56 protein-coding genes and 3 pseudogenes (2 of these 59 only partly in view) are annotated in these 57,671 nt (G+C 43.0%); 30 read left to right on the top strand and 29 right to left on the bottom strand.

The annotated features are described in order from the left end of the window. From MKX41_RS24255 to MKX41_RS32350, 4 genes and pseudogenes are all read right to left on the bottom strand, one after another. Nucleotides 1–1,105: the 5' portion of a HAMP domain-containing sensor histidine kinase gene (locus tag MKX41_RS24255; RefSeq protein ID WP_340973513.1), read on the bottom strand. It extends 320 nt beyond the left edge of the window; only the first 1,105 of its 1,425 coding nucleotides appear in the window; the start codon lies at nt 1,103–1,105; its stop codon lies off the left edge, out of view. Further along, nucleotides 1,102–1,404: a winged helix-turn-helix domain-containing protein gene (locus MKX41_RS32360; protein ID WP_410477466.1), complete on the bottom strand. Its 303-nt coding sequence runs from the start codon at nt 1,402–1,404 to the stop codon at nt 1,102–1,104. The genes MKX41_RS24255 and MKX41_RS32360 overlap by 4 nt, the downstream gene beginning before the upstream one ends. Nucleotides 1,405–1,433: 29 nt before the next feature. Beyond that, a pseudogene (locus MKX41_RS32355) lies at nt 1,434–1,533 on the bottom strand (DNA-binding response regulator); the annotation flags it as partial. Next, a pseudogene (locus MKX41_RS32350) lies at nt 1,510–1,791 on the bottom strand (response regulator); the annotation flags it as partial. The pseudogenes MKX41_RS32355 and MKX41_RS32350, both read right to left, overlap by 24 nt. A 200-nt stretch (nt 1,792–1,991) precedes the next feature. Here MKX41_RS32350 and MKX41_RS24245 point away from each other — a divergent pair. Then, entirely contained in the window at nt 1,992–3,194 is a 1,203-nt protein-coding gene (locus MKX41_RS24245; RefSeq protein ID WP_340973512.1) for a macrolide family glycosyltransferase, read from the top strand. A gap of 55 nt (nt 3,195–3,249) precedes the next feature. On the opposite strand, the gene MKX41_RS24240 is transcribed toward MKX41_RS24245, so the two are convergent. After that, the gene (locus tag MKX41_RS24240) at nt 3,250–4,008 is read right to left on the bottom strand and encodes an SDR family NAD(P)-dependent oxidoreductase (protein WP_076298076.1); all 759 of its coding nucleotides are present in this window, start codon (nt 4,006–4,008) and stop codon (nt 3,250–3,252) included. Between the two features lie 138 nt (nt 4,009–4,146). Here MKX41_RS24240 and MKX41_RS24235 point away from each other — a divergent pair, with 138 nt between their 5' ends. Continuing rightward, nucleotides 4,147–4,533 (top strand): MerR family transcriptional regulator, encoded by a 387-nt coding sequence (locus tag MKX41_RS24235; RefSeq protein ID WP_076285022.1) that lies wholly within the window; start codon nt 4,147–4,149, stop codon nt 4,531–4,533. Between the two features lie 103 nt (nt 4,534–4,636). Here the strand turns inward: MKX41_RS24235 and MKX41_RS24230 are convergent, their stop codons facing one another. The 3 genes from MKX41_RS24230 to MKX41_RS24220 are packed head-to-tail and all read right to left on the bottom strand — an operon-like array spanning nt 4,637 to nt 7,255. Next, nucleotides 4,637–5,542, bottom strand: coding sequence for a DUF5643 domain-containing protein (locus tag MKX41_RS24230; protein ID WP_076285021.1), 906 nt, complete (start codon nt 5,540–5,542; stop codon nt 4,637–4,639). A 20-nt stretch (nt 5,543–5,562) separates the two neighbouring features. Then, nucleotides 5,563–6,720 (bottom strand): DUF4179 domain-containing protein, encoded by a 1,158-nt coding sequence (locus MKX41_RS24225; RefSeq protein WP_076285020.1) that lies wholly within the window; start codon nt 6,718–6,720, stop codon nt 5,563–5,565. Further along, on the bottom strand, nt 6,713–7,255 hold the full coding sequence (locus MKX41_RS24220) for a sigma-70 family RNA polymerase sigma factor (RefSeq protein WP_231573368.1): 543 nt from the start codon (nt 7,253–7,255) through the stop codon (nt 6,713–6,715). Before MKX41_RS24220 ends, MKX41_RS24225 begins: the two co-directional genes overlap by 8 nt. A 352-nt stretch (nt 7,256–7,607) precedes the next feature. Here MKX41_RS24220 and MKX41_RS24215 point away from each other — a divergent pair, with 352 nt between their 5' ends. Beyond that, nucleotides 7,608–11,666, top strand: coding sequence for a glycosyl hydrolase 53 family protein (locus tag MKX41_RS24215; RefSeq protein WP_340975058.1), 4,059 nt, complete (start codon nt 7,608–7,610; stop codon nt 11,664–11,666). Between the two features lie 308 nt (nt 11,667–11,974). Next, a complete protein-coding gene (helD, locus tag MKX41_RS24210; protein WP_340975056.1) occupies nt 11,975–14,398 on the top strand; it encodes an RNA polymerase recycling motor HelD in 2,424 nt (807 codons plus the stop codon). Here helD and MKX41_RS24205 read toward each other — a convergent pair. Further along, on the bottom strand, nt 14,362–14,844 hold the full coding sequence (locus tag MKX41_RS24205) for a VOC family protein (protein ID WP_076298072.1): 483 nt from the start codon (nt 14,842–14,844) through the stop codon (nt 14,362–14,364). The two genes, helD and MKX41_RS24205, sit on opposite strands and share 37 nt — an antisense overlap. A gap of 158 nt (nt 14,845–15,002) precedes the next feature. Here MKX41_RS24205 and MKX41_RS24200 point away from each other — a divergent pair, with 158 nt between their 5' ends. The 7 genes from MKX41_RS24200 to MKX41_RS24170 all read left to right on the top strand — a co-directional run bounded on the left by MKX41_RS24200 (nt 15,003) and on the right by MKX41_RS24170 (nt 23,347). Further along, on the top strand, nt 15,003–15,437 hold the full coding sequence (locus MKX41_RS24200; RefSeq protein ID WP_076285015.1) for an Lrp/AsnC family transcriptional regulator: 435 nt from the start codon (nt 15,003–15,005) through the stop codon (nt 15,435–15,437). Nucleotides 15,438–15,537: 100 nt separating this feature from the next. Continuing rightward, nucleotides 15,538–17,274, top strand: coding sequence for a sensor histidine kinase (locus MKX41_RS24195; RefSeq protein WP_076285014.1), 1,737 nt, complete (start codon nt 15,538–15,540; stop codon nt 17,272–17,274). A 5-nt stretch (nt 17,275–17,279) separates the two neighbouring features. Continuing rightward, nucleotides 17,280–18,860: a response regulator gene (locus MKX41_RS24190; protein WP_305953466.1), complete on the top strand. Its 1,581-nt coding sequence runs from the start codon at nt 17,280–17,282 to the stop codon at nt 18,858–18,860. A 168-nt stretch (nt 18,861–19,028) separates the two neighbouring features. Next, nucleotides 19,029–19,949 (top strand): ABC transporter permease, encoded by a 921-nt coding sequence (locus MKX41_RS24185; RefSeq protein WP_042192982.1) that lies wholly within the window; start codon nt 19,029–19,031, stop codon nt 19,947–19,949. Nucleotides 19,950–19,988: 39 nt separating this feature from the next. Beyond that, entirely contained in the window at nt 19,989–20,870 is an 882-nt protein-coding gene (locus MKX41_RS24180; RefSeq protein WP_076285013.1) for a carbohydrate ABC transporter permease, read from the top strand. 53 nt (nt 20,871–20,923) lie between these two features. Further along, nucleotides 20,924–22,519 carry an ABC transporter substrate-binding protein gene (locus MKX41_RS24175; RefSeq protein ID WP_340973509.1) on the top strand — a complete coding sequence of 532 codons (1,596 nt, stop codon included), beginning with the start codon at nt 20,924–20,926 and terminating at the stop codon, nt 22,517–22,519. Nucleotides 22,520–22,762: 243 nt separating this feature from the next. Then, nucleotides 22,763–23,347: a Crp/Fnr family transcriptional regulator gene (locus MKX41_RS24170; protein WP_076285011.1), complete on the top strand. Its 585-nt coding sequence runs from the start codon at nt 22,763–22,765 to the stop codon at nt 23,345–23,347. Between the two features lie 8 nt (nt 23,348–23,355). On the opposite strand, the gene MKX41_RS24165 is transcribed toward MKX41_RS24170, so the two are convergent. The 4 genes from MKX41_RS24165 to MKX41_RS24150 all read right to left on the bottom strand — a co-directional run bounded on the left by MKX41_RS24165 (nt 23,356) and on the right by MKX41_RS24150 (nt 26,293). Next, a complete protein-coding gene (locus MKX41_RS24165; protein ID WP_340973507.1) occupies nt 23,356–24,075 on the bottom strand; it encodes a DUF4386 domain-containing protein in 720 nt (239 codons plus the stop codon). Nucleotides 24,076–24,181: 106 nt separating this feature from the next. Further along, nucleotides 24,182–24,457 carry a hypothetical protein gene (locus MKX41_RS24160; protein ID WP_340973506.1) on the bottom strand — a complete coding sequence of 92 codons (276 nt, stop codon included), beginning with the start codon at nt 24,455–24,457 and terminating at the stop codon, nt 24,182–24,184. Nucleotides 24,458–24,477: 20 nt separating this feature from the next. Continuing rightward, the gene (gene nudK / locus MKX41_RS24155; protein WP_340973505.1) at nt 24,478–25,107 is read right to left on the bottom strand and encodes a GDP-mannose pyrophosphatase NudK; all 630 of its coding nucleotides are present in this window, start codon (nt 25,105–25,107) and stop codon (nt 24,478–24,480) included. A gap of 1 nt (nt 25,108) precedes the next feature. After that, nucleotides 25,109–26,293, bottom strand: coding sequence for a MerR family transcriptional regulator (locus MKX41_RS24150; RefSeq protein ID WP_340975053.1), 1,185 nt, complete (start codon nt 26,291–26,293; stop codon nt 25,109–25,111). A 227-nt stretch (nt 26,294–26,520) separates the two neighbouring features. Between MKX41_RS24150 and MKX41_RS24145 the strand changes: the two genes are divergently transcribed. The 4 genes and pseudogenes from MKX41_RS24145 to MKX41_RS24130 all read left to right on the top strand — a co-directional run bounded on the left by MKX41_RS24145 (nt 26,521) and on the right by MKX41_RS24130 (nt 28,088). Continuing rightward, nucleotides 26,521–26,805, top strand: coding sequence for an alpha/beta-type small acid-soluble spore protein (locus tag MKX41_RS24145; protein WP_339267953.1), 285 nt, complete (start codon nt 26,521–26,523; stop codon nt 26,803–26,805). A gap of 191 nt (nt 26,806–26,996) precedes the next feature. Beyond that, a pseudogene (locus MKX41_RS24140) lies at nt 26,997–27,179 on the top strand (YiaA/YiaB family inner membrane protein); the annotation flags it as partial. Between the two features lie 57 nt (nt 27,180–27,236). Continuing rightward, entirely contained in the window at nt 27,237–27,473 is a 237-nt protein-coding gene (locus MKX41_RS24135; RefSeq protein WP_306035596.1) for a YiaA/YiaB family inner membrane protein, read from the top strand. 27 nt (nt 27,474–27,500) lie between these two features. Further along, nucleotides 27,501–28,088 (top strand): DUF1349 domain-containing protein, encoded by a 588-nt coding sequence (locus tag MKX41_RS24130; RefSeq protein WP_340973503.1) that lies wholly within the window; start codon nt 27,501–27,503, stop codon nt 28,086–28,088. A gap of 98 nt (nt 28,089–28,186) precedes the next feature. Here the strand turns inward: MKX41_RS24130 and MKX41_RS24125 are convergent, their stop codons facing one another. Further along, complete coding sequence (locus tag MKX41_RS24125) at nt 28,187–28,789, bottom strand: TetR/AcrR family transcriptional regulator (RefSeq protein WP_340973501.1); 603 nt, start codon at nt 28,787–28,789, stop codon at nt 28,187–28,189. Between the two features lie 136 nt (nt 28,790–28,925). Between MKX41_RS24125 and MKX41_RS24120 the strand changes: the two genes are divergently transcribed. The 3 genes from MKX41_RS24120 (at nt 28,926) to MKX41_RS24110 (ending at nt 32,359) form a co-directional block, all read left to right on the top strand. Next, on the top strand, nt 28,926–30,188 hold the full coding sequence (locus MKX41_RS24120) for an MFS transporter (protein ID WP_339244079.1): 1,263 nt from the start codon (nt 28,926–28,928) through the stop codon (nt 30,186–30,188). A 133-nt stretch (nt 30,189–30,321) separates the two neighbouring features. After that, on the top strand, nt 30,322–30,906 hold the full coding sequence (locus MKX41_RS24115) for a spore coat protein (RefSeq protein ID WP_042194715.1): 585 nt from the start codon (nt 30,322–30,324) through the stop codon (nt 30,904–30,906). 142 nt (nt 30,907–31,048) lie between these two features. Next, nucleotides 31,049–32,359, top strand: a complete 1,311-nt coding sequence (locus tag MKX41_RS24110; protein WP_340973499.1) for an amino acid permease — start codon at nt 31,049–31,051, stop codon at nt 32,357–32,359. Between the two features lie 4 nt (nt 32,360–32,363). On the opposite strand, the gene MKX41_RS24105 is transcribed toward MKX41_RS24110, so the two are convergent. The 5 genes from MKX41_RS24105 to MKX41_RS24085 form a co-directional block, all read right to left on the bottom strand. Further along, a complete protein-coding gene (locus MKX41_RS24105) occupies nt 32,364–33,137 on the bottom strand; it encodes a YqcI/YcgG family protein (protein ID WP_042192956.1) in 774 nt (257 codons plus the stop codon). Nucleotides 33,138–33,229: 92 nt separating this feature from the next. After that, nucleotides 33,230–33,856 (bottom strand): LysE family transporter, encoded by a 627-nt coding sequence (locus tag MKX41_RS24100; protein ID WP_340973498.1) that lies wholly within the window; start codon nt 33,854–33,856, stop codon nt 33,230–33,232. A 106-nt stretch (nt 33,857–33,962) separates the two neighbouring features. Continuing rightward, nucleotides 33,963–34,553, bottom strand: a complete 591-nt coding sequence (locus MKX41_RS24095; RefSeq protein ID WP_340973497.1) for an urea carboxylase-associated family protein — start codon at nt 34,551–34,553, stop codon at nt 33,963–33,965. A 148-nt stretch (nt 34,554–34,701) separates the two neighbouring features. Beyond that, a complete protein-coding gene (locus MKX41_RS24090) occupies nt 34,702–36,090 on the bottom strand; it encodes a sensor histidine kinase (RefSeq protein ID WP_340973496.1) in 1,389 nt (462 codons plus the stop codon). A 1-nt stretch (nt 36,091) separates the two neighbouring features. Continuing rightward, the gene (locus tag MKX41_RS24085) at nt 36,092–36,802 is read right to left on the bottom strand and encodes a response regulator transcription factor (protein ID WP_076284998.1); all 711 of its coding nucleotides are present in this window, start codon (nt 36,800–36,802) and stop codon (nt 36,092–36,094) included. Between the two features lie 146 nt (nt 36,803–36,948). Between MKX41_RS24085 and MKX41_RS24080 the strand changes: the two genes are divergently transcribed. From MKX41_RS24080 to MKX41_RS24055, 6 genes are all read left to right on the top strand, one after another. Then, entirely contained in the window at nt 36,949–37,845 is an 897-nt protein-coding gene (locus tag MKX41_RS24080; protein ID WP_076284997.1) for a carbohydrate ABC transporter permease, read from the top strand. A 14-nt stretch (nt 37,846–37,859) separates the two neighbouring features. Further along, nucleotides 37,860–38,717 (top strand): carbohydrate ABC transporter permease, encoded by an 858-nt coding sequence (locus MKX41_RS24075; RefSeq protein WP_042192943.1) that lies wholly within the window; start codon nt 37,860–37,862, stop codon nt 38,715–38,717. Nucleotides 38,718–38,727: 10 nt separating this feature from the next. Beyond that, a complete protein-coding gene (locus tag MKX41_RS24070; RefSeq protein ID WP_340973493.1) occupies nt 38,728–39,837 on the top strand; it encodes an efflux RND transporter periplasmic adaptor subunit in 1,110 nt (369 codons plus the stop codon). A 15-nt stretch (nt 39,838–39,852) separates the two neighbouring features. Beyond that, nucleotides 39,853–41,211 carry an ABC transporter substrate-binding protein gene (locus MKX41_RS24065; protein ID WP_340973491.1) on the top strand — a complete coding sequence of 453 codons (1,359 nt, stop codon included), beginning with the start codon at nt 39,853–39,855 and terminating at the stop codon, nt 41,209–41,211. Between the two features lie 149 nt (nt 41,212–41,360). Further along, on the top strand, nt 41,361–42,272 hold the full coding sequence (gene hprK / locus MKX41_RS24060; RefSeq protein ID WP_042192937.1) for an HPr(Ser) kinase/phosphatase: 912 nt from the start codon (nt 41,361–41,363) through the stop codon (nt 42,270–42,272). A gap of 164 nt (nt 42,273–42,436) precedes the next feature. Beyond that, nucleotides 42,437–43,318: an SMI1/KNR4 family protein gene (locus MKX41_RS24055; protein WP_340975048.1), complete on the top strand. Its 882-nt coding sequence runs from the start codon at nt 42,437–42,439 to the stop codon at nt 43,316–43,318. A gap of 115 nt (nt 43,319–43,433) precedes the next feature. Here the strand turns inward: MKX41_RS24055 and MKX41_RS24050 are convergent, their stop codons facing one another. Next, nucleotides 43,434–43,871 (bottom strand): MarR family winged helix-turn-helix transcriptional regulator, encoded by a 438-nt coding sequence (locus tag MKX41_RS24050; RefSeq protein ID WP_076284992.1) that lies wholly within the window; start codon nt 43,869–43,871, stop codon nt 43,434–43,436. 121 nt (nt 43,872–43,992) lie between these two features. Here MKX41_RS24050 and MKX41_RS24045 point away from each other — a divergent pair, with 121 nt between their 5' ends. Next, complete coding sequence (locus tag MKX41_RS24045; protein WP_149645498.1) at nt 43,993–44,580, top strand: NAD(P)H-dependent oxidoreductase; 588 nt, start codon at nt 43,993–43,995, stop codon at nt 44,578–44,580. 25 nt (nt 44,581–44,605) lie between these two features. Here MKX41_RS24045 and MKX41_RS24040 read toward each other — a convergent pair whose 3' ends face one another. The 4 genes from MKX41_RS24040 to MKX41_RS24025 form a co-directional block, all read right to left on the bottom strand. After that, nucleotides 44,606–45,118, bottom strand: a complete 513-nt coding sequence (locus MKX41_RS24040) for a DinB family protein (RefSeq protein WP_340973487.1) — start codon at nt 45,116–45,118, stop codon at nt 44,606–44,608. Between the two features lie 164 nt (nt 45,119–45,282). Then, nucleotides 45,283–46,389 carry an undecaprenyldiphospho-muramoylpentapeptide beta-N-acetylglucosaminyltransferase gene (locus MKX41_RS24035; protein WP_340973485.1) on the bottom strand — a complete coding sequence of 369 codons (1,107 nt, stop codon included), beginning with the start codon at nt 46,387–46,389 and terminating at the stop codon, nt 45,283–45,285. Next, nucleotides 46,386–47,372 carry an SDR family NAD(P)-dependent oxidoreductase gene (locus tag MKX41_RS24030; RefSeq protein WP_042192925.1) on the bottom strand — a complete coding sequence of 329 codons (987 nt, stop codon included), beginning with the start codon at nt 47,370–47,372 and terminating at the stop codon, nt 46,386–46,388. Before MKX41_RS24030 ends, MKX41_RS24035 begins: the two co-directional genes overlap by 4 nt. 141 nt (nt 47,373–47,513) lie before the next feature. Then, a complete protein-coding gene (locus tag MKX41_RS24025) occupies nt 47,514–49,079 on the bottom strand; it encodes a catalase (RefSeq protein WP_340973482.1) in 1,566 nt (521 codons plus the stop codon). A 199-nt stretch (nt 49,080–49,278) separates the two neighbouring features. On the opposite strand from MKX41_RS24025, the gene MKX41_RS24020 reads away from it, so the two are divergent. Then, entirely contained in the window at nt 49,279–50,691 is a 1,413-nt protein-coding gene (locus tag MKX41_RS24020) for an alanine/glycine:cation symporter family protein (protein WP_076284987.1), read from the top strand. A gap of 126 nt (nt 50,692–50,817) precedes the next feature. Here MKX41_RS24020 and MKX41_RS24015 read toward each other — a convergent pair whose 3' ends face one another. Continuing rightward, complete coding sequence (locus tag MKX41_RS24015) at nt 50,818–51,219, bottom strand: RidA family protein (RefSeq protein WP_076298049.1); 402 nt, start codon at nt 51,217–51,219, stop codon at nt 50,818–50,820. Nucleotides 51,220–51,632: 413 nt separating this feature from the next. On the opposite strand from MKX41_RS24015, the gene MKX41_RS24010 reads away from it, so the two are divergent. The 3 genes from MKX41_RS24010 (at nt 51,633) to MKX41_RS24000 (ending at nt 54,153) form a co-directional block, all read left to right on the top strand. Then, nucleotides 51,633–52,199, top strand: a complete 567-nt coding sequence (locus MKX41_RS24010; protein ID WP_042192916.1) for a TetR/AcrR family transcriptional regulator — start codon at nt 51,633–51,635, stop codon at nt 52,197–52,199. Next, nucleotides 52,196–52,732 carry a DUF2798 domain-containing protein gene (locus MKX41_RS24005; protein WP_042192914.1) on the top strand — a complete coding sequence of 179 codons (537 nt, stop codon included), beginning with the start codon at nt 52,196–52,198 and terminating at the stop codon, nt 52,730–52,732. Before MKX41_RS24010 ends, MKX41_RS24005 begins: the two co-directional genes overlap by 4 nt. Nucleotides 52,733–52,971: 239 nt before the next feature. Beyond that, entirely contained in the window at nt 52,972–54,153 is a 1,182-nt protein-coding gene (locus MKX41_RS24000) for a multidrug effflux MFS transporter (RefSeq protein ID WP_340973479.1), read from the top strand. 102 nt (nt 54,154–54,255) lie between these two features. Here the strand turns inward: MKX41_RS24000 and MKX41_RS23995 are convergent, their stop codons facing one another. The 4 genes from MKX41_RS23995 to MKX41_RS23980 form a co-directional block, all read right to left on the bottom strand. Continuing rightward, nucleotides 54,256–55,146, bottom strand: coding sequence for a diacylglycerol/lipid kinase family protein (locus MKX41_RS23995; RefSeq protein ID WP_339267916.1), 891 nt, complete (start codon nt 55,144–55,146; stop codon nt 54,256–54,258). Nucleotides 55,147–55,281: 135 nt separating this feature from the next. Continuing rightward, a complete protein-coding gene (guaC, locus tag MKX41_RS23990) occupies nt 55,282–56,265 on the bottom strand; it encodes a GMP reductase (RefSeq protein ID WP_042192907.1) in 984 nt (327 codons plus the stop codon). Between the two features lie 242 nt (nt 56,266–56,507). Beyond that, a complete protein-coding gene (locus MKX41_RS23985) occupies nt 56,508–57,122 on the bottom strand; it encodes a LysE/ArgO family amino acid transporter (protein WP_340973476.1) in 615 nt (204 codons plus the stop codon). 82 nt (nt 57,123–57,204) lie between these two features. After that, nucleotides 57,205–57,435, bottom strand: a complete 231-nt coding sequence (locus MKX41_RS23980) for a hypothetical protein (RefSeq protein ID WP_340973474.1) — start codon at nt 57,433–57,435, stop codon at nt 57,205–57,207. Between the two features lie 164 nt (nt 57,436–57,599). On the opposite strand from MKX41_RS23980, the gene MKX41_RS23975 reads away from it, so the two are divergent. Next, nucleotides 57,600–57,671: the 5' portion of a hypothetical protein gene (locus tag MKX41_RS23975; protein ID WP_340973472.1), read on the top strand. The gene runs 1,107 nt beyond the window's last position; 72 of the gene's 1,179 nt are visible here — the first part of the coding sequence; it begins with the start codon at nt 57,600–57,602; its stop codon lies off the right edge, out of view.

Raw genomic sequence — 57,671 nt, 5'->3', positions numbered from 1 at the left:
TGCGCAAAGCACGTTCGATCAGCGGTGCGTCGATCATAACCTCGATATCCGTATCTTGGATGTCTGCCTCCAACACGATGTTCTTATCGTCCAGGAATAAGAGGTAATCGGCTGCGATCTTTCGCATTAATTCCGACAGGTTATGCGGAGCAAGCTGAAGCCGAAGTAAATGCTCTTCTTGACGGGTAATGTCGAGTAACTGATCAAGCAGCTTATCCATGTAGCGAGAACGCTGCAGGATGATTTTGGCCCCGGACTGAAGCTCGTTCTCATTCTTGTACGCACCGGTACGGATCATCTCGGCATAACCCAAAATCATAGTTAACGGCGTTCGCAAATCGTGGGACAGGTCCGATAAGAGCAGTCTTCGCCGATGTTCTAACTGTTCAATTTGGGCAGACTGGCTCTGGATACGCATTGCCATTGAATTGTAGTGTTGGGTCAGCTGAGCGATCTCGTCCCTCGACGTATCTTCCAGCACGATGACATCGCTTCGGATTCCGACTTGGTTCAGCGCGTTGTTCAGTTTTGTAATGCGACGATCGGTGGAAGAGAAGAACCATAAGGAAAGGAGATAGGGAAGCAACAACGCCAGTAACAGAGGTAAAATAAATGTTAGTAAAGCTTTATACGTTCGGAGAAAAAAATATATTTGTCCAGATGTCATGTCTTCGCTGGATAAACTCAATAACATGTAATAGGATCGATGATCATGGGCAACGGAATAAGTAAGAGTGATCGGAGTATTTTCACCCCAAAGATTATTTGGCATATGGTCAACACGGTCGGCTAATTTGCGGAAGTCGTAGGAATTATTCTCGCCGGCGGAATCATACAGCGTCGAACCGTCCTCAGCCAGCCACTCTAGGCGGATCTTGGAATGCGGGAGTAGTACTTCTTCCAGAATGGGTTGAACCTCTGGTCCCGAGTAGGCGTCTTGCCGTTCTATAGCCGTAAGTGCTTCTTGTGCGATGGCGTTTAACGTCTTCAGATCATATCCCGGGGTCCAAGTCTTCCCGGTCATTAGGGTAATCGTAATAAACAAGACAATGCTTCCTGCGGCACTGGATAGCATCATCAGCCATAGCTTAGTTCGTCTCTTCATCGTCCGTCACCTGAGAGGCGGTAGCCGATGCCGCGAATGGTATGAAGATTAGATTGGGACCCGGGTGCGCTTTCAAGTATTTTTCGGATGCGGCTGATGAAGACGCTGAGGTTGTTGGCGTCATAGTTTTCATGCTGCCAGACTTGTTTGTAGATTTCTCCTTTTGTTAGTACGCGATCAGGATTGAGCATGAACACTTGCAGTAGATGGCATTCGACTGGAGTCAGTCCATGTTGTTGCCCATCATTATGTAGTACATAATTGTCGATATCCAGAATAAGTTTATTCAATTGAATCACATGGGGCCGGTTGGAGGTCTCAGGATGGTGCCTGCGGAAATGGGCCTGTATCCGCGCCAGCAGCTCCATTGGACTGAAAGGCTTGGTCATGTAATCGTCGGCTCCCAGTCCAAGTGCGTCGATTCTGTCTTCCACTTCTCTTCTCGCACTAAGCGCAATGACCAGCGTTTCCGGACGATGTTCCCGCAAGTAGCGTAGAACTTCGAAACCGTTACCGTCGTCCATCATGATGTCCAGAACGATCAGTGAGAAAGGCTGCGCTTGTAGCTGTAAGATCGCCTGCCGCCCAGACCCCGCTTCGGCGATGTCCCATCCGGCGCGTTCCAGATGTAAGCGAATAAGCTCGCGAATGTCGGGTTCATCATCGACGATCAGAATCCGGTCCATGTTTTCATCACTCTCCATTTTTTGCTAACTATGATTTCATTATTATAGCAAAATTAGGTAAAATTAGGATCGGAATATCGGATGGGGATTTTGATAAGTAGAAGTCGGTTCTTAGATAAACGTATAATGGGTACATTGAAAAGGACAAAAGAGGGAGCTACATACATCGTAACTTAGGTCATAACTGAGGAGTGGTAGGCATGGCACGTGTCTTATTTATTAATGCTGGATCAGAGGGACATATCAATCCAACGATTGGCGTTGTACAGGAGCTTATTTCTCGTGGAGAGGAGGTAGTGTACTTCACTATAGAAGCTTTTCGGGAGCGTATGGAGGAGACAGGTGCTATAGTACGGACATTGGACGCTCAACAATTTATAAAAGCCTTTATTTCAGGTGGGAGAGATTATCTGCTTGAAAGAGTCAATGGGCTTTTACTTACGGCGGATATCGTTATACCAAGCGTTCTTGAACAGATTAAGGGGGAGCATTTCGATTACATCATCCATGATTCGATGTTTGGTTGTGGACGTTTACTGGCTCAAATTCTTAATCTTCCTGCAATCAACTCTTGTACTTCTTTTGCACAGACAAAGGAATCATTTGATCAAGTCATGGAACGATTCTACACAGAAGCCCCTGCAGAAATAGTAAAAGCTGTAGACGATAGATTTCAAAGTCTGACCATAAAAATAAAGGAACAATATGGTGTGCAGATTCACTCTCCTTACGAAGTGTTCTGTAATCCTGCACCACTTACAATCGTGTATACGACAAGGGAGTTTCAACCTTATGGAGAAGCCTTCGACCCATCGTATAAATTCGTTGGTCCTTCCATCTCTTCACGATTAACGCCAGATCATTTTGATTTTTCTGCAATTAAGGGAAAGGACCTAATTTACATTTCAATGGGTACGGTCTTCAACCAAGCAAGTGATTTCTATAAGCTTTGTTTTGAGGCATTCGGGAATACGGATTATACGATTGTTATGTCCATTGGGAACAAAGTGCAAATCTATGATTTGGGAGAAATTCCTCCCAACTTCATAGTTAAAAACTATGTTCCACAGACGGATATATTACAGTACACAAAAATATTCATTACACATGGTGGAATGAATAGTGCGCATGAGGGTCTCTACTATGGGGTTCCGCTAATTGTAATCCCACTAAGTGCGGATCAGCCGATCATTGCGGAGCAAGTCGTCAATATTGGAGCGGGCATTAAATTACAAATGCAAGGATTAACTGCAACTGAACTGCGTGAAGCTGTAGAGCGTGTGCTCACCCTTCCGTCATTCCAAAAAGCTGTTGCAACGACTAAAGATTCCTTTCGAACATCCGGTGGATCTCATCAAGCTGTTGATGAGATTTTCAAATGGAAGTGTCAATATCTTGGTTAGTGTGCATGGCCATCCGTTGAAGGATGGCCATATTTGTTTAACTTTCGAGACAAGCCTATCGCGTACTCTCCACATAATTAAAAATAGCATCTCTCAACTCAAACTCGTACGTCAAACCATTCACAAGTCCCACCACATGATTGCTGTCATACAGATCAAGCATGAATCCAGCCATTTCCTTCGCGGTATGGAATTTCCGCACAGCGCCGTGATATTCGAAATTCGTGATATCGAAAGCACGTTTCGCGAATTCTGTTTCTGTTGCGGCAGGTGCCAACACTTTAACCTGCATAGGTGCACCTTGACTCTTCAACTCATGAGATAGTCCTTCAGTAAATGCACTTACATAAAACTTGCTCGCACAGTACGTTATAGCATTGCCCACAATCGTATAACCGCCACCAGATGAAACGTTAATTAATTGCGTGCCTTCAATAGTGGAGTAGTCTCGAACGAATAAAGAGGAGAGTATAGTCAACGCTTCTATGTTCAGATGTAGCATTGTAGTTATTTTATTTAAATCTTGCTCGGCCACTGAAGCAAAGTTCCCAAATCCGGCATTGTTGATCCAGGTTTCGATGGAATATCCTTGCAGGCTTTCATACAATGTATAAGCATTCTCGATAACGGATAAGTCAATCGTTTGAATGACAACCTCTACATTAGGATGAATACCAGCGATTTTAGACTGTAATTCCTCTAGCTGTTCCTTTCTGCGGGCCACAAGGATTAAGTTTTTTCCACGAGAAGCAAAAGCTAGGGCAGTTTCATAACCTATCCCTGAACTAGCGCCGGTAATTACAGTGTACTTCATGTGAGTTCCTCCTATTTTTTCTACGAGAATGTAATTCGATCTTACAGCGATTTGATTATATAGGTTAGAGTTTACTCTAAGGCAAATGTTTTTTATAATCAGGGTGACTTTCAAAATAAAATAGATTAGAGGATTTGCATGTACACGATTAGCGAGGTATCCAAGTTATTGGAGATAACCACATATACACTGAGATATTATGAAAAAGAAGGGATCGTTGCTCCGTTACGCAATGCCAATGGAGAAAGGGTATATGATGATACTCATCTTGCTTGGCTGCGATTTGTACTGAGGTTGAAACAAACCCAAATGCCCATCTCACAAATCCGGCAATATGCCCAGTTATATTTAGAAGGAGAACATACAAGCCAAGCCCGCTTGAATCTTCTGGAAGATCATAGAAGCTCAGTTCAAGATCAAATCAGACATTTAACAGAGACAGAGAAGATGCTGAACGACAAAATTGCTAATTACAAGGTCTTCATTAGTAAAGGGAATACACTGGATTTGTCTATGGATGATTAGTTGTAAAATTACGCTTCATCCATGAAAAAGGGGATTACCTCAGGCCTCACGGCCAACAGGTAATCCCCTTTTCCTCATACATATGGATCTGTTGCAGCGTTTATTATTTCAGAGGAATTTTGATCTCTAGTTGCTTGTTGTAATTTTTAACTACATTACCTTTGGCATCTACTTTATAAGCCCCTGCAGTGCCTTTTTCAAACACCGCTTGATAAGGTCTGATAATGAGATATTCTGCGGCCGGGCGAAGCGCCTCGAACAATAAATCTTCAGAAACAGTATTATGGGTTGTTGCAACAGATTCCCGTGCAATATATTCTAATTCGTTTCCCAGATTATCATAAATATCATATCCTAAAGCCTGTGCTTGGGTAGCAACCCCTTTAACTGCTAAAGCAATGCGCACAGAAGTCTCTCCCACAGCAACACGATTAGTTTTGATTTCAAATTGGTTGTCTTTCTTTAAAGCTGGTAGCTGAATGTTACGCGCTACTCCTGCTTGCTTAAGAGAAAACTTTAGTACATACGGATCTTCAATTCCGTTAAGCTTCACATGGATGCTCAATTCAGAGGAAGCCAGGCTTGCCTTTTGCTGCTCAGTTAGCCATCCGGTCTGCAATACAACAACCGCCTTGTTGGCGTCACCATCACTGATCCAGCGTGGTGATTTAAAATCAATTCCACCTGAATTAGTGAGCTTGGCGTCTACTGCCATAATGGTTCCTTCTGCAAGGTAAGGCTCACCTTTATCGTTCAAGGTTACACCTGCGAGCATTCCTGAGAACAGGGATCCCTCACGGCTCAGATCGATCTTAATATAATTACCGTCAAACTGTGCACTGCCCTTTAAAGTAAGCTGATCGTGTGAATCGGCGACTTTTGTTGTATTCAGGGAAGCTTCAGCGGCGGTTTGAACACTGGCTGCTTGGGTTAAAGCCGGCATTCCCAACGCTCCAAGGCATACAGCAGCACTTAAAATTACAGACAATTTCGTTGTCATTTTCTTCATGATATCATTCTCCTTAGTGTTTATTTAACTAGCACGTTTATTTCCAGACCATCGATATAATGCTTCACAGGATTTCCGGAGCTGTCTGTTTTGAATGCGCCACTCTTACTTTTTGGATCCTCGAACTCATAAAGATAGCCACGGATTGTGAGCATATTGGGATGTTTCTCGAACGGCTCTACAAGCAGATTCAGATCCTGTGATCTATTGGATGAAAGGAGTGCTTTTTGCGATATATTTTCCAATACCAGTCCCTGTTCATCCGTCACTTCAAAGCCCAATGTATTAAAATCTGCGTAATCCCCGTCAGTCTCTTGTTCAATGTTGAGTAACAGGCGCGTGGTTAATGGGCTATATTCCAGCTTTTGCAGCGTCAGACTCCATCCCTCTGCTTGTGCGCGCATATCAGGTACGACAATACTATTTTCTGTAACCTTACGTGCAGGAATCTCCAGAATGTATGGTGTATCTATACCGTTTAAAAGAAGGGTTACAGTCAGTTCAAATTGATCAGGGAAAGGCTTGGTGATCCCCAAATTCGAAGAATCCACCAGTTGAAAAATAGCTGTACTCTGCTCCTTGCCTTCCATCCAGGTTAGAAAAGGAACAGCTTCCCAATGACCATCTGAGAATTCCTCCATTGAAACCCCATCGATCAAAACTTCTGCGGACATTATTGAACCTTTGCCTAGAAAAGGCTTCCCATCCGCTCCAATCGTCACGCCGGTGAGCTTCCCGTCCAGCCCTTCTCCCTCGCGCTTCACTGAGAATGCCAATCGGTTGCCATCAAATACAGCCTCTTCGGCAGACAAGGTGATTCCATCATGCGTATCACTACTATTCGGTCGGGTAATCAGACCCAGACGCTGAGCAGCTTGCAATCCTATATCATCTGCCCGTTCAAAAATTCCGCCTATCCATGGAAGCTGCTTGAGTGCATTGGCCAACGTTGGCGGATAGACGGCCGTTAGCATAACACTTAGCACTATCGCTGCAGATACAGCAGCTGCGATTTTTGGATATATCCGTTTTTTCTTTTCCTTTTCCACAGGATCCTGGACAATTGTGGCGAGTGATGCATAAATCGAATCCTGCCGCGACCGCAGTAAAGGTGGAAGCTCCTGTATATTAGCCTTTCCTAGCTCCCTGATCTGCTTTTCTAAATTGTTATTATTCATTAGCAAGACCCTCCTCCCGCACAGGATGTATCTGTTTGGACAACAATCTCCGTGCGCGATGAAGTCGTGCCCTGACCGCTCCTTCGGAGATGTCGAGCACATCTGCAATCTGCTTAATGGATAAATCGTCATAATAAAAAAGCACGATAGCAAGCCGCAGGGATTCGTCCAACTGATTAATGAAGCTTTGCAGGTCTACGTTGCCTGAATCTTCAAAATGCACATAGGAATCGACCGGTTCTTCGGGAATTTCCGCCACAGCTATAGTTCGCTCTCGCATACGAAGTAACTGATTGCATTCATTAATCAGGATGCGTATAACCCAGGTTTTAAAAAACTTAGGCTGCTTAAGGTTGGCCAACCCTTTATACACCTTCAGTGTCGTCTCCTGAAGAGCATCCGCGCAATCTTCATCTTTTAGCAGAATGGTTTTGGCTAATCTGTACAACTGGGATTCCAGTTGCCTAAAAAGACGGGTAAACGCCTCGTGGTCGCCTTTCTGCGCTTTTTTGATATCCAGTTCGTTTTCCAGCAAATGATTTTTCCTCCTTGAGGGCCCTCTGTATGATTAGATGGAGAAGGCATACAAAAAGTTATATTTGGATAAAAAAATCTGAAATCTATTTAATATCATCTATTCCAGAATAATGGAAAACGAAGATTAAAGCCTATAAAGCTTGCTTAAGCATACAAAATGTTATCTTTTCATCCGTTACTAAATATTTTAACTATTGGTATATTGATTTGTAAGTGCTTACATAGCTTAGGACGCACACATATGCATCTGAAAATTTAGAATGGAAGGTGATCAGAACGTGAGAGTTAATCAAAAGGGTATCTCTGCATTTTTAGCAGTGTTATTGCTGCTAAGTTCATTCTCATTCAACATGAGGAGTGCTTTGGCTGCAGATTCGAACAGTTCTTTAATAGTAAATGGCGGTTTCGAGGACAATTTCTGGGAAGATGGATCATGGAGTGTCGATACGTCAGATTGGAATCAAGTAGAAATTAAGCATTTTGCATATGCCGATGATACTTGGCTAAATCCAGATGAAGGAGCTCATGCTTTCAAATATTGGATTAACAAAGTCGCTACTGGAAACCAGACCATCTCGCTTAAGCAGACTATAACGAACCTCCCTGCGGGAAGTTATGAGCTCTCAGTCAAGTCGATGGGCGGTACTGACAAAGAAACGGGGAATGTTGAATTGTTTGCGGGTGACGAGACGGCATCCGCTGTTGCTACCACTGGCTATAATGCTTGGGGAACGCTCAGCCTGAAATTTATCTTGAAGCAGGATACCCCGAGTCTTGAGGTTGGTGCGAACATAAGCGGCGCTCCAAGCGCATATGGATTTTTGGACAGCTTTGAGTTGAAACAGTTGAGTACGGATACGACCCAGCCGGTGGCTGCGGATATTTTTGTGAAGAAGGTGGAAGGACTCCAGCCTGATTTTATTAAGGGCGTGGACATCTCCAGTATTATTTCTTTAGAGAATAGCGGAGTCGAGTTTTACAATGAAAACGGAGAAGCGCAGGATATTTTTACAACCGTACATGAAGCCGGGGTCAATTACGTTCGGGTACGGATATGGAATGATCCTTTTGATACAGCTGGAAAAGGTTATGGTGGTGGCAATAATGATCTGGCCACCGCGATTGAAATTGGGAAAAGAGCGACCGCAAACGGCATGAAGCTGCTGGTGGACTTCCATTATTCCGACTTTTGGGCCGATCCGGCCAAGCAGCATACGCCTAAGGCATGGGCCAATCTGAGTTTCGAAGATAAGAAGACTGCACTTTACGAATATACCAAAGTAAGCCTGCAAGCCCTGCTTGATGCAGGTATTGATATTGGTATGGTTCAGGTAGGCAATGAAACGAATGGACAATTCGTTGGTGAATCTAATTGGACGAAGATGAGCCAATTGTTCAATGAGGGAAGCAAAGCCATTCGGGAGATCGATCCTAATATTCTGGTTGCTCTGCATTTTACAAATCCGGAGTCGGCAGGCAGATATGCCACTATAGCGAAGAATTTGCAAGATAACAATGTAGACTATGATGTGTTTGCAAGTTCTTATTATCCATTCTGGCACGGTACATTAAGCAATTTGACATCCGTGTTGAAGCAAGTAGCTGATACTTATGGTAAAAAAGTAATGGTAGCCGAAACCTCTTACGCGTATACCGCAGAAGACGGGGATGGACACGGAAATACAGCGCCGCAAAGCTCAGGGCAAACTTTAAACTACCCTATCAGCGTTCAAGGTCAGGCTAACTCGGTTAGAGACGTGATCGAAGCGGTTGCGAATGTGGGTAAAGCGGGAATTGGCGTGTTTTATTGGGAGCCTGCTTGGCTTCCGGTAGGTCCGAAAGACAATCTGGAGCAGAATAAGTTGATATGGGAACAGTACGGTTCCGGTTGGGCATCCAGCTATGCGAAGGAATATGACCCTGATGATGCAGGGGAATGGTATGGCGGAAGTGCCGTTGATAACCAGGCTTTGTTTGATTTTAACGGACATCCGCTTGCCTCGCTGAATGTGTTCAAATATGTGAATACAGGCGCAGTGGCCCCTATTGCTGTAGATGAAATTAAGGATGTTTCGATAACGGCGATTGCTGGGGAGCCAATCCATCTGCCAACAGACGTAAGTGTTACTTACAATGATGGAAGCTCCGGCAAGATGTCAGTGGTTTGGGATCTAGTTGCGCTTGAGCAAGCCATTAGCAAGGGCGCGGGCAGCTATGTGATCGGTGGAACGGTGGAAGGCGGTCAGGTGGTAAAGGCTCTTCTAGTTATTAAAAAAGAGAACTTTATCGTCAACGCAGGCTTTGAAAATAGCGATAGAAGCATGTGGAAAATCACCTATGCTGACGTTAATGCTCCACATACAGACTACCAAAATAAAGTTACAGATGCCAAAACAGGCAACTATTCACTACATTTCTACTCTGCGAAAGCAGTGGATTTTAGAGTAGAGCAGACTATTTCTGGTCTGAAGCCGGGATATTATAATCTTTCGATGTTTATTCAAGGGGGAGATGCTGCCAACCCCAATATGAATCTGTTTGCTGTAACGGATGGTAAGGAAGTAAAAGTAAACACCGGTGTGAAAGGATGGGCACAGTGGAATAATCCTGAGATCCAGGATATTCTCGTTACCGATGGATCCCTTACAATCGGAGCTAATATCAAAGCAGACGGCGGCGCATGGGGATCGATTGATGATTTCTATTTAAGCTTTGTCAAAGGTATTGAGGAACCTGCTATTGTTGATACGGATGCAGAAGTACAAAATATCACTTCTATGACAGCTACGGTTGGAGGAAATATCACTTCGGACGGTGGCGCTAAGGTTACAGAGCGAGGAATCGTATATTCTACTAGTGCCAATCCGACAATTGAGGATGGTAAAGTTATAGCTGAATCAGGTGGAACAGGAGCCTTTTCAGTAAGTCTTGCAGGACTTCAATCTGGAGCTACCTATCATGTACGTGCCTACGCAGTGAATGCAACCGGAGTAAGCTATGGACAAGAGATTACGTTTACAACATTAAGTTCTAGTGCAAGCTTGAATAGCTTGTATTTGAGCGGGATAACATTGGATCAAACAGTGAGCGGTAGTGTATACGACTATACAGCGGGTGTACCGTATTCTTTATCTAACTTCACAGTGACGGCAACGGCCAGCGATGCTGTTTATGGTACCTTGACAGTGAATATGTACAATAGTGCCAATACACTTGTGGCTGGTCCGATAAGTTTGGCAAGTGGGGCAACAAGCATAGAGCTTCCCCTTGAAGTAGGTAGTAACCGATTGGAGTTATTCGTAATTGCCCAAGATGGCACAGGTACGAGATACACAGCAACAATAACGAGAGCTGCCCAAGATAACGGTTCTGATGACAATGGAAACGGTGGTAATGATGGTGGTAGTACCTCTAATGTTGTACTTCCGGTTATCTCCTCCAATGGGAAACTGACGCTTCCTGCTGGTCAAGCGGGTGAAGTCAGATTGGATAATGGGCTTGTGATTTCTATTCCAGCTAATGCTTCAGGCAAGCAATTAACATTAACGATTGAGAAAGTGTTCGATTCGCAGAGTCTTCTCAGCAATCATGAGATTCTCGTAAGCCCGATCTATGAAGTTCTAAAAAACTTCGCGGAGAACTTTAATAAACCAGTCACGCTAACCTTTGTGTTCGATTCAGGACAAGTGAAGAGCGGCCAAACTGTAGCGATCTTTTATTATGATGAAGTGAAGAAGAGCTGGGTGAAAGTTAATGGCGGCAAAATAGATGGAAATCGCATTGCTGCAGATGTGGATCACTTTACGAAGTTTGCTGTACTCGTAGTGGATCAAGCGACTGGATCACCGGTAACCAATGCATCTACTGAACCGACAACAGAGGCCCAATTTAGCGATATCTCGGGACATTGGGCACAGGCTAATATTAAGAAAGCGGTGAGCGAAGGGATCGTCAAGGGTTATACCGACGGAACGTTCAAACCGAATGGTGCGGTGACACGCGCTGAATTTGCGGTGATGCTGATGAATGCGCTGAAGCCAACAGGAAACGGTGTGGAATTGGGCTTCACAGATACAATCCCTGCTTGGGCTGAGAAGTCCATTGCACAAGCTTTAGAGGCGAAGATTATACGCGGCTATGAGGATGTTACATTCCGTCCGGCAGCGAGCATAACACGTTCGGAGCTAGCAGTTATGATCTCTAGAGCAGCAGGGGGAGATTTAACAACGGCGGCATCAACAGGCTTTGCTGATGATAGCCAAATTCCTGCATGGGCAAAGGATGCGGTTGCAGCCGTGAAGAAATCAGGCATTGTGAGCGGGCGTAACGGCAATGTATTTGCACCAAATGAGACCGCAACAAGAGCAGAGGCAGTAACCATCATTATGAATCTGCTGCAAACTAAATAGTAAACCTACTGTAGTAAGAAAAAAGACCGTCCTTAGGACGGTCTTTTTGTCTATTCTCTATGTGCGCCCAAGCTTGGCATTCAAAAAAAGAAGAACCAGCAGAGTCTGCTGGTTCTTCTTACTTATATAAATAATTTGCATGCAAAGAAAGATCGTGATATTATAAAATAATCACTGTTGATTTCACTAATTTACACATAAGTGTAACATCTTATCTACACTATTATAATACCATGTGGATTAACAGTTTGTCAAATTTTAATTTTTGCTTCTTTATAACAAGAATGAAAAGGAGCGTGTTCGTGAAGATGGTAAACGTAATGGATTGGCAGCAAGAACAAGATCGGCTTGATTTGGTTACGGAAAAGCTGCAATCAAGAATCGCAGAACTAGAACCAGAAGTGACTGGGCTACGTGATCAAGTGGTGGACATTCGCAAGCGGTTTTGGGAAGAAGTCACGGTCAATACGAGCACAGACGAAGATTTCGAAGAGACCTTCTACAGTATAAAGCAGCAAGAAGCATTGTTGTCCGAGCGAGAGCGCAGCCACCGGCAGCGGGTGCAGCGTTTTAAGAATATGAAACGGCTACTGCCGTCTCCCTATTTTGGGCGAATGGATTTTCAAGAAGATGGTTTGGGCTTGAGTGAGAAAATTTATATCGGAGTGGCTTCTTTCGTTGATGCAGACGGTGTGGACTTTCTGGTGTATGACTGGCGAACGCCTATTGCAAGCATGTATTATGATCATTCCCCAGGGCCATCTACTTACGAAACGCCGGGAGGACAGATTACAGGTGAGATGATGCTGAAGCGGCAATATCAGATCCGTTACGGTCAGCTCCAGAACGTGTTCGATACGAGCTTAACGATCGGGGACGAATTGCTTCAGCAGGTGCTTGGCAAAGGCGCAGATTCACAAATGAAGAGCATTGTGGCGACCATCCAGAAGGAACAGAACGCCATCATCCGCAATGACAAAAGCCGTATGCTTATTGTGCAAGGAGCGGCTGGCAGCGGAAAAACGTCCGCAGCGCTGCAACGGGTAGCGTATTTATTATACAAACACCGCGATAGGCTCAAGGCAGATCAGATCGTTCTTTTTTCGCCAAATCCGATGTTTAACAGTTATGTATCGACGGTGCTCCCTGAGCTCGGGGAAGAGAATATGCAGCAAACGACCTTTCAGGAGTACCTTGCCTATTGGCTCGGATCCACGATGAATTTGGAGGACCCCTTCGAGCAGATTGAATATGTACTGACGTCACAATCCTCGCAGGGGTATGAAGCACGGTTAACGGGGATGCAATATAAGGCTTCTGAGGCTTTCCTGCATGCTCTTCAAAGCTACGCGTTATGGTTAGGCAAAGAAGGTATGCTGTTCCACAGTATCCGTTTCCGGGACCGCGAGTTGATTACTGCGGAGCAAATGAAGTCGCAATTTTACAGCTACGACAGCTCTATACGATTGGCTAATCGCGTTGCTTTACTACGTGAATGGCTGCTGCGTGAGCTGAATAAGCTAGAGCGTCAGGAAATGGAAGCGCCCTGGGTTCAAGATGAAGTCGATTACCTCGACAACGATCAATATGCCGAAGCTTACAGTGAGGTGCTTAAGAAGTACCGGCGAGAGGAAGCTGTCTTCGATTTTACAGAGCAGTATCTTGAAATCTATGGCGATTTTCGTACTCAGAAGGACGGGGAAGAGAATGTCTTTGACTTTAGCTCGCAGGAAGATGAGTTGCTGCGTCGTATGATCGTGAAGGAGCACTTCAAACCGCTAAGACGGGATGCCAAACGGTTGAAATTCATAGATACGATTGGATTATACGAGCAGTTATTTAGGGATGAAGCCACTTATCAGAAAATGACGGGTGAGACCGAAGTACCTGATCAATGGCCAGAAATCTGTATGCAAACGAAGGAAAAGTTGAGCCTTATCGAACTGTTTTATGAAGATGAGACCCCATTCTTGTATTTAAAAGAGCTTATCGAGGGTTCTCGTACGAATACAATGGTGCGGCATTTATTTATTGATGAAGGACAGGATTATTCGCCGTTCCAATTCGCGTTCCTCAAGCAATTGTTTCCCCGCGCCAGCATGACAGTACTCGGCGATTTCAGTCAAGCGATTTTCCCGCAAGCGACGAATCTGCAAGAGGTGGATTCTCCTTTGATCCGGCTTTATGGTGAAGAGGAAACGAACCTATTTCGTTTAATCCGAAGCTATCGTTCGACTCGCGAGATTGTGGAGTTTACGAAGGCGCTGCTAACTAATGAAGAGATCGTGCCTTTTGATAGGGGCGGCAAGAAGCCGCACCTATTGAAGGCTAGCAATGAGGTGGAGCGGGCGGTGCGGATAAAAGAGGATCTTGCGGCGCTTATGGCCGAAGGTCTCGACTCCATCGCCGTTATTACTAAGACTGCTGCGGATAGCCGCGAAGCCTATGAAGCACTGCTTGCACAGGGGGGCGAGAATCTAAGGCTTATTACGAAGGAGACGCTCACCTTTGAGAAGGGAACGCTAATTATTCCTGCGTATCTTGCTAAGGGCGTAGAATTCGACGCCGTGCTAATTTACGATGCTTCTACGCAGACTTATCATCGGGAGAGCGAACGTAAACTCTTTTATACAGCTTGTACGCGCGCGATGCATCGACTTCTGCTGTACACGACAGGCGATTGGTCGGGCTTTATTCAAGCCTTGGATGCATCTTTATATGAAGTAGTGTAATTAGACATATCAAAATCAACCTCTTCAAGAAATTCGATAACTTCCCCATTGGGGCTGTGAACGATCGCGTTCTTGATCAGAAGAGGCGGTTCACCAAGAGAAATAGAATCTGGTGCTATAAAAGCCTTTGCTCCATGAGCAAGGGCTTTTTGGTACATTTCATCGACATTATCGACGTAGAAGGCGAAATGTAAGAGTGCTCCGTGAGCTATATCCTCTTCAGACAAGGCTTTTTTCCCTTGGGCGGCAATGACTGCATCGTTATCAAAAATCTCTATGCAAGTTCTTTGATCAGGTGAAATAAGCATCGAAGCTTCTTTGATTTGAAAGGAGGGCAGACTCCAATGATGACCTAACTTAAATCCTAAGACGTCAATGTAAAATGAAATTGTTGCTTTATAATCTTTGGCTTGAATCGCTATATGTGCAAGACCTTTTACGCTCATTATTAATCACTCCTATATCTAATGTACTATTTATTATAGTTGGATTAAAATAGGAGATACATATATAAGATAAGTGTTTTATCCTGACATGGTTATTGAATATAAGGTATTTTAGTTGAATGGGTTTATTTATTAAAAAGAGCTAGGAGGCGCTTGATATGGAACATCTTATGGATGATATTGATAAAAAGATTATGCAATTATTGCAGTACAATGCTCGAATGCCCATTTCACAAATCAGCAAAGAGGTTTCGATGTCACAACCATCCGTTAAAGAAAGAATCATTAAGTTGGAGGAAAGGAACATCATATCGGGGTATCATACAGCTTTTAATTTGCGGGATCTGAACCGGGGTACGACTACTTTTATTCTAATCAAAACAGAACATTGCCAAGAGCTCACCGATTTTTGCAACGATGCTATGGAAGTTACCGATTTGTTCCGCATTAGTGGAGAATATAATTATCTCATTAAGGTACAGACCTCAACGATTGAGGCGCTTGCTGAATTTCAAGATCACCTTATAAAGTTCGGACCTTCCAAATCGCATATCAGCTTGAAAAATATTTTGGAGAACAGAGTGCTACTCTAAAGCGAAGTTTTCAAATACAAGATATAGTAACCGCTTTCTTTTCGTTGTAAAATGGGTCAAAATAGCAGTCGTATGGATACGTATATAAGGGAGCATGCGCATGGAGAGGAAACTGTCTAGTAAAAAGTATATTCCATTCACATACAAGATGATGATTCCGTATCTCATTCTTGTATTGCTGACAGATGTGCTGGTTGGCTATATAGCCTACACAATGCTCGTAGAGTCCAGGACTGAAATGGCGGAAACGAATGTCCGGACCGCATTAAAGCAGACGAGGAACAACATCGAATACCAGACAGATGAAATCAAACGTATGACCAACTCGCTGTTTCTAAATACGAATTTTCAGAATGCCCTTCAGTTCAGGGGAGATCCTTTGGAAAATATGCTCAAAATGAGAGATGATATCGTTCCTTATATGAAGGCCCCTCTGCAACTGTATGGGAACAAGCTGAGACTTGCGCTTTTTACGGTCAATGAGACGATGCTTGAAATTACCGGTGATGATATGTCGACACCTATCGGTCGAAGTGATTATTATGTTCTTTCTGATCAGGTGATCGTGAATACGGAGTGGTTTAAGTCGATTGTTGCGAATAATCAAGACAGTTTGTGGCTTCAAGCGGATACCGACCGTGAGCTAGGTAATATTTCATATTTCCGTAAGCTTGTTTCTTCCAAGGCAGCACCTGCGATTATCGGATATATTCGCGTTACGGCGAGGATTGATGAGCTATTTGGTAATTTTGATACTTTTCCGATTGAACAGGGGATTGAACTTCGTCTGTTGGATAGGGCTACAGGAATGACTTTGTATGAACAAGGTGTTGCTGCTGAAGATACGAAACAAGATGCTTATTTAATTATTAGTGAAGATATTCCGGTATCAAGCTATGTCATTGAGGCGCGCGTACCTCACTCTTATTTGAACAAAGATGCTAGTAGAATGCGGAAGGTGATTAGTACCGTTTGTTCCATCAGTTTTTTGGTGATGGCTATTATCGGTTTTCTAGTTGCACGTATATCTGGCAAGAAAATCAAGCGGATTGTGTATTTGGTTCGATCGTTTCAGGAGGGGAATTTTTATAAAAGAATCGGATTTCCAGGGAACGATGAATTTGTCTATATCGCTAATAGCTTCAACCAAATGGCGACCAGCATTCAGGAACTCATCCGGAACGTCTATGTGCAGGGCATTCAGAAAAAGCAAGCGGAGCTGGATGTGCTTCAAGCCCAGATCAGTCCGCATTTCTTGTACAATACGCTGTCGACCATCGGCAGTCTGGCCAATTTGGGGGAAGTGGAGAAGGTTACGCAGATGGTACAAGGCCTCTCCAAATTTTATCGACTCACATTAAACGATGGGCATGTATATATCTCCCTTGAAAATGAGCTGGAGCAGGTGAGGATGTATCTGGAAATTCAGAGAGTGAAGTATGCGGACGCCTTTGAGGTTTATTATGATGTCGATCCGGAAATTTTACAGGTGCCTATTATTAAGCTGATTTTACAGCCGTTTGTGGAGAATATATTCAAGCACGCCTGGTTCGGGGAGACTATTGCGATTCGTATTACTGGAAAGCGGCTGGGTGACCGCATCGAACTCAAGGTCATTGATAACGGGATCGGCATGCGGCCGGAGACACTTCAAAACATGCGATCAAGCGCATATCAACCAGGCAGCTACGGTCTGAGAAACGTGGAAGAACGAATTAAACTGCGATACGGTAGCGATTTCGGCATTCAAATCGGTAGCTATTTTGGAGCGGGAACGACAGTTCAAATTATTTTACCGGTGGAAAATGCAGAGATCAGGGAAGTGATGGGGGAGTGAGAAGTATGGCGATGGAGATCAATGTTCTGTTGGTGGATGATGAAGTAATCGATTTGGAATGGCTTAGACGGCGTGTAGCCGGCAGTGATCATTTGCCTTTACATAGCGTGAGAACGGCAACAAGCGGGTTTGCCGCTCTGAAAATGATGGAGCAGCACCCTGTTGATATCATTCTCTCTGATATCGGTATGCCGATTATGTCAGGCGTGGAATTTGCACGGAAAGCGAAGGAGATTAACCCAGAGGTCCATATTCTATTTATTAGCGGACACCAGGATTTCAATTATGCCAAGGAAGCGATTCAATTGAACGCATACAGTTATTTGCTTAAGCCTGTGGATGATGACGAGCTGAACGAGACGCTGACCGAACTCTGCACAAAGATTGAGAAAGAGAGGACGCAGCGTACTTCCTTGTCGGAAACGCTGACGCTTGTTAATCAGGAGCTACTGCTGCGTTGGTTTAATGAGGCTGCACCGGGACAGGTTGAAACGCACATTCATAACGTTCTCACGCCATACTTACAAGGTGCATCAGCGGTTGCCATCATTGAGATCGACGACATGGCGCGAAAAATCCAAACCTGGACGGAAGAAGAGCGGAGTTTATGGAGCAGCACTGCCAATCAGTTTATCCGAAAGTTTGCTCAGGATCAAAATTTGGGCATGGTGATTACGACTTATGACTATCACTTTGTGATCCTTGCTGCGGTTCAGGAACAATATTTTACAGCTTTGCTGGAAGAGTTGATTCGGGCGTTCTATCAGGAGTTCTCCTGTTCGATTACGATCGGAAGAGGAATGTACACAACCGACCCGGTCAAGCTACATGATTCCTATCGGCAGGCGCAGGCCGCGCTAAGCATTAAATGGATCGTAGGGAAGAATAGGTTGATCCAAGATGCCTCGGAATGGTCTCCAAAGGAAAAGATGGCTTCGGACTTAGAGGTTATTGTGGATCGTATGCTTAAAGCTATGCTCGACTACGACCTTACCACTATTGATGATTGCTTGCTTCAGCTATTTGCCGGAGACAGCCCGATCTCCCAGAAAAACGACATCTACGATATCATTATCCGGATTACCTCTAAGCTTCATGCTGATCTGCAGCAAATGAATGAGCATTTGTACGAGATTTTGAATTGGGATTCTCATCATCCTTTTGTGCTGTTTCAGTTTGAAACGGTGCATGATATCCTTTCGTGGCTGAGAAGAAGATTCTTTGAACTGTCGGAGCTGCTTTATTTGAAACGCCAAAGGCAAAAGCGCAAGTTAATTGATGAAATTACGGAGTATGTGAAAGAAAGATTAGATCAAAAAATAACGCTAAACGAGGTCGCCGCACATTTCGACTTTACCCCTAACTATCTGGGGCATCTGTTCAAAGTCGAAACCAATAGTCTCTTCAGCGATTTTCTAAGTGAATTGCGTATGAAGCGGGTATGCGAGCTGCTCGAGGATCCTACGAAGAAAGTATACGAGATTGCGGAACAAGCCGGATATAAAAATATTATTTATTTCAATAGGCAGTTCAAGCAATATATGGGCATGTCGCCCGGCGAGTACCGGAAGAAAAATAAAATCTGAATCGATTACTTATTGAGGAGGCCCATGTTCTATATGGAACAGGGCTTCTTTTTTATCGAAATTGTTTATGAATCGTTGAATTAGTATTATGTTTAGTTGTTTCGCTGAATTATCTCACCGCCGCCGTCCTTTTATAATGAGAGATATAGAGAAGAAAGGGGTGCAAAGATGAAAGGGCATACATTTTGGAGCGATTTAAAAAACTATAGGGTTCTGTTGCTGATGCTGGCTCCGGCGGTTGCTTTTTTTCTTTTGTTTGCCTATGTCCCAATGGCGGGCATTATTATTGCCTTCAAGCATTATGATTACGCGGGCGGTATTTTTGGAAGTGCCTGGAACGGGCTCGATAACTTCCGCTTTTTCTTTGAATCAGGAGATGCCTGGCGGGTAACACGGAATACAGCATTGTACAATATTGCATTCATCGTTGTAAATAACTCTTTGCAAATTTTTGCAGCCATTATGTTGTTTGAGGTCGGTGGCAAATGGTTCCGCAAAATTACGCAATCGGCGTTGTTTCTTCCCTACTTTATTTCATGGGTAGTTGTCGGCGCGATTGCCTATAACCTGCTCAATTATGATATTGGTACTGTGAACGCACTCCTTAGAGGGCTCGGGCTAGAACCTATTGATATTTACAATACGCCTGCCTACTGGCCGTATATCCTAGTTCTCGTTTCCGCCTGGAAAGGCCTTGGATACGGAACAGTAATGTACTTGGCCGCGATTACGGGCATAGATACTGAACAGTATGAGGCAGCTGAAATCGATGGCGCCAATATTTTTCAGCGGATCCGGAAAGTGACGATTCCAAATCTTTACCCGACGATTATTATTTTGGTGCTGCTGGCGGTCGGGAATATTTTCCGCGGTGATTTCGGGATGTTTTATAACATGATCGGCAATAACGGTTTGTTGTTCTCTTCGACGGACGTTATCGATACTTTCGTGTTCAGATCGCTGATTACTTCGAATGATATCGGCATGTCGGCTGCGGCTGGCGTTTTCCAGTCCGTTCTTGGCTTCGCAACGATCATGACTGTGAACTATGCTGTTCGCAAATACGATAAAGACCGCGCCTTATTCTAACCGCATCAGAGGTACAGTTTTCATAATGGAGGTAACGATATGAAGCAGCTCGATCGTAAAATATTCTCGGGTATTGGTTATGTATCCCTAATCTTTCTCGCAATTTTATGTATATTCCCGTTTATACTTGTCGTATCTTCATCGCTGACGGAAGAGTCAAAAATATTAACAGATGGCTATCAATTTATACCTACGGCCTTCTCAACAGAAGCCTACAGCATTTTGTTTAAGTATCCCGACCAGATGATTCAAGCCTATATGGTGACCATAGGCGTTACTATAATAGGCACACTGTTTGGTTTGTTTCTGACTTCGATGACGGCTTATGCGCTATCCAGAAAAGATTTTAAATGGCGTAATAAATTTTCGTTCTTCTTTTTCTTTACAACTTTATTTAACGGGGGTCTGGTTCCTTGGTATCTGCTTATGGTCAATTATCTCCATATCAAAGATACATTGCTGGCTTTAGTGATTCCGATGATGCTCAACGTCTTCTACATCATTGTTATGAAGTCGTTTATGGGCAGCATTCCGGAAGCAATCGTAGAATCGGCTAAAATTGACGGTGCAGGCGATTTTAAGATCTACGCTCGTCTAATCCTGCCTCTCTCCAAGCCGGCGCTAGCGACTATTGGTTTGTTTCTGGCTCTTGCCTATTGGAACGACTGGTACAATGCCCTTCTATTTATTTCCGATGAGAAGCTGATGCCGCTTCAATATTATTTGTACAAAATGCTTGGCAATATGGATGGCATGCGAAAAGCCATGATGGGTGCAGGAGCAGTCGTAACCACATCGATCCCAAGCGAGAGCTTGAAGATGGCAATGACGGTTGTAGCTACAGGTCCGATTCTGCTCGCTTATCCATTCGTTCAGAGATATTTCGTTCAAGGCTTGACGATTGGCGCTGTAAAAGGATGAACCCGGGGAAATCCGGTTTATCAATATAATTAATACAAGGGGGAAGGCTTGAAATGCTGAGAAAAAATAGATTCATTATGCTCGCACTCGTTTTAACCTTCGTAATGATTTTGAGCGCATGTGGTGGTGGCAACAACAACGCCAATACACCCGCTAAGGCTACCAATAATGCCGCTGAGGTAACAAGTGAGCCCACAGAAACAGCGAGTGCAACGAATGCAGCCGAAACTTCAGATACCATAGACACCTCTAAAGAAGTAAAGTTGAAAATGATCTTCGTTGGGCCTAAACCGATAGACTATGATAGTGTTTTTGCTGAAATTAACAAGAAACTGAAAGAAAAAATTAATGCGACCCTTGAGGGGGAGTTCTTGGACTGGTCTGACTGGGCTCAAAAATATCCACTGAAGCTGGCAGCTAATGAAGATTTTGACCTCATCTATTCGGCAAACTGGGCTGGTTATAATGACCAGGCACTGAAAGGCGGATTTCTAGAATTAACCGATGAGCTAATTACCAAATATATGCCAAAAACTAAGGAAGCTATGTCAGATGTGAGCTGGGATCAGGCAAAAGTAAACGGCAAACTGTACATGGTTCCACAAAACAGAGGGGAATCTGTTGAAAAGCTGATTCTCTATCGTGAAGATTTGCGTAAGAAATACAATCTTCCCGAAATCAACAGCCCGGAAGCATATGCTACTTATTTGAAGACGATAGCAGAAAAGGAAAAAGGAATTACACCGTTCACTCCTGAAACGGGAGACTGGAAGTATCATAACTTGGACCGTGTATTATTGAAGCAGCAAAACGAATGGAATATGTTTGATCTAGATCTTCCATTTGCCTTCAAATTGACCGATGAAACAGGTAAAGTCTTTAACGTCTATGAAACGCAAGAGTTCAAAGATCTACTCGTGTATTACAAAGATCTCGCTGATAACAATGCTTGGTCAAAAAACGTTCTGAACAGTAAAAATGATCATCAGGCGGATTTTAAAGCAGGTAAAACCGCCTCGATTACGCATAATAACGGAACACTTGGAGCACTCATGGCTTTAATGCGCCAAGAAAATTCTCCTTATGAAGTAGCGTTGGCTGATATTAACCAAGGGAAGAAAAAATCAGTGGCGATTTCTACACAAAACGGTACGTCGATTCATGCGACTTCCAAAAATGTAGAACGTTCCTTGATGCTGATCGATCTGATGCAAAACGATAAAGAACTGCACGACCTGATGATGTACGGAATTAGTGGTGTGCACTATGAACCGGTTGGCGACACCAAATATAAAGCACTCGACAAAAATCCGAACTTTACCGGCTTCTCTAATTGGAACTTCAACTCGCCACTCAACCTTGACAATGAAGCATTCCCTCAAGAAGCTAACGATCTGGCTAAGGGCTGGGAAACTAACGTCTACCACTATGCCCTTGAAACCTTTGTATTCGACAATAGCAAAGTGAAGACGGAAATTGCCAATGTGGGCAACGTAATGCTCCGCTATGCCATTCCGCTTGAGTACGGCGTAATTAAAGATATCGACAAAGGCCTTGCAGATTTGAACAAACAGCTGAAATCAGCTGGCATTGATAAAATCCAAGCTGAGCTGCAAGCGCAAATCGATGCTTTCTTAGCAAACAAGTAATATACAGTACAGGATAAGGGAGGCCCAACAGTCATGAAATGGCTGTTGGGCCTCCCTGTTTTTTGAGATCGATTGTATATGAAGGCGCTATCGGACGCAGCCGAGCGGCGTATGAAGAGTTCTGAGGTTGCATTTGTTTTAGTATGAGCTAGTATAATAAGGCAAGAAGCTCCCTCTCGGGAGCCTAAATAGCTTCAAGGGCATCATAAGCGGGCCATTAGCTTCGGAAGATTGGAGAGAGATATGAAAAATATATTGTATAAGTATATGAGTAAATTTACATCTCTTAACGAAGAGGATCAGCAGGATATTGTTGAGGGTATCCTTATAGAGGAATTTAAAAAGGGGACAGTGCTCCTTAGACAAGGAGATGTTCCCACAAAATGTTTTTTCGTGCTAAAAGGTTGTGTTAGGCAGTACTCGATAGATGAATCGGGAAAAGAAGTCACATCTAATTTCTACACAGAAGAGCAAGCGGCTTCGATTTTTAATCGGCATCAAGAAAGTAAGCCCTCTGCGTACACCTTAACCTGTCTAGAAGATAGCACATTGGTGGTTGGTGAACTTTATGCGGAACAAGACATGCTTCACAAACACTCGCAATTGGAAACGATGATCCGCAAAATGGTAGAGGAGAACTTAGGTGAGGTACAGGACGAATTAACTTCATTTATCGCTTCCAATCCTGAAGAACGTTACAAAGCTTTGTTGCGAAAAAGACCTCACTTACTCACTCGCGTACCTCAGCATCAATTGGCCAGCTATCTGGGGATGACACCAGAGTCATTAAGTAGAATTAAGAAGCGGGTTCATTCCAGTGATAACTAAAAAGAAAGTCATACAGTTTTGTGGAGTTTTCCTCCTCTAAGCAGCAGCCATATCCCAAAGCCTAGTTCTCCTACAATCATAGGAATAGTGAAAACGTAATTTAATATTGTAATGACCCCTTCGTATTGTGGAAGAAATATTTTGCTTAGATGAATGATCATATAACCTATTGAAGCAAGCAGCAATAAGATGCCGATTACTTTAGGGATGATGTCAGACTTTAAAGCCACATAGCCCACAATTAACAGATGCCCGCCAAAAACGACTAACCCCATAGACCAAAGCCATTGAAATGCTTCCAGAAATAACATCATAAATGCTTGAGTCTGTTGAATTTTTAATGAGGAAAAGTCGATTGTATTTCCCGTGAGCAGCAGCACAACTATCAGGTTTAGTATAGCGATTGCCAATATAGCGGAATAGGTTAGACGGAGCCATGCGCCGAGTAAGGAGAGCTTTTGGTTAATCGGTTCTAGAAACACATAAAACGCCCAGGCGACCAGGATGTCAGTAATCATAATGATGATCCAACCCAAAATTTCACCTTTGAAAAGGTTAGTGGATGACACGAGGTTATTGAATGTGACGCTGGCATCGCCCTGAACAACAAGATTCCCATGGACAAAGCCATACGAAAAAAATGAGGCAAGGGTCATGATAATAAGTGAGATTCCAGCAGTTAAAGCGGACTTTCGCTGATTCGATAGATCTTTTTCTGAGATAGCCATAGATAGCCTCCTAAAGGACTTTTTATTTTCATTGTAATTAGGAGTAGTATGGCGGGCATTGACTTAAATCAAGAGTGCATCATCAGACAGAAAAAAATGCTTATTATCACAATAACGGAAGTTCATCCAGCCGTTCGTAAATCAACAATCCTTTCTCTTGCGCAACCTGTACCATTTCATCGGCACCCTGAGATGATCCTCCAACTCGAAGCACGGCATCACAGTAATTAAGCAGGCGAATGGAAGACGGATGGAAAATCCGGTTGAAAACGTCGTCTCCTAGATTAGTGGAACCGGCTGTAGCAATAAGAGGCAAAGCATACCACTCCCCCAGCACTGGCATATGCCCAGCCTCGTAAACTTGAAGAGCAATTTTATTCATGTATTTGACATTTTCCTCTATTAATCGATAAGGATATGCAGCGGTTTTGATTTTACCTTCAAGAGACCTTGGATCTGAGCGTATTGGAGCAGCATTACCGTCTTAGCATCACGAATCTCGCCGCTTTGGACCATGTCAAGCGCTTGAGCAAACGGAAGTTCCACTACTTCAATATTTTCCTGTTCCGCCTCAAGTCCCCCACCAGGACCAGTTGTCATGACGTCACTATACTCAGCTACAAAGAAGTGAAGGGTTTCGGTAACGGATCCTGGTGACATATAGACCTCGCCAACTTTCTGCACTCGGTCGATATGGTATCCCGTCTCTTCCTCCGTTTCCCTCAGAATACTTTCTTCTGGTGTTTCTTTATCGAGTAGCCCCGCGCAGGTTTCGATAAGCATTCCAGTCACATTGCCGTTTAGATAAGTAGGCATTCGGAATTGTCTCGTAAGTACGATGGTTTGTTTGTGTCGATTATAGAGTAGAATGGTCGCTCCGTTGCCTCGGTCATACACTTCACGGGATTGTGTCTCCCATTGTCCATTTTCTTTTTCATACTTGAATGTGATCTTCTTTAAGATGTACCAGTTATCCGATAGAAGTTCCTCTTTTATGATCCGTACTCTTGGGTTGTAATACTGTGCCTTCATCTCATTTCCTCCCTAGAAAAATCCCATTTTCTTTAGTCATTTCGAGGGCTCCATTCTCCTGTAGAAGCCGATTGACGTGGCTTCGAAATTTGTCTATAGCCGCACCGACAAGCCGCTCCTTTGCGTTCATCGGGGTCGATATCATATATTCAATCAGGGGTTCGGCTTCGTCGACTAACAGACGGTCGTTGTAACGTAGTAACCGAAGATCGGAGAAGCAAGAAGACAGCAGGTCTCCTCCGTTACCCAGATTAAATCGTTTAATAGCTTGATCCAATACATGAAGGTCGGGGTCGAACGAGACCGCCAATTGTTCAATCTCTTGTAGGTGTTGAGTGCTCATTGTAGAGGTGCATATTATACCCCCTCGCTTTAGTACGCGGTGTATCTCGTGGATCGCTTTAGGGATGTTTGGCACGTGATACAGCATGTTGTTAGCGATAACCACATCGAAATGCTCATCGTGGAAGGGGATTTGTTGCGCGTCAACAGATAAGAGCTTAAACTGTGAACTTTTACTTCCTAAGCGGCAACGTGCTTCTTCTACCATCCCGCTCGAAATATCAGTAAGTGTGATGCGCCAGCTGCTTGGAATTCGTTCGGCGTTTCTTATCCAAAAGGTCCCATCGCCGCCACCTAACTCTAGAATGTGGGCTCCAGGGTGCACCTCCAGTTGTTCAAAGACCCAATTATGCCAGCCTTGCGGATTTGTACTGAACTTGTCATAAAGATGTATCCGCGTTTGCAAGCGGCTCGCCGTCCGATACTGTTCCCCCCAATCTTGCTTACTCTGCAAGGTTTGAATAACATTTGCTAAGTGGTTCCAATCAGACCGATTGACCGACATTTGCATAGCATCTCGTATTGCATGAACTACATGCTCCGTATGAGTGATTTTTCTCTGTAGAACATCGAGCTGTGCTTGTAACGAATGTCTGATCTCCCCTATGGATAGCGACTCTGCATCTAAGATGTCTTTTATTTCTTGAAGTGATAGCCCTAAGTATTTCAACGTTTGAATCTGCTGCAATTTTTCTAGGTCTTTCATGTTATAAGATCTTATCGATCCCGCGTGATGATTTTCTGGAATTAGAAGCCCAATCTGATCGTAATATCGCAATGTCCTGACCGTTATTCCTGTACGCTTTGCAAGCTGCCCTGTCGTTAAATAGTTCTCTTTGTACATCCTTTCCTCACATCCAATCGATTGCTCCAGCGTGTTGTTCTCAGTTAGTATAGCAGGTGACGTAACGTCACCTTCAAGCAAAATTTATGTATAAGAAACAGAGGGCAAGCACCCTGACAGCAGATGGCCTTTCAGAGCCCTCTTGGAAATAATCGGAGCAAATCAACAAGGGTGGAGATTTCGTTTTCCGGGCATGTTACTTAAAACATGTTAGGAGGGGATAAGGGATGTCCAGAAGAAACAGGAAATATGTAGTGCCGGGAGTCAATCGCGGGATGCAAACGTTTAAGGCCGAGGTGATGCGTCGCGAGGGTTATGATGTAGATCCGGAGCGGCCTGATGATGTGAAATATGAAGTCGCAAAAGAACTTGGTATCCCATTGGAACACGGTGAGAATGGACATTTGAGCACAGAATCAGTGGGTCAGATTGGTGGAAAAATTGGTGGATCGATGGTCCGCGAGATGGTTCGTCTCGCACAGCAGCAATTGGTGGATCAGGAAAGGGAGTAGCATTTTTTCTAAATCATAAAGTTGCAGAAAATATAGGAGGCGGCTTTAGTCCTGAATTGCCTGGGACTGAGACCGTTTTCTTTGTGTTTCCCAAAACAACCTAATTAATGGTAGAATTTTACCGATGTTCCACGGTATAGTGAAGAAGGCTATAACACCATTCAATTCTGTATTGGGAGAGGAATCGTCTGATGAATCAGAGGTATCGTAAACGCAACACAGCTGCTTTCACAGGGGTATCGTATTTTGCATTGGCTGCAGGTCTTTTTCTATTCTGTTTGGGGGTGTACAACGACGATTGGGAATTGAACGTGAAAGGGTATTATTTGCTTTGCATGGTGTTAATTACGATTAGCTGTATCGTTGTGCAAAAGGTCGTTAGAGACAATTCAGAGGATAAAGAAATTAAGCTAGAAAATCCGAAACACAGGATGAGAAATACAGGGGCTTTCACAATTATGGCTTTTGCAGGCTTGGTTATTGGGTATGTAATGTTCTTTATTGGTCTGTACAATGCTCCATTTCAATTGAATGTAAAGGGGTATTATATAGCTGTTATTCTGTTGATTTCATATAGCGCCGTTGGCGTTCAGAAAGTGACGAGAGATAACGCGGAGGACAAAGAGATTCTCGCCGAGCAAGATGCCAGAAGGGACATTCAAGGGTAAAGAGGGACCTAGATAAGGAGCAGTGAGATGAACTTTTTAAAAGAAAATCTTTTTTGGCAGTATCCAGTAAACACTTTTTCTATTACAGATGAGAAGATTGAAATTATAACTGAGCCTAATACGGATTTTTGGCAACGCACCTATTATGGGTTCAGGAACGATAATGCACCTGCGTTGCTAATGAAGACGGATGAGAAATACTTTTCTTTTATAGTGAAAACTGATTTTGACAGCGCTCATAGATTTGACCAGTGTGGAGTAATTGTCTATCAGGACAGTGACAATTGGTTCAAGGCATCGATTGAATATGAGAATGAAGAATATCAAAGATTGGGTAGTGTGGTTACGAATCATGGATATTCAGACTGGGCAACAACAGATCTCGACGCAACAATAAAAACAATGTATTACAGATTAAGTCGACGTGGGAGTGACTTCTGCGTTGAAAACTCTTTAGATGGGAATACCTTTAAGCAGATGCGTATTTTTCATTTGTTTGAAGGGAGTGAGCATATCAACTTTGGTTTATATGCTTGTAGCCCAGAGGATTCGTCATTTAAAGCAACATTTACAGAAATAGAAATCACAGAATGTCAGTGGTTGGAACATAAATAAAGTTAAGGAACTAAGATTAAGCTAAAGGAGCCTCGTGAGTAGTGACGAAGCTCCTTTTTATTTTAAAATCTTTGTATGTTAAAAAAGTTTTGAGTGAACTAACTAGGTTCGCGTAGACACTCTTTTTTTAAATAAGCAGCAAAGCTCTTGATATTCATCCGTATATGCCGATTATTTCCCTCGAGCTTACTCATCATGATGCCGCCCTCCATGATGGAAAGGGAGAAGGTAGCTAGTGCCTCAATGTCGAGATCTGCTTTGAATTCACCACTTTGTACACCTTCAGAAATGATTTTCATTTTGGATTCCAGTGTGCCTATTAGGGCTTGCTGGGCTTTTTCACGCAAGCCTGGATGACTGTCGTCGCTTTCAATAGCCGTGTTGAGGAGCGGACACCCTCCAATAAAGGGTGGCGCTTCAACTACTTTCTCATACACATGTAAATAAGCTAATAGCTTGCCAGAGGCCGTTTCTTGCTGACTAATGGCATGAGCTAGTTGGGCCCCCACAATACTACCCGCATAGCTAAAGGCTTCATATGCAATCTCATTCTTACTGGAAAAATGACGATAAATGCCACCTTTCTTAATGCCTGTCAATTCTGTTATATCAGATAAGGATGAGCCCGAATATCCTTTCTGGTTAAACAGTTCAGCGGCTTTAGCTATGATGTAATTGCGAGTCTTCTCACCCTTTTCCATTGTCATCCTCCGCCCTTAATTGTATATGTACACGTAGTATATCAAATGAAATTATTCTGTTGCAAAGAAAAGCAGCTATGCTATTATAAAAGATACCAATCGGTATCTTTTATAATAGACAGGGGTGGAAACCATAATGGAAACGACATGGTTTAAGGAATCCAGGTATGCATGGATTGGATTAGGATCTCTCTGGGTTATTGGATTTATTGGTGCATTGACTCGCTTCAGCTTGTCTTTTTTTCAGGTGCAAATATCGACGGATTTACAGATTAGCAGAGGATTCATCTCAATGGCATGGTCCACCAATTTATTCATCGTAGCCGTATGCGCGCCTTTGGGGGGCTGGCTCGTGGATCGTTATGGCACAAAGAAGATACTAATGTTAAGTGCAATCATGAGTACTTTGGGTACTGGTATTGTCGTGTTAGGCCACCATCCTATTGTCTTTTTTATTGGATACGGTGTTATCTCTGGTTTGGCAGGTATTGGGGCGACGACAAATTATATATTGATGTTTGAATGGTTTCGGCATCATCGGGCTAAGGCAATGGCCTTGCTGGCGAGTGCATCTTCTGTAGGATTAGCGATTATTACACCCATTTTCGTATCCATGGACTGGCTGACTTGGAAAAACGCCTTTATGGCTTCTTTTATCCTAGGTGTTTGTGTAACACTTCCCGTAATTTGGTTAGGAATTAAGAGTTCACAACAGAAAAATACGGAGAGAGCTCCTTCGGATCGTTCAATAGAAGTCGAAGGTCAAGATACATCACCTAGAGTAACTCCACCGTCGAAGAAATTTATTTCTCTTCCTATCTTTGTCGTAGTCGCGATTGCGCTGTTCACCTGCGGTATCAATATGGGATCCGTCGAGATGAATTTGGTAGCCATACATCAGTTGGCAGATGTATCACCAAGCATGATCGCCTTATCTATGAGCATCCTTGGTATTATGGAAATCACGGGGGCACTCATTTGCGGCTATTTTCTGGACCGATACAATAAATTAATGATGATGTCTCTATTGTATGGCATTCGCATTATAGGTTTTGCTTTCCTCTTTATGCACTTGGGAAGTTCACCTATTCTTTTTGCTATAGCGTTCGGAATTACCTACTTAAGTGCATTACCAGGTGGAATGCTTGTCATTAATGAGTTTGCAAAGGGTAAAGGAAAACATACCGGTGTTCTACTTCTCATGCACCAGGGCGGCGGTATAGTAGGTGTATTAATCGGAGGCCTATCCTTCGATTATTTTGGGAATTATCAGAACTTAATTGTAGTTGATGTTATAATCTGTATCCTCGTAACGCTAGGGTACTTCGGATTATTCACGACACATAGAAGGAATCTTCGGATTCAAAATAAGAAGGTTGCAGTAAGTGAGGCACTTTGACTTAGATATGGAGGGATGTAAATATAACTGCGTGCATAATTGGCTATCTTGTCCTTCATATTATAGAGGGTACTCATCTAAGAACAAAGGAGAATATAATTTGCAGCAGCAACCACAGTTAGGAAGTATAACGATGGGCGGACAGCAGCTAGGTCATGGCGCTCACGAAATGTTCGATGTGCACGAGGTATTGTCCTGCCAGATCAATTTACTGGACCAGTTCATGATGTTCAGAACCTTTGTACAGGATCAAGAGCTATTGTCTATCTTGGATCGGCAGTACAATTTCATGCTGGATCAGTACAACTTGACCTGCCAATGCTTTAAGACAGGGCAAAAGCCAAGCCAGGAAACGGCTACCTATCTTATCCCGAATATGACACAGCCGGTTTACGGCCTCCAACCGGCCCCGCCCAAGAAGCCTAACTCGTCACTGGCGGATGTGAAAGATGCGGGCGTCAGCGGGTATATGCTGGGTCTAATCAAATCCCATGCCTCACTGCTGGCCATGTCTTCACCGGAAGTGACGAACCCAGCGTTGCGTCGGGTGCTGGCTTCACAGGTGCAGCATTTTATTGAAATGGGATATGAGTTGTTCCTTTATCAGAACAAACATGCCTATTATCAGGTTCCGCAGCTTCAGGTTTCAGTAATACAGCAGATGCTGGATGCCTATGTTCCCGCTGCCGGATCTCCTCAGATGCCCGTAAATAACTAGGGCGCTGACCATTCTAACTGTAGAAGACCCGACTCGCTTGTTGTTGAACAGGAAGTCGGGTCTTCTTTTGCCTGCCTAAGCCTATATCAGAATAAAATAACACCCGATAACGCATAGTAACACCAGACGGAGGGATATACATATGGGTACTCCAACTGGCAAGCTACCTTGGTGGCAGCTTACTTTATTTGGTGTAGGCTGCACGATTGGCACGGGATTCTTTCTTGGTTCCAGCATCGCTATCCGTAAGAGCGGATTATTGGTGTTGGTTATTTTTGTGTTGGCGGCTGTGGCAACTCTGTTCGTCTATGAGGCGCTGGCCCAAATGACTATACAAAATCCTCAAAAGGGCTCTTTTCGTAGTTATGCCAAAGAGGCTTTTGGCCGCTGGGCCGGGTTTGGCATGGGCTGGATCTATTGGTGCTCAGAAATTCTAATACTCGGCAGCACCTTGACTGCTTTGGGCCTGTTTTCGCGGGTCTGGTTTCCGAGTTGGCCGCTTTGGGTTTTTACCGCAATTTATGCTGTACTGGGTCTGCTGGTCATTATTCTAGGTAGCCAGGGGATTAACAAAGCGGAAAATCTATTCGCCATGATCAAAATCGCCGCGGTACTGATGTTCATCGTGGTCGTCGTGGTTGCCCTTTTGAGGGGAAGGGGGAATTGGGATACGGTTCACAGTTCGGCAGCATGGCTGAATAAAGGATGGATGGGTGCTTGGAAAGGGTTACTTTATGCGTTCTATGCTTTTGGGGGTATTGAGGTAATGGGCTTTATGGCGATGGACCTACGCGACTCAAAAGAAGCTCCGAAAGCAGGCAGGTTTATGCTGCTGGGCGTGACCCTGCTCTATGTACTGTCGATAGGACTTGCATTATTATTCGTGAGCCCTGAGAAAGTGAGACCTGATCAAAGCTCAATTATTGCTGCACTTGAAGCGATGGGACTACCTATTCTTGTATATGTACTGAACGGGGTAATGATCGTGGCCGGGTTCTCTATTTTAGTGGCTTCATTGTATGCGGTCTCGACTATGCTGGTAACCTTGGCCGAGGATAAAGATGCTCCTTCTTGGCTGGCGGTGACCAAAGGAAAAAGAAAGATGCCGCTCTACGCGCTTGGTATCAATATGCTGGGCCTGTGCGTGACAATTGTGCTGAGCTTGTTTCTGCCAAAGCAAATTTTTGAGCATATCACCACGGCGGCCGGTCTAGTTATTTTGTACACATGGCTATTTATCCTTGCCTCTTTCCTTAAGTTATTGAGACCAAAGATGGGCGGTTGGATTAGATCCATGGTCGCTATGGCGCTGATCATTACTGCCGTGGCAGGTACACTTTTTGAAAAAGGGGGCCGTCCCGGCTTCTGGTCCAGCCTTCTGATCATCTGTGTCATTGCGTTGATTACCTGGTTTAGGGAGCACCTCTTGAAAAAACGCGGACAAACCTCATAAGCGCTTAAGAGTGAAATTTAATTCCTATTGCTTTGAACTTGTTCTTCATATAAGTATATGGACATTTAGACGGCGCACTTTCGTCATCTCGCAGAAAATATTGCTTCCATTCCAGACTATCCTCCTGCCCATACCATTGAAGGGAAGGATGTGCGGGAACACTATCGTAGTCAGCAAGCTTCTTACGGATCTGCTTCTTCATATTGCGCCCAAATGCGGTAGAATCGTTAATATTCTCAAATACCCAACGCGGCTGAAAGGCAATGACAAAATAAGGGGTATGGCGGCTTCTCCGCAGCTCATGTGCCGGGGTTGCGCAGAACGCGAAATACGGGTGCCCATCAAAGCAGAACTCCCACGAAGGATGGGAGGGATCTGTAGAAATTTCATCCGGCCAGGGCACCGTGTCCACCGCACTGACGCGGCCCAGAATGGACCAGAACAAATTCTCATATTCCTCAATGGAGAAACCTTCCGCCAAATCTTCCGGAGTTTCAAAAAATAGAACAAGGGAAGCATATTTTCCGGTATCCCGCGAGCATTCCCCATATTGACGAAGTAATTGAGCGACCTCTATTGCAGACTCTTCACTTCGTGGATCAGCTACGAAGCCAAAACGCAAATGATTGGACAGAAACCCCTGACGTCCCGGAATACAGGGATATTTGCCTTCGGGATCTGCAATCATAGATGTAAATTGACGAAAAGCATCCTGCTGCCAGTACGTCAGCTCAGCTAGATGCTCATCGAGCCAGACCTTTGTGTTCAAATGGGCCATCCAAAAACACCCTCCTCGTTAGGTTCAAAACATCCTATGCGAAGGGAGGGAGATGGGTGAAGGCCTAGAAAAGCTCTTGCTTGTTAAACATATTAGCCAAACAACTGTATAAATGCCTGAGAACCGAAGTAGATGCCAAAACCAAGAAGGCAAATCCCCGCGGCAAGGGAAATGAACCGGAGCATAGAAGGGCCGGTGAACCGATGAAAGAAGCTAGACAGCATCGCCATCACCACATCCCAGAGTAGGATGCCGACAAAAATACCCATGCTGTTCCACAGCACCTGATCGAAATGTTGATTTTCTATGCTTTTGGCCAGAATGGAGCCGTAGATGCCTAACCAGAAGAGAATGCTGAGTGGGTTCATCAGTGCCATCAAAAAGCCAGTACGGAAGGCGCTAGTACTGGTCTGTGCACCACGCGAGGCGGATCCAGGCACGGCATTGATATTTTTCAAAGTGTCAATTCCGGTATAAAGGAGAACAAAGCTGCCGAATGTCCACAGGAAGGTTTTCATAAACGGGGTATTCAGAAAGTGGGCTAGTCCAAAGTAAATGAGTAGCATATACACTAAATCCGCACACATGGCTCCCAGTCCAATCATCCAGGATTGGAAAAATCCCATCCGTGCTCCCCGGTCGAGCTGGGCTGCATTGATGGGACCAATAGGTGCAGATAATGAAATGCCGAGTACTATATAGGTGAAAAAGCTATTCATGGTCATCGCTCCTTGAATGAGATGTTAACTTGTACAAGTCATTCTATTCAAGAAGTTGGTAAGTTAGAAGACGAGCCTTTTGGCACGAACCTCTTTGCGACATACCCTAAAGGATCTCCACGGCAATCGGTGTACATTTATACCCGTTGCAGACACTTTCGGAGCAGGGACAAGCCGATATGGCAATGATCAGATCCATCTCAGCCCGCAACTCAATATAATCCCCGGCTTTAGAAAGCGGTCGCTCCACGCTGACTTTTCCAGAAGGATCAATGACAGTATTCATAAAAAGATTAAACGGATAATGCTGATCGGGAGCGGGCAGGCCAAACTGCTCCAGCGCCTCATTCAGGTTATTGTAGCAGCTGGCGTGATTCTTTTTGTTATACAGCACCTCATACATCTCGGGACGGCAGGCAGAGTTAATGAAATCATGGCGGCCCACAGTATCCTGAATAATCGTAAGCAGTGGTCTGTATTGGTTGGAATAGAGGATGTCCCCCGGAAGAACATTCATCTTGCCTAGAGCATCTATCGTCACACCGGGATCAATCCGCTCATTAGGGCGAACGGCGTTATAAGCAGCGAAATCTGCTACCTGCTCTCCTTCTACATCGGTTACCCGGACGATCTGCCCTTTGTCCAACTTGAAGCCCAATCCCTTGGTTGCTGGAATCAGCCATTGTTGTTCGCTCATCAGTACTCTCCTTCGGGATAGTCATAGTCTGTGAGGGTTAGTATGGCTCTTTGCCAAAAAAGTCATACAAAGTATAGAGCTGTCTGGCGGCATCATAGAAAGAGTTCGTATTCGATTCGATGACAGTCTTTGAGGATCAGAATGACATTTATTTTGAAGGAAAACTCATTCGAAAGATAGCTCCACCATGCTCTCCGTTATGAGCGGATATAGTACCGTCGCACCGTTCAACAATTGCACGTGAAATGGCGAGTCCAAGTCCCGTTTCTCCATTCTTACCTTTAATAAAACGCTGAAATAGCTGAGGCAGTAATTGATCAGGAATACCTTGACCATCATCTATGACATCGATCTGCACTTGTCCATCCTGCTCCGAAATTTCTATATCCACGGCTTGTGATGCATGCCTGATCGCATTGCTCATAATATTTAGTACTGCTTGTAATAGTTTTTCCGAATCTCCATGAATATGAAGTTTTCTCGGGTTATCCACTTCGTACTTTACTTTGATGTCAACTCTCTCATTTATAGCTAATGGACGTATTCGATCGGCGGTTTTATCGATTAATTGTTCTACTGACACTTCTTCTTGATCAAAAATACCATCTTCACTTTCAAGCTTGGCTAACAAGATCATCTCTGTAACAATTCCCTTAAGTCGTTCACATTCACTTGAGATGACATCAAGACCATTGTTAGCACGATCCCCGGTGAAAATACCATCTCGTATTCCCTCTGCATAACCTTGAATCGTCATTAGTGGGGTCTTAAGTTCATGAGAAGCATTCTGGAAAAATTGTCTTTGAGCATGATGGTATTGTTTAAGTTCTCCTGCGAGATGATGGACACTTTGGGCTACCTCACCAATTTCCCCGCCAGTTTGAATGAGCTGCACCTCATCGAATTGGCGTTTTTCAACTTTTTTGAGCTCAAGCTTTAATTTCTCAAGAGGAGTAACGAGACGTTTGGTAATAAATAAACTTAGGCCAAAGGCAATAGTGCCCCCAATCACCATAATGAACATCATTCTTGTAAAAAGCTCTGATTGATATGATTTTACTTTGCTTAGCGGTGTAGACAAGACAAGGGTGGCTGCGGTTACAGCACTAGTTGGATCAAGATTCTGTGGATTAGAAGTTAAGGTCTCAACAATATATTTCTCCTGTCCATTTTCCCATAAATCCTGCTGATTGTGACTTGAGTGCTGTTCAATGAGCGGTAGCCATGTCTGTGTCTGCGCTTCAGTCATTGTACTAAATAATATATTACGATTCGGCTCTATGAGTAACGCATCGACGGATCTATTAATTTCTTGAGCCGGCTGTACGATAGCTGCTGCTGACTGAGAAGGTGTTAGGTCTTGAACAGGTAACGAATTGACCAACTCCATCATTGCACTGCCTTGTGATCTTAGCTCTTCTCTTTGATTATTGATTAGTGTGTCCATTAGTAGAGGATAAACGAATGTAGCTGTAAGCACGAGTACGCATACCAGTAATATTCCAAATGATAAATGAAGCTTATAGATTAGTTTCATGTTATGTCTTCACTCCATCCACGCGCATTCGATAACCATAGCCCCAAACGGTTTCAAGAGGCAGGTCTTCCATTTTACGACGAAGTCTTTTGACTAAATCGTCAATTGCCCGATCGCTACCGAAATAGTCATCCCCCCACACTAATGTTAACAACTCATTGCGAGAAAAAGCTCGATTCGGTTGCGCTGCTAAGGTATGAAGCAATGAAAATTCCTTCACCGTCATTTCAATTTCTTTAGACCTCCAGTAAACCAGACGACTATCTAATACTAGACGAAGCTCATCGATGATGAGGTCGTTTGATTTAGAAGAGACTATACTCTGTTCTGATCTTTCTGTAAGGCAGTTAAGCCGATGGAATAAACGATTTACTCGTGCGACCAGCTCACGTGGGCTGAAAGGCTTAGTTAAATAATCATCGCTTCCAAGCTCAAGTCCAAGTATCTTATCTACTTCCTCATCACGAGCAGAGATCATAATAATAGGAACTTCGGCTTCCTTACGAATTTGTTTGCAGAATTCATAGCCATTCATACCTGGAAGCATGATGTCTAGAATCCACATATCCGGGCGCTCTGTGTTCCATAACATGAGCGCTTCTTCTGCTGAACCTAACGATAGGGTGCTATAGCCTTCCTTCTGTAAATAATTCTCAACGATATCTCTTATATGACAATCATCTTCAACGATTGCGATTTGATAGTTCTTCATCAACAGACCTCCTGACCAATACATCTATTATTCTAACAAACTTGTCCTTTCAAGCGGGCTTTTCCATACTTTTTCCACAATTGCTCCAAATTAATACCGAAGCTGATCTATAGAATAGTTATTTGTACGGTAAACATGTTGCTTGTATGGAACAAGCTCGAAAGGAGGTTGAGGCTGTGAGAATTTCATATTTGGCTCGCAAGGAGATTCTTGTGGCGTTCTGCTTTCTTGCTCCGAGTTTGATCGGGTTTGCGCTATTTTATTTGATTCCGTTTGGTCAAAGTGTTGTATTTTCATTTGAGAATCCAAGTGGTGAGGCAGGGTTATCGTTTGCCAATTATCAGAGCCTATTAGCTAGCTCGTCCTTTCAAAAGGCGGCAGGGAATACATTCTGGTTCACAATAATTGGTGTTCCGATCCTTATTCTGTTGTCACTTGCTCTTGCCATGCTGCTTAACAAACGAGTCTATCTTCGGAATTGGCTGCGTACCTCATATGTACTGCCACTGGTTGTTCCAGTAGCGTCAATTGTGCTCGTATGGCAGATCCTATTCGACTGGAATGGTTTTTTCAATCATGCATTAGAGTGGATTGGAATTGAGCGGATCGATTGGATGAAATCAGAGTGGGCGCAAGGGGTCATTATTTTTATCTATGTATGGAAAAACATTGGCTATAATGTGGTTCTATTCTTGGCTGGACTGCAAAATATCCCAGATCAATATTATGAGATAGCAAACCTGGAAGGTGCAAGCTGGGCTCGTAAGCACCAGATCACCTTGATTTATTTAATACCGACAGGATTTTTAGTGATGCTGATGTCGATTCTGAACTCATTCAAGGTATTTCGGGAAATTTATTTAGTTGCGGGTGACTATCCTCATGACAGTATCTATATGCTTCAGCACTATATGAACAATATGTTCTTATCGCTCGATATTCAGAAGCTGTCGGCTGCAGCTTTCTTAATGGTGCTCTGCATTTTAGTCATTGTGTTGATGCTCTTCCGAGTTGAACATAAGTTCCGTTCATTTATGGAGTAAAGGGAGGGGTGTAGATGAACAAGAAACAGATAAGAACACTGCTACTTACTATTATCTTAGCCGTAATCGCGCTGGTAATGCTATTTCCGGTTGTGCTCACAATGGTAAGCTCCTTGATGACGGAGAAGGAAATTATGCTGAATTACGGCATGTTAGGTAATACACAGATGAACGATTTTGTGAATTTGAAGCTGATTCCAGATTGGGTTTCGCTGGAGCAATTTTATAAGGTGCTTATTTCAACCTCGCAATTTCTTCGTATGTTCTGGAACTCTGTATTTATGGTGTTTCCAATCATTATAGGTCAGGTCGTGGTGGCAACATTAGCGGCATTTGCATTTGCTAAGCTGCGATTTCCTGGCAGAGAGCCCTTATTTATTGTGTATCTGATCACGATGCTCATGCCGTTCCAGGTCACGCTTGTGCCGAACTATATCATGTCCGATCGGCTAGGGCTGATTAATAGTCCAAGCTCCATTATTTTACCAGGGATATTTGCGGCGTTTGGTGTGTTCCTGCTCAGACAATTTATGCTCCAAATTCCAACGGCATATATGGAAGCAGCCCAAATGGATGGGGCAGGTTACTTCCGATCCTTTATCAGGATTGTCTTGCCTATGGTGAAACCCGGCATGGCAGCGCTAATTGTTCTGCTGTTTGCAGATTACTGGAATATGGTGGAGCAGCCACTGATCTTTCTGCAGGATGCCAATTTACAGCCCTTGTCCATTTTTCTATCTCGCCTGCAGGAAGATGCGCTTGGGGTATCCTTTGCGGCTGCGGTCTTGTATATGATGCCTATGATTCTCTTGTTTCTTTTGGCGGAACGGTATTTTATTGAGGGCATAGAGCTTTCTGGAATTAAAGGATAGGGGAAATGAGATGACAAGCACATCTAAGCGACAACGATTAACGGCTGTTTTGTTTGTATTATTCTTTGCGATATTGGCTGGTTTGACTTTCTTTAGCAGCACACTCGAAACGATGACGCTGCCCAAAGTAGTTACGGAGAAACTTACCTCGAAATCATTAGTTCATCAGGTTAAAGGGAGTGGAGTCTTAACACCTCGAAAGCAGGTGGATTTGTTGAATGAGACTGGCTCAAAAATTGTGACGGTACATGTAAAAGAGAATGATGAGGTTAAGAAGGGGCAAAAGCTCGTTACATTTGATAGCTCTGATCTGGATGAGCAGATTTATCAAGAGGAAACGGCGCTAAAGAAACAACAGTTAAATCGGGAGATTCTGGAGGAGGATATGCTGAATGCTTTGATAGATGGTGATGAGCAGGTGATTGCCAAGGCAGAGCGAGCTCTTGAACTGGATAGTATGGATCTTGAACTGGCGCAAAGAAAGATGAATAAGCTGCGCAAAGATAAAGCGGATAAACAGACACTGACTGCCCCCTTTGATGGAAAAGTCACAAAGATTACAGCAGAGGATAGTATGAATGCTTCACAAGGGGGGACAATCCTGACCTTAATGGATAGTGGTAAGGGCTTCGAATTTTCATTTGCTGTCGAGTCGGATAATACGGCATTATTCGAGATTGGATCTAAGGTTTCTGTTCGATTGCAGAAAGACAATACACTGGTTAACGGTGTAATTGAAGAGATTAAAGCTGCATCCCAAGAGAGCAGTGAAGAAGATTCATCCGATAAATCGAGTTATCAGGTTGTCGTTTCTGTCTCCGATGATGGTATTAAAGGCGGCGAACAAGTCAGTCTGGATATAAAGAAGGAGTCAAATGAAAAAGGTTATGTGTTACCAAAAAAATGGGTTCATAAAGATACAACAGGGAGCTATGTCTTTGTAGTTGAGGAGAAGAAAAGCTCACTCGGCAATACGTTTAATGCACGCAAGGCTTACATTATAACAGGTGATTCAACAGAGGATGAGGTTGTAGCTGTGAGCGGGTTAAGTCCTGATGATGAGATCATTATTGAATCAAGTGAACCATTACAAGAAGGTAATAGAATCCGAGTATATTGAAGGGGATGAATGAATTTGAATAGAAGATGGGTATTGGCCTTATTAGCAATGATAGTCGTATTATCGGGATGCTCTAGCAGCAGCGTGGGATCAGGTACAGAAGGAACATCTAATGAACAATCAGGTCAGGATGGCAAGAAGATTGAGATTGCGACTATGGCGGTAACTCCTTATTTAGAGGAGGCGGTTAAGCAATACAAAAAAATTCGTCCAGATATACAAATTGATATCAAAGAGTATCTAGCTAGACCCCAAACGAATGAAGATGGAATGAGTCAATCAGGAGAAGCATTCTCAAAGGGCGATGTTGAGAAGTATATACAAACAGTGAGCACACAGATGATGTCTGGCAAAGGGGCGGACATGATCGTAATGAACGATCTACCACAGGACAAATATGTCGCCAAGAACATGCTGACTAATTTCTATGATCTGATGGATAAGGATGCTGACTTTGATCGAAATCAGTACTATCAGAATATTTTTGAGGGCTCCCAAGATGGTAATGGTTTGTATGCAATGCCATTCTCATTTGTCATCGACGCGCTAACTGGGAATACAGAGTTGTTAGAACAAGCTAACATTAAAATCGATGATCAGACATGGACATGGGATGAGTTTAAAGATATTTCCAAGAAGCTTAAGGGAAAAGTTGGTGAGGATTATTTCGCATTTGTTAATCTATTCCCGATTCAAATGTTAGCGGAGTATATAGAAGCTAATTATGATAAGCTCATTGATCAAGGTCAAGCGAATTTCGATTCCGATCTGTTTCGAGATATGATGAAGCAAATCAAATCGATGTATGATGAGGGCGTACTTAGTAATGATTTTACGTACGACTATACCAAAACCTTGTTCAACAATGCTAATCTTTTCGATCCAATAGGAGGCCTGTCCCAAGTCCTTGATCCAAAGCTTAAACTATATCAAAAGCCAACAGTAAATGGAAAATATAGTGGAACTTCATTTAAGTCATATTTCACTTTAGGTATTAACAGCAAATCTAAGGTTCAAGATGAAGCTTGGAACTTTATTAAGTTCATGCTTTCCGAGGAAATGCAATCTTCATCAGTCGTACAAGGGTTTGCAATGCATAAGGGAGTTGTGGAGAAACAGCTTAATGATGCTAAGCAGCAGGCAGTAGCGGGAACACTACCTCTTCTAGAACAGAAGTTTGATGCTGAGACTGTAGAAAGTAAAATCCAAGAATTATATCAGCTTCTAGATGGAGCAAGTAGGAATTTATCTAGTGATCATAAGGTCGTTTCAATTGCAATTGAAGAATTTGATTCATATATGAGTGGTCAGAAATCGGCTGAAGACGTCAGCAAGCTGATTCAAAATCGAGTCAACACTTACATTAACGAGTAAATAGAACGTTCTAATCGAGAGGCGCTCAATCATTTAACGGTGATTGAACGCCTTTTGTTTATTTTGCAGGAATCATCCCATTTGTCGTTGAATATATCCCGTTAACCGTATTGCGTATTCGAGATACGCAGCCACAGGAGGGAACAGCATTGAAATCGACTACCGTTCAAAGCCTTACAGAGACGTTTAAGCTGGAAGTGCTTGCAGGTGCTAGCTGCATGGATCGTGAAATCACTCGTTCAAAGGCGCATAGACCTGGTCTGGAGTTCGTGGGTTACTTTGATTTTTTCCCAACGAAGCGGGTACAAGTATTGGGCTGCAAGGAAATCAATTATCTGTTAACCCTAAGCGTTGAAGAGCGCAAGTTACATATTGGTAATATCGTCAAGTATCATCCACCATGCTTTATTGTGACGACAGGTCAGCAGGAGATTCCTTATTTAACTCTATTCTGCGAAGAAGAGGGCATCCCGTTGCTTCGGACGCAGGAGACGACGACAGAGATCATCGCAAAGATTGATACCTATCTGGTGAAGGCGCTGGCGCCAGAGCTTTCAATTCATGGAGTATGTGTAAACGTGTCTGGTATAGGTGTCCTACTCAGAGGCAAGTCAGGGATTGGAAAAAGCGAAACCGCGCATACGCTTATTAGAAGAGGTCATCGGTTTGTGGCGGATGATATCGTGGTGCTGAAGAAGCTGGGACCGGCGACGCTTCTCGGCACACATAACGAGACGACCCGCGAATTCCTAGCGCTGCGCAGTATTGGTCTGATCAATGTTGTACGCCAGTACGGGCGTAGAGCTTTTCAGGATGAGACGCGAATTGTACTCGACATCGAGTTATCTCCTTGGCGAGAAAATTCCTTGAATAATGAGCTCGAACTGGAGCCGAAGTTCACAGACTATCTCGGTGTCCAAATTCCGCATATTGAAATCCAGCTTCAGCCCGGCCGTGACGTAGCCGGCCTAATTGAAGCTGCCGCTAACAACTGGTATCTGAAGCAGCTTGGCTATAGCGCCGTTGAAGAGTTTATGCAGAGGATTGAAAACAAGCAATGAGGGGTGCTCATGAATTTGTGTATACGTAACAGACCGCAGAAGAGCTATGTGGTCTGTTTTTTTAACTAAATTTCGCCTTTGATGCGTGATTGGCTGGGCATAGGCTATAAATGGTATAATTTCTAATAGGTATTTTGAGTGATCGTTACTAGGAGGTATTAATGATGAGTGATGAGCTATTGGGAAAATTGGATACTTGGCATGAAGAGGATGAATTTCAAGAAATCGTGGATGCAATAACGGAAATTCCTGAAGAGGAAAGAGATTATGTTCTAACCAGTCATTTGGGCAGAGCGCTTAATAATCTCGGGCAATATGAAGAAGCTTTAGAGCAGTATTTGAGCATTGAAGAAGAGGGTGAAGGTGACCCGCTTTGGCATTACCGTATCGGAGTTTCCTATTATTATCTGAAGCGGTACGACGAAGCTTTAAAAGCATTTACAATTGCAGACGAGCTAGAGCCTGATGATGAGGACACCTTGGAGTTTTTGGGATGGATCAAACGCAAATTGGCTAAGAAAGCTACGAAAAAACCTGTGAGTAAACCTGTAAAGAAGCCTGTAGTAGCGATCGACACCACCAACTTTTGGGATGACAGCGAGTATGCTTTCTCAGAATATATCTCTGAATCGCCTACAGATGCATTGATTGCTTCAGTAGAAGAAGAGCTGGTTTTTAAGCTGCCAAAATACTACGTTGAAATGATGAAGCTACATAATGGGGGAATTCCTCATAACAATCGGTACCCAATTCCGGGAACAGAAGAATTTATTACGATTTCAGGGATCCTTGGAATTGGACGAGATAAGAATAAGTCGCTGTGTGGAGCTTCAGGCAGCCGGACTGTGATTGAAAATGGACGTTATCCTGAGGTTGGTGTGGTGATTTGTGATTGTCCTTCTGAGAATGAAGTAATCATGCTGGATTACCGCGAGTTTGGAAATGATGGCGAACCCGAGGTTATCCATGTAGATCGAGATAACAAATACAAGATCACACGCTTGGCTGACAATTTTGAGTCCTTTATCGGTGGACTGGTGAAATAGTGGATTCGGCGATTTAGCTGAATGTGGGGCTGATAAATCAGCCAAATAAACGATCGAAAAAAACAGAGCAGCGGCTCTCCTATAATGGAGGCAGCTGCTCTGTTTTTTAATCTGCTCAATTGTCGCTATTAAACACCTTGGACTGAAGCACATCGAGTGCTCGGTTGATTTCTTCCAGTTCTTCAGTAGAAGAATCCTTGATCCGGTCCAGGAAACGTTCGCCGATCTGCCCAAAAGCTTTATTCATCATCGCTTGTCCAGCATCAGACAACCGAATCATTTGCTTACGCCGATCTTCTGCGACATCCAGCTTTTCGCAAAGATTCTTTTCTGTTAATTTCTTGAGCTCACGGCTCGTGTTCGGCATAGAGATATTCTTACAATCACTAATTTGACTGAGGGTAACAGGCTGGCTGACCGCAATATACTCCAGAATACTATATTGAACGGGCGTAATACCTTCCGGTCTAACATCTTTGGTTAAATCGAATGTTACTTCATGGACTGCCGTCGTAAAGGTCACTAATTTATGAAAAAACGCTTCTTTGTCCATAACGATCACCTCTTAGTGTAAACTTTAACAAAATAATTATCATAATACAATTATCATTTGACAACTAAATGAAGGTTATGATACGATTTTGTTATCAAATGATAATTAAAGAGGTGGACCAATGAACGTTTTAGTCATCTATACTCATCCGAATCATAAAAGTTTAAGTTATGCTTTTCTCAATAAAGTCATTCAAGGAAGTAATGAAAATCGAAAGATCACGAACATCGAGGTGCTTGATCTATATGAAGAGCAATTTGATCCGGTGCTGGTCTTTAACGAAAATAAACGTAGAAGAGATATGCATATCGATCCCAAGTTTGAGAAGTATCGTGAGCAGATTCGTCAGGCAGACAAAATTGTGTTTGTGTATCCGATCTGGTGGGGCCGGCCTCCAGCCATGCTGCTCGGGTATATTGATCAAATGTTTGCCTCTAATTTTGCTTATAGAGAAAAGGGCGGTCTGATCCCGGAGGGGCTGCTGAAAGGGAAGTCAGTAGTTTGTATTTCCAGCATGAAGGGGCCAACCCTTTATCCTTTATATTGGCTAAACAATTCCCATAAGGTGCTGATGAGAAAAGCATTATTTCAATATTGCGGTATGAAAAAAGTGAAGTTTTTCGAGTTTGGGAATATGGAGAGTCCAAAAGGTAAACATGACAAAAAGCTAAATCAGGTCTACCAATATTTTAAATCTGTAGCTAATTGATGCCTCAAAGATAATAGCTCGATGATCATTTGGACTCGTTATAAAGATAGGCAACATAATCCTGCAGCACTGAGGTGTGGTCCATTTGTCGCAGCATAGTCCCGATATTTCCACGGTGATAGCTGCCATGGTTTACGATGTGGAAGATAGCCCCGGAAATGGATGTCTCAAGTGATCCCATAGTTGGATGATCTAACACAACGGTGGGGTCCTTATCTATTTGACTAGCCAGCACCATTTTATTTTTGCTGGTTAGCTCACGATAGAGGACATCCATTTCTTCAATATCTTTTATAGCTAATAAGGGCTCTAATTGGGTAGCTGATGCTTTAGCTTCATTCCTAGTTCGCCCTTCAATCAAGTCAAACCAAATGTTCTCCACGACATAAATATGCGTCACAACCTTCGCTACCGAAGAAAAACCGCTCTGAATATCCTTATGGTATATGTCCTTAGGCAATTCCTTTAAGCGATGGATGATCGTTAGATTAGCCCATACATTGTAGTCGTACATTTCAAATACCGGTTGTTTCTCCATGAACATCTCCCCCTAAGATTATAGATGCTTTAATTATACCCATTCCAAAAATGTTCGGTACAATTTAGAGATGTTTATTATAGGATCCTTTGTCCAAAATAAACCAAAATACAGACGACAGCGATAAAGCAGAGGAGTAACCAATTCGCTAGCTTCATTCCCATCTAAACCGTACCTGCCTTGATCATTGTTAAATCCTCGCCGCTTACTTGTTTGATTAAGTTCATTACCTTATAGGCTCCTCTGCCGTTCTCATAAGGCTTCATCTTATCTTTGTAAGTAGAGCGGTTCTCGTATAGCGTCATAATCGAATGAACAAAGGTTTGATTAGTCATCTCTTCTTCAAGTAACATTTCAGCGAGTCCAGTTTGTTGAAAATACTGCGCTTGGGCAAGTTGACCAGAGCGGCTGCCACCATTCGTGTGAGGAATTAATAACATTGGCTTTTGCATAGAAAGAAGCTCCATCATAGAATTTGAGCCTGCACGGGATACGACAACATCCGCCATAGCTAATAAATGCGGCAACTCACAGCTTGTAATGAATTCATACGATTTGTAGCCTGACATCGAGAGGTGATAATCAACCTTTCCCTCCCCGCAAATATGAACCACTTGAAATTTATTTATCAACTCAGCGAGTACATTGTTCACCATTTGGTTAATGCTGTGTGCCCCTTGGCTTCCTCCCATAATAAGAAGAACAGGCTTAGCAGAGGTGAATCCGCAAAAGGCTAAACCACGTTGTTTATCAGCTAATTTGAATTGCTCCTTCAAGAGCGGTCCCACATGAACGGCCTTGAGAGAAGCAGATTTGGTTACAGTATCCAGAAAATTTGTACACAGATGAGTGGCAAACGGAAGTGATATTTTATTAGCTAGTCCAAGATTTAAGTCTGGTTCATAAATAATGATGGGCACTTTGTTAAGTTTGGCTCCAATCACGACCGGTACAGAAACAAATCCACCTTTAGAAAAAATCACACTTGGTTTGATGGTTCGTAGGAGTCGGTAAGATTGAAAGATGCCCTTCATGATTTTGAATACATCGGTCACATTCTTCCAATCGAAATAGCGTCTCAATTTCCCTGTGGAAATGGGATGGTAGGTCACTTCCTCCTTGTAGTCAGACAAAAGCTTACGCTCAATTCCTTGTTCGGAGCCTATATAATGGACGTCCCAATCCTCTGCTAAACACTTAGGGATCAACACGAGGTTGCCGGATACATGTCCAGCGGAGCCTCCACCTGTAAATACGATCGAGGTACTCATGCTAGAAACCCACCTTGTTGTAACATTTCTTTTATCGCAGGTTTGCTCATCAACACATGATTCGAATCATAGCTCTGGAAGTCCACAGGCGGGCAAGAGGCATAGGCTTCTTGTAAACCTTCTATAGGAAAAGGGGGGAGAATCACATAATAGTGATCATCCAGATGAATAGAAGAAGCGCTCTCAAATTCCGATATCAGGGCCTCACTTAAGCTTTCACCGGGACGTATCCCCGTTTCCTTGATTTGGATCGTGCTAGTTGATAAGTCGTCAATTAAGACCTGGGCAAGATCCTTAATGCTGCAAGCAGGCATTTTGGTCACAAAGACTTCTCCGCCTCTGCTTTCTTCTGTTGCTTTAAGGAGTAGGGTAATTGCATCATCTATGGTTAAGAAAAAACGAGTCATTCTAGCATCTGTAAGGGAAATGTCTACTCCATCCACAATACTTTGTTTGAAAATAGGCACCACGCTACCCGTTGAGCCAAGTACATTGCCACTTCTCACACATACAAACTGAGTTTTGGTTTGTCTGAGATTGGCATGGACCATTAGCTTTTCACCGAGTGATTTTGTCATTCCGTAGGTGCTCGATGGTTGCGCTGCTTTATCGGTTGAAACATAAACTACTTTTTTTACGCCGTGTTTAATAGCGGCTTGAATCACATGCTGAGTTCCGAGTACGTTAGTCTTCATCGCACTGTCTGGTTGTTGTTCGCAGATCGGGACATGCTTCAAGGCCGCTAAATGATAGATATAATCTACCTGATGGCAAGCTTGCATCAGTTCTTGCTTATCACGTATATCACCGATGATGAACGTTAGTTTGGGATTATGATGATATTCCTGTTGTAGTTCTACTTGAAGTGACTCATTGCGGGAAAATATTCTGATTTCTTTTGGGTCTCTTTCCAATAACCGTTTTACGAGTTGTCGTCCCCAAGATCCGGTTCCACCGGTAATTAATATGGTTGTATTTTGCACGGTTTGTTCCTCCTATGATCTTAGCTACACAATAATCATAGTGTTCATATGTTACGTGAATATGGCAAAGCGAAAGCTCTTAAAATCAAAAAAAAGGTTAAAGAACCCTTATAACAGGTCCCTTAACCCTTCATTTAACTTCTAATAGCCATCGGTTTGTTTACCGGATTGCTCCGCAATTTCCGCGCCGTCTCGATTCTCTGAAGTACCTAGATGCTTGTGGTCAGCTTTGGCTTGAGCAAGACCTTCAGCCACTCGGCGACCGTAGTCTGGATCAGCTTTTGTAAAATGTTCAATCATATTGGTTTGAATCACAGGCGCACATATTTTTAGGGCATCGACCAGGTTATGAATCAATTCATCCCGTTCCCAATCCTCGAACTTGCGATAGGTATCACCAGCTTGCCCGAAGTCATTTGTCCGACTAATTTTGTCGCGAACTAGTCGATCATTATACATCGGTTGATGATCTTTGCCAGAAGGAGCTGCCTCCTTTAACCCGCCAAGCGAGGAAGGTTCGTAATTTACATGTGGGTTTTGCTCAGGCGCCTTATCCACATGATAAGTCATTTGCCCATCCCGCTGATTCGTCGCTACCCTTGTCTTTGGAGCATTGATCGGTAATTGAATGTAGTTGGCGCCCACCCGGTGCCGCTGAGTATCCGAATAGGAGAACGTCCGGCCTTGCAGCAGCTTGTCATCCGAGAAATCCAGACCGTCTACTAGAACTCCAGTCCCGAAAGCGACCTGTTCGACCTCGGCAAAATAATTGTCTGGATTTCGATCCAGAACCATCTTCCCTACAGGTAAAAATGGGAAACGTTCATGATCCCAAAGCTTAGTAGGATCGAGTGGATCAAAATCGAGCTCAGGATGTTCATCGTCACTTAGGATTTGCACACAAAGCTCCCATTCAGGGTAATCCTTACGCGCAATAGCCTCATATAGATCCTGCGTAGCATGGCTGACGTTTTTGGCCTGTATATCCTCAGCGGCTTGCTGAGTTAGATTCTTAATGCCATGTTTCAGCGGCTCCCAATGGTATTTGATTAAGACGGCTTCGCCGTTTTCATTCACCCATTTATAGGTATTAACACCAGACCCCTGCATCTGCCGATAGTTGGCTGGAATCCCCCAAGGAGAGAACAGGAATGTAATCATATGAGTAGCTTCAGGAGAGTTCGATACAAAATCAAACATCCGCTCCGGGTTTTGCAGATTGGTCACGGGATCTGGCTTGAAAGCATGAACCATGTCAGGAAATTTCAGCGGATCACGGATAAAGAAAATCTTCAGATTGTTGCCGACCAAGTCCCAGTTGCCATCCTCTGTATAGAACTTTGTGGCGAAGCCACGTGGATCACGAAAGGTCTCCGGAGAATACACGCCATGAACCACTGTTGAAAACCTTACGAATACAGGTGTTTTTTTGCCTGCTTCTTGAAAAAGCTTAGCACGCGTATACTTCGAGACGGGTTCATCGCCTACTTTTCCATAAGCTTCAAAATACCCGTGGGCTCCTGCACCCCTAGCATGCACCACACGTTCCGGAATACGCTCTCGATCAAAATGAGATATTTTCTCGATAAAGTGGTAGTTTTCGAGCGTCGACGGTCCGCGATTCCCTACCGTTCGTATATTTTGATTATCTGTAATGGGATGTCCCTGTCGATCCGTTAAAATCATATCTTCTTTTTCCTTATCCATATGACAAAACTCCACCTCTCTTCAGATATGAATAGTATTTTCTACCATAATTCTGAAAAGTATGCGAAACCCACTGACAAGAGATGTTATGAAAGTTACAATTTTTATTGGCATTTGAAATAATGACTGTTATATTTGAAAATACTATGTGTTATAAGCTTAGCAACTTGGTATCGACAGAATGGAGAGGCGGAATTACATGCAACAATTTTTAGATAGTATGATTAGCGTAACAAATGATTTTTTGTGGTCGAAAATATTGGTGATCCTTCTTATTGCTTGTGGACTTTATTTCACCGTAAGATCGAAATTTGTACAGTTTGGTATGTTCAAAGAAATGTTTCGGGTTCTTAAAGGATCCAATGAAAGGTCAAAAGATAGTATTTCATCCTTCCAGGCCTTCTGCATTAGTATGGCGGCGAGGGTAGGAACAGGTAATATAACGGGAATCGCAATTGCTATTGCCATAGGTGGTCCAGGGGCTATTTTCTGGATGTGGGTGATTGCCATTATTGGATCAGCATCCGGTTTTATAGAAAGCACTTTGGCACAGGTATATAAAGTGAAGGATAAGACCGGATTTCGCGGTGGGCCTGCCTATTATATGGAGAAAGGCCTGAATAAGCGCTGGATGGGTGCGATATTCGCGGTTCTGATTACATTATCCTTCGGGCTTGTATTTAACGCGGTCCAATCGAATACGGTCACAGTGGCCTTTGAGAATTCATTTGGCACCAATCGGGCCATTCTTGGGCTTGTAATGGCTGCTGCCTTTGCGCTGGTTATCTTTGGCGGTGTTAAGCGTATCGCAAGAATGTCCGAATATATTGTAGTGGTAATGGCAGGAATCTACATTGGGGCTGCTCTTATTATTATGCTGATTAATATTACAGAACTCCCAGGAGTTTTCGCACTCATTGTGAAAAGTGCCTTCGGATTTGAACAAGTCGCTGGTGGCTCTCTTGGTGCAGTAATTCTACAGGGCGTGAAGCGTGGTTTGTTCTCTAACGAAGCGGGTATGGGTAGTGCGCCTAATGCTGCGGCAACGGCAACTACGAGTCATCCGGTGAAGCAAGGGCTAATGCAAGCGCTAGGCGTACTCACAGATACGTTACTTATTTGTTCGAGTACGGCGTTCATTATCTTGTTGTCTGATGCCTATAAGCAGCCAGGGCTGGACGGAATCAAGCTGACACAAGCCGCATTAAGCGAGCATATTGGTTCGTGGGCATCCGGATCACTAGCGATTATGATTTTTTTGTTTGCTTTCAGCACGTTAATTGGAAATTATTATTACGGTGAAACCAATATAGAATTTTTGAATTCCAACAAAAAGGTATTACTATTCTATAGATACAGTGTTTTGGCAATGATTATTTTTGGTTCCGTAGCAAAGGTTCAATTGGTATGGGATTTGGCCGACTTATTTATGGGCTTCATGGTTATCGTGAATTTGATTGCCATCCTGCTATTATCTAAAGTGGCCTTTGCCGCCTTGAAGGATTATAAAAAGCAGAAACGTGAAGGGAAGGATCCTGTTTTCTATAAAGACAGCATTCCGGGGCTCGAGAACGTTGAAGGTTGGGACAATTCTTCAGATATAAAAAGATAGAAATGTATTTGAAGGGCTCAGGAGACTGAGCTCTTTTTGCTGTCAGATTACAAAAACGAGCCTTTAGAATTGCTTCTAAGGCTCGTTTTGCGTACAGTATTTTAAATTAGTCCTGCTTAATATAGTTTATCCTGCAGCCCAAACATCTAATTCAATTTTCAATTCAGGTAAACCTAATCCTTTAACATAAGCAATGGTCATTGAAGGAGGCGTCATCCCGAATACTTTATTCCAAATTCCATAGAAATGATCCCAATCGATTTCTTCTGTGGCCCAAATGTTGATTTTGATTACGTTATCGGGAGTCAACTTTTGAGAAGAGAGGACTTCCACAATATTACTCATCGTGTTTGTTACTTGTTGATTAAAATCTGTAGGGATATTACTGTTTTGATCGATTCCAATTTGACCAGAAAATACATACATTTCAGCGTTTCTGCTTATTTTTGTTACATGACTGTAGTTACCAACGGGTTTCGCAATATTTTCTGGATTATATCTTGTGATCACATGATTATTTAAGTTCATTTTTATGAAGTCTCCTTTAAATAGAAGATACATAACGATAGCTAGGTTATATATCTCCACTGTTTTTTAGTTTTAATTTTTGACAGACTTATCCTATCAATCATTAATTCTAGAAAAAAACAGCAGTAGAATACCCAATACCAAAAGATAAATATTTTAGGGATCTCTTTTTCATTAGGTATTCCTCCTTCATATTTAAAGTAAGATAACTTCATCAGAATGATAACATTAATCCATGTGGGACGGCAACTTTGCCTCCTCCGGCACAACATGACAAGGATCTTTTTTTTGCTGTATTTTATGAAAACTTCAATGCTTTTTTTGAAAAAAAGCAAAAAACACTTACATTAACGGATATTATGTTGTTATAATTACAAACAGACCGGTTGGTATGTTAGGGGGAATACGTAATTATGGATACAAAATCACTAATGATTGAGAAGGCGACACTCCTTTTTCAACAAAAAGGTTACAAGAGTGTAGGCGTTAGTGAAATTTTAAAAGCTTGTGATGTTACCAAAGGAGCGCTCTATCATCATTTTCCAAATGGAAAAGAAGAGCTATTAATTGCTTGTCTAAAGAGCCTAAAGGAAGCAATCACAATAGATATGGAGGACATTTTCAAAAAGCATTCTTCTACGCAAGAGGCCACGCAATTCATGCTTAATAAGTTAATTCACAACTTGGAAACCGAGGGCAAGCTTACAGGCTATACATTTAGCAGTATTGTCAGTGAAATGGCTACGGTCAGTGAGCCTGTCCGCCAAGCATGTAACTCACTTTATGAGAACATTCAGGCTATTTACTACACGAAGCTTGCAACTGAAGGCTTCTCGAATGAACTAGCTTCTGATATTGCTTTATTGATGACAACCTCGATTGAGGGTGCGATCATGCTGTGTCAAACGCAGCGATCTACCGCACCTTTAAAGACTATTGCGAAACTATTACCGACAATTTTGAAAGGAAGAACATCATGAATCTAGAAACAAGATTACCGAGAAACGGCAAAGAGGGCGCATTATACGGTGCAATTATTTGCACACTAACCGTTCTGTTTATGTCTTCATTAAATATCATTTTAGCGGTTGGAGAATTCAATGGAGAAGTTGCCTTATCGATCCTTAAGGTGTTTCCGATCATTTGGGTCATTGTTATGATTTTAGAGCCTGTTGTTATTGGGCGTATCGCAGAAAAGCTGACAGCTAAATTCACACAACCTAGCGATAGCTTCAACGCCAAAATTCTATTTCGTATTCTTTTCACCGTACTAGGAATGTCATTTGTGATGACCTTTATTGGAGACATCATCGGAAACGGGTTGAGTTCTGAAACGTTCAATCACTTCTTAGCGAATTGGCCAAGAAATTTCCTAATTGTACTGATCGCTGAAAGTATAGTGATCCAACCTTTTGCACGATTTGTGATGGTAAAGCTACATGCTTCTCAGGATAAAAAGAAGTCCAGCGCCGCTGGTATAACTGTAAATGGATTATCGGAACAAAACTCATAACATAAATATGCTCTCAGGCGATGCGTTTCGTTTGAGAGCTTTTCTATTACCGTATATAATGATATTTTAGTTGAATCATTGAAACCCTCCTATATAACAAAGAAAACTTAACAATGAAAGGTAATATCGAACATGATGATCTATAGTCGTCTTGCCATAATGATGCCCCCATTTCCCTAGCTAGGCTCATATTCTTGTTGTTGTTCGAGGATATAAGCTTGTAGGAGGGCGAATTTAATATGAAAAAATATGCAGCACCATCTTTACTGCTAATGATTGTTCTTGTGGCTTTTCCGCAAATTAGTGAGACGATCTACACTCCATCGTTGCCGGATATTGCGGTAGCACTTGGGGTCTCTAATAGTTCTGTACAGTTAACATTAAGTATATATTTTATCGGATTTGCTTTAGGTGTTTTGTGTTGGGGTTGGCTCTCTGATTTCATCGGACGGAGACCTGCCATGCTGGGTGGCCTCATTGTATATGGTGTTGGAAGCTTGATGTGTTTTTACTCGGAATCCATTACTCTACTTCTGGTCAGCCGTTTCATTCAAGCATTTGGAGCAGCAACTGGCTCTATCATTACGCAAACCATTCTTCGGGAGAGTGTATCCGGGAATAAGCGGCATGCCATGTTTGCCCAAATCTCGGCGGTGATCGCTTTTACTCCAGCAGTAGGGCCGCTTATTGGCGGATGGGTGGATCAAGCTTTTGGTTTTCGAGCGGTTTTCTTTACATTAGTGATGATGAGTGTGTTGTTATTTGTGTATGCTTTTTGGAAGCTGCCAGAAACGACTGATGTTTCCGTGAGAAAAAAGGTGGCTATTCTACCTATCGTTAAAAGAATGCTCTCATTGCCACGTGTACTAGTGTTTGGGTTACTGATCGGGGGCATCAATGGAGTTTTATTTAGCTACTATGCGGAAGCACCCTTTATATTTATTGAACACTTTAACATTTCACCGGGAGTATATGGTTTTCTAGGCATTGTTGTGGCTTTGGCATCGATAGTGGGAGCAATGATGTCCAAGAGATTATTGTGTCTCTATGCCGCAGAAAAAATAATTCACATCGGCTGTTTAGTGATGACCAGTGGGGCTTTGCTATTAACAATCGTAAGCAGCCTTGTCTCGTTGCCGAATATGATGTTGATGGTATGCATTCTAATAACCCTTTTTGTCATGTTAATGGGGGCCGGTATCGCTTTACCTAATTGTCTAAGTCTTGCGCTTGTCAATTTTCAGGATGTTGTGGGAACAGCAGGTGCGATCTTCAGTTTGGGATATTACTTATTAGTTAGTTTGGCGACATGGGGAATGAGCGCCCTGCATAATGGTTCATTACTGACGATGCCCATCTATTTCTTAGGGATTAGCGGCGGAATGTGGTTATTAAGTAAAAAGTTTATTGTATCGGAATAGAATTTACTTCTTAGTTATTTGATTAGAAGGAGATATGGAACGGGGTATCCATAAATGAATGGCAGTCTGGAACTTTTTGAGTTCCGGACTGCTTTTTATTTGTTAGTCTACTTCCGGCACAATGACTTGGATATGACGAGGGAGAACACTTAGCGTAATTGGTAAAATCGGACCTTCTTCACCATCCACATTGGTTTTTACGGCTTCTGGAGAGCTCACAGTCACATTTTGGGCCGTGAAATAGACAACGTCTTTATGATCCTTAAGGCTGCCAAGTAGTAAAGAAATACTGGCTGTAATGGTATTGAGTATACTGAGGTCTTGAATAATAAAACAGTGAAGCAGACCATCGTCAACCGCAGCATCAGGTATCAGATTCTCGAATCCGCCAACGGAGTTGGTTAACACGGCGAGAAAAAGCGGGGAATCGCCTTGCCATGTCTTCTCGTCATAATGAATGACAAGAGGGTGGGGGGAAGTGCTTGTAAGTTGTTTTAGGCCTTCTTTCAAATATGCCAAAGAGCCGAGCTTGGTTTTCTCTTCGATTGAAACGGAGGATAAAGATCCGGCGATTGAACCTACAGCAACAACATTTCCGAATAAGCGGTCATTCAAGCAACCAATATCTACTGTCTTTACGTTCGAGGAAGCAAGGGTTTGAATGGCTATTTCGGGATTCAATGGAATCTGTAACGCGCGGGCAAAATCATTAACCGTTCCTAAAGGGACTACACCTAACTTTGGGTGTTGTTTCTGATTCATAAGACCATTAATGGTCTCGTGAAGCGTGCCATCCCCGCCAATGGAGACGACTAGATCGTAACACTCCTCACAGGCAGTGATACAATAACGAGTTGCATCTAGTTCTTTTGCCGTCTCCTTAATCGTAACCAAGTAGCCTTGATCAGCTAGAACTCTTTCTGCATATCTGACATATTCGCCAGCTTCTTCTTTACCAGATGAGGGGTTAATAATAATCATAGCTTGCCGCATAGGGATTATCCTCTCTTGTTCAATCTAATAGCCTATTAGATGATTACCCCAAAGTGGTATAGCAGAAATCATAACAACCTAAAAAAAGGTGAGCAAGAACGACCTAAGTCGTCTTACTCACCTCTTTTATGTTTGTTAATAGACCTTGTCACCATTAAAAATGGAATTCTTAACGATAACATAATCTACTTTACGAATAGCTTCTAATTTATTGCCTCCAGCATAAGAAATCGAGGACTGAAGATCTTGCTCCATCTCTCTCAAGGTTTCTGCTAAAGCACCTTTGTGCTCGACAACTATTTTTTTGCCCTCAACATTCTTCTTTTCACCTTTTTGGTATTCAGAAGCGGAGCCGAAGTACTCTTTATACAGCTTTCCATCGATCTCGATGGTATCACCAGGAGATTCTTCATGCCCAGCAAATAGGGAACCGATCATGACCATGGAAGCACCAAATCTAATGGACTTGGCGATATCTCCATGTGTCCGAATGCCTCCGTCAGCGATAATAGGCTTACTTGCAGCCTTGGCACACAAGCGTAGTGCGGCTAATTGCCAGCCACCTGTTCCGAATCCTGTCTTAATCTTCGTGATACATACTTTCCCTGGTCCAATTCCCACTTTAGTAGCGTCGGCCCCAGCGTTCTCTAATTCTCTAACGCCTTCAGGAGTTCCCACGTTTCCAGCAATAACGAAACTAGCAGGTAGATATTGTTTAATATGTTTGATCATTCGAATGACAGCCTCGGAATGACCATGTGCAATATCGATCGTAATGAATTCCGGAATCAACTGTTCGTTAGCTAATTGTTCAACGAAATCGTATTCTTCTTCTTTGACTCCGACACTAATGGATGCGATTAATCCGCGGGTGTGCATGTCCTTGATGAAAGACGTACGCTTCTCCGGTTCAAAACGATGCATAATGTAGAAGTAGCCATTTTGGGCTAAGAAGCTGGCGATCTTCTCATCTATGATGGTTTGCATATTTGCAGGTACCACAGGTAATTTAAAAGTATGACCACCTAAGGTGACTGTTGTATCACACTCAGAACGGCTATTTACGATACATTTTGCAGGAATTAACTGAATATCTTCATAATCGAATACTTTTTTCATTATATACACCTCTAAATGCGAACATTATAGTATTTTTGTTTGATTATTGTTCGTCCACTTTGTAATGTACAGCATTCCGAACAAGAAGTCAAAATTCTAGTACATTATGGTGTAAATTGGACTTAATTATACGACGATTTGGTGTACGGCTTATGACTCTCATATAGTGAACTGAATGTAGGGACAAGAATATGTATAGATATTAACAAAAGGCCATCCCTATAAGGGATGACCTTTCTTAATTACATTTGAAAAAGCTTGTAAGCAATATACGCTGCAACGATCCAAATGATAATCGCAGAGATCTTATTAATGATCAGCATGATTTTGCCGCTTGAATCTATTTGTCCTACGGTCTTTCCTGCTACAGCAAGCCCAAAGAACCAAATCCAAGAAACCAGGATAGTCGAAACGGCGAATGTAACTTTTTCTATGCCCGTGTAACTAAGGGAGCTGGTGCCGATAACCCCAATCGTATCCAGGATAGCATGTGGATTTAATAAAGAAACGGACATCGCAAATAAGATCTGTTTTTTTGAAGATAGTGGTACTGCATCTACGGATGAAGATGTCGGTATGCTTCTCCAGATGGACCATCCCATATACAAAAGAAATACAAGTCCTACTGCAAATAAAGCGGTCTGCAGAACAGGGATGGCAAACACAAGAACAGAAACACCTAAGACGGCTAATAAAATAAGAAGGGTGTCACATAAAGCAGCCGTAATAATAACTGGGATGGCTTTTTTAAACTGTGGCTGTGAGGCCCCTTGGTTAAATACAAAAACATTTTGTGCGCCAAGCGGAAGAATTAATCCAAAGGCTAAGGCGATTCCGTGAAGTAGTGCGGCTAACATAATTGTGTCCTCCGGTGATGAGTAATGCGTTATAAAATTTGCTTTTGAATATGGTGCACCATATGTTCTAGATAGTCTTGAATCAACCATGCAGGACGTATGGTTGCTCCTCATATTGAATTTTGATGAATCGTTCAAGATTATTGATCGCGGAGTCACATAGATGTCCTAATATTTCTTTTCGTGACCATTTATGCGGCTGGGGGCGCTCTGTCACTTCTGTTTCTGACATAAGTCTGATTTCTTGAGGTGATTTAATGAGCCATTTGTTTAATTGATCCATTACATTTTGTATCTGGATATTCACGCCCATTGGTTATCGACCCCTTCATCCATAATTTCTGGCTAAATAATATGTACTATCATACAATTTATGCCTTTATAAAAAAAGATGATTAATATAATCTTGTTGTCCCTTAAAAAAGGTAGTAAAGTAACATGATACATACTATTTATGGAAAGAAAGGTTGATATTTTTTGAAAAAAGGAATATTTACAGGTCTTCTTGCGCTCTTGCTGATTACCGCCAGTACGCTATCTTTTAATGTT

The sequence above is a fragment of the Paenibacillus sp. FSL R5-0475 genome (assembly GCF_038004585.1).
GTDB lineage: Bacteria > Bacillota > Bacilli > Paenibacillales > Paenibacillaceae > Paenibacillus_AQ.
The sequence above is the reverse complement of the archived record's forward strand: the minus strand, read 5'-3'. Positions and strand labels throughout refer to the sequence as shown.

Excerpts from the sequence above, each read along its gene's own strand:
- MKX41_RS24245 (WP_340973512.1), top strand. The coding sequence starts at position 1,992 with ATGGCACGTGTCTTATTTATTAATGCTGGATCAGAGGGACATATCAAT.
- MKX41_RS24240 (WP_076298076.1), bottom strand. The coding sequence starts at position 4,008 with ATGAAGTACACTGTAATTACCGGCGCTAGTTCAGGGATAGGTTATGAA.
- MKX41_RS24235 (WP_076285022.1), top strand. The coding sequence starts at position 4,147 with ATGTACACGATTAGCGAGGTATCCAAGTTATTGGAGATAACCACATAT.
- MKX41_RS24230 (WP_076285021.1), bottom strand. The coding sequence starts at position 5,542 with ATGAAGAAAATGACAACGAAATTGTCTGTAATTTTAAGTGCTGCTGTA.
- MKX41_RS24225 (WP_076285020.1), bottom strand. The coding sequence starts at position 6,720 with ATGAATAATAACAATTTAGAAAAGCAGATCAGGGAGCTAGGAAAGGCT.
- MKX41_RS24215 (WP_340975058.1), top strand. The coding sequence starts at position 7,608 with ATGAGGAGTGCTTTGGCTGCAGATTCGAACAGTTCTTTAATAGTAAAT.
- helD (WP_340975056.1), top strand. The coding sequence starts at position 11,975 with ATGGTAAACGTAATGGATTGGCAGCAAGAACAAGATCGGCTTGATTTG.
- MKX41_RS24205 (WP_076298072.1), bottom strand. The coding sequence starts at position 14,844 with ATGAGCGTAAAAGGTCTTGCACATATAGCGATTCAAGCCAAAGATTAT.
- MKX41_RS24200 (WP_076285015.1), top strand. The coding sequence starts at position 15,003 with ATGGAACATCTTATGGATGATATTGATAAAAAGATTATGCAATTATTG.
- MKX41_RS24195 (WP_076285014.1), top strand. The coding sequence starts at position 15,538 with ATGGAGAGGAAACTGTCTAGTAAAAAGTATATTCCATTCACATACAAG.
- MKX41_RS24190 (WP_305953466.1), top strand. The coding sequence starts at position 17,280 with ATGGCGATGGAGATCAATGTTCTGTTGGTGGATGATGAAGTAATCGAT.
- MKX41_RS24185 (WP_042192982.1), top strand. The coding sequence starts at position 19,029 with ATGAAAGGGCATACATTTTGGAGCGATTTAAAAAACTATAGGGTTCTG.
- MKX41_RS24180 (WP_076285013.1), top strand. The coding sequence starts at position 19,989 with ATGAAGCAGCTCGATCGTAAAATATTCTCGGGTATTGGTTATGTATCC.
- MKX41_RS24175 (WP_340973509.1), top strand. The coding sequence starts at position 20,924 with ATGCTGAGAAAAAATAGATTCATTATGCTCGCACTCGTTTTAACCTTC.
- MKX41_RS24170 (WP_076285011.1), top strand. The coding sequence starts at position 22,763 with ATGAAAAATATATTGTATAAGTATATGAGTAAATTTACATCTCTTAAC.
- MKX41_RS24165 (WP_340973507.1), bottom strand. The coding sequence starts at position 24,075 with ATGGCTATCTCAGAAAAAGATCTATCGAATCAGCGAAAGTCCGCTTTA.
- MKX41_RS24160 (WP_340973506.1), bottom strand. The coding sequence starts at position 24,457 with ATGAATAAAATTGCTCTTCAAGTTTACGAGGCTGGGCATATGCCAGTG.
- nudK (WP_340973505.1), bottom strand. The coding sequence starts at position 25,107 with ATGAAGGCACAGTATTACAACCCAAGAGTACGGATCATAAAAGAGGAA.
- MKX41_RS24150 (WP_340975053.1), bottom strand. The coding sequence starts at position 26,293 with ATGTACAAAGAGAACTATTTAACGACAGGGCAGCTTGCAAAGCGTACA.
- MKX41_RS24145 (WP_339267953.1), top strand. The coding sequence starts at position 26,521 with ATGTCCAGAAGAAACAGGAAATATGTAGTGCCGGGAGTCAATCGCGGG.
- MKX41_RS24135 (WP_306035596.1), top strand. The coding sequence starts at position 27,237 with ATGAGAAATACAGGGGCTTTCACAATTATGGCTTTTGCAGGCTTGGTT.
- MKX41_RS24130 (WP_340973503.1), top strand. The coding sequence starts at position 27,501 with ATGAACTTTTTAAAAGAAAATCTTTTTTGGCAGTATCCAGTAAACACT.
- MKX41_RS24125 (WP_340973501.1), bottom strand. The coding sequence starts at position 28,789 with ATGGAAAAGGGTGAGAAGACTCGCAATTACATCATAGCTAAAGCCGCT.
- MKX41_RS24120 (WP_339244079.1), top strand. The coding sequence starts at position 28,926 with ATGGAAACGACATGGTTTAAGGAATCCAGGTATGCATGGATTGGATTA.
- MKX41_RS24115 (WP_042194715.1), top strand. The coding sequence starts at position 30,322 with ATGGGCGGACAGCAGCTAGGTCATGGCGCTCACGAAATGTTCGATGTG.
- MKX41_RS24110 (WP_340973499.1), top strand. The coding sequence starts at position 31,049 with ATGGGTACTCCAACTGGCAAGCTACCTTGGTGGCAGCTTACTTTATTT.
- MKX41_RS24105 (WP_042192956.1), bottom strand. The coding sequence starts at position 33,137 with ATGGCCCATTTGAACACAAAGGTCTGGCTCGATGAGCATCTAGCTGAG.
- MKX41_RS24100 (WP_340973498.1), bottom strand. The coding sequence starts at position 33,856 with ATGAATAGCTTTTTCACCTATATAGTACTCGGCATTTCATTATCTGCA.
- MKX41_RS24095 (WP_340973497.1), bottom strand. The coding sequence starts at position 34,553 with ATGAGCGAACAACAATGGCTGATTCCAGCAACCAAGGGATTGGGCTTC.
- MKX41_RS24090 (WP_340973496.1), bottom strand. The coding sequence starts at position 36,090 with ATGAAACTAATCTATAAGCTTCATTTATCATTTGGAATATTACTGGTA.
- MKX41_RS24085 (WP_076284998.1), bottom strand. The coding sequence starts at position 36,802 with ATGAAGAACTATCAAATCGCAATCGTTGAAGATGATTGTCATATAAGA.
- MKX41_RS24080 (WP_076284997.1), top strand. The coding sequence starts at position 36,949 with ATGGAACAAGCTCGAAAGGAGGTTGAGGCTGTGAGAATTTCATATTTG.
- MKX41_RS24075 (WP_042192943.1), top strand. The coding sequence starts at position 37,860 with ATGAACAAGAAACAGATAAGAACACTGCTACTTACTATTATCTTAGCC.
- MKX41_RS24070 (WP_340973493.1), top strand. The coding sequence starts at position 38,728 with ATGACAAGCACATCTAAGCGACAACGATTAACGGCTGTTTTGTTTGTA.
- MKX41_RS24055 (WP_340975048.1), top strand. The coding sequence starts at position 42,437 with ATGAGTGATGAGCTATTGGGAAAATTGGATACTTGGCATGAAGAGGAT.
- MKX41_RS24050 (WP_076284992.1), bottom strand. The coding sequence starts at position 43,871 with ATGGACAAAGAAGCGTTTTTTCATAAATTAGTGACCTTTACGACGGCA.
- MKX41_RS24045 (WP_149645498.1), top strand. The coding sequence starts at position 43,993 with ATGAACGTTTTAGTCATCTATACTCATCCGAATCATAAAAGTTTAAGT.
- MKX41_RS24040 (WP_340973487.1), bottom strand. The coding sequence starts at position 45,118 with ATGGAGAAACAACCGGTATTTGAAATGTACGACTACAATGTATGGGCT.
- MKX41_RS24035 (WP_340973485.1), bottom strand. The coding sequence starts at position 46,389 with ATGAGTACCTCGATCGTATTTACAGGTGGAGGCTCCGCTGGACATGTA.
- MKX41_RS24025 (WP_340973482.1), bottom strand. The coding sequence starts at position 49,079 with ATGGATAAGGAAAAAGAAGATATGATTTTAACGGATCGACAGGGACAT.
- MKX41_RS24020 (WP_076284987.1), top strand. The coding sequence starts at position 49,279 with ATGCAACAATTTTTAGATAGTATGATTAGCGTAACAAATGATTTTTTG.
- MKX41_RS24015 (WP_076298049.1), bottom strand. The coding sequence starts at position 51,219 with ATGAACTTAAATAATCATGTGATCACAAGATATAATCCAGAAAATATT.
- MKX41_RS24010 (WP_042192916.1), top strand. The coding sequence starts at position 51,633 with ATGGATACAAAATCACTAATGATTGAGAAGGCGACACTCCTTTTTCAA.
- MKX41_RS24005 (WP_042192914.1), top strand. The coding sequence starts at position 52,196 with ATGAATCTAGAAACAAGATTACCGAGAAACGGCAAAGAGGGCGCATTA.
- MKX41_RS24000 (WP_340973479.1), top strand. The coding sequence starts at position 52,972 with ATGAAAAAATATGCAGCACCATCTTTACTGCTAATGATTGTTCTTGTG.
- MKX41_RS23995 (WP_339267916.1), bottom strand. The coding sequence starts at position 55,146 with ATGCGGCAAGCTATGATTATTATTAACCCCTCATCTGGTAAAGAAGAA.
- guaC (WP_042192907.1), bottom strand. The coding sequence starts at position 56,265 with ATGAAAAAAGTATTCGATTATGAAGATATTCAGTTAATTCCTGCAAAA.
- MKX41_RS23985 (WP_340973476.1), bottom strand. The coding sequence starts at position 57,122 with ATGTTAGCCGCACTACTTCACGGAATCGCCTTAGCCTTTGGATTAATT.
- MKX41_RS23980 (WP_340973474.1), bottom strand. The coding sequence starts at position 57,435 with ATGGGCGTGAATATCCAGATACAAAATGTAATGGATCAATTAAACAAA.